A 57,671-nucleotide genomic window follows, 5' to 3' on the forward strand; every position below is an offset into this window, starting at 1 on the left:
GGTTTTTATAACCATATTTCAACTTGCAAAGCCAGGTGCCGTTTTCGATGCGGGTAGCATAGCCACATTGTTTTTTAAAGAAGCTGTTGGAGGTATAGTTTTCGGTTTAGCGATTGGATATATAGCGTATAAACTTATTGCGAGTATAGATAACTACCAAGTAGAGGTATTGATAACCTTGGCAACTGTAATGGGTGGTTATACTTTTGCTCATTATTTACATATCTCGGGTCCTTTGGCTATGGTGATTGCAGGACTTATTACTGGAAACAAGGCAAAAAGCCTGGGGATGTCTGACATTACGGCCAACTATGTGGACAAGTTTTGGGAGTTGGTTGACGAAATATTAAATGCTATCTTATTTGTATTGATAGGCCTTGAGCTTTTAATTATTCAGACATCAAAGACGGTTCTCATGGTTTCGGTGATACTGATTTTCGTGGTTTTGATAATTCGTTACATATCTGTTTATATACCTTCGCTTGCTATCAGGTTAAAGGAAAAATTGACACAAGGCACGCTTTTGCTTTTGACCTGGGGTGGCCTTCGTGGCGGAATATCCATAGCATTGGCACTTTCTATCAGTCCCGAAATGAACCGCGAGATTTGGGTGACTATAACCTATGTGATTGTATGTTTTTCAATATTGGTGCAAGGTATGACCGTAGGAAAAGTAGCAAAAAGATTAAATTAATTTCTAAAATAACACAAACGCAAAAAAAATGAAAAAATTAGTATTATTTATCCTCACTTTATTCTGCATTAATGTAGCTTCATCTGCTAACGCTATGGAAATAGAGGGCCTGTTAGATCAAGCACTTAGTTTACAAAAAAGTGGAGATAAGGCTGGGTTAGAGAAAACACTGAACCTGTCTGCCGTAGCTCTTGAAAAAGAAACGAAAGAATCAAAAGGCGATTTTAAAGATAAATTAACGAGCTCTTTGGGTGGTTTAAAAAGTATGATTCCCTTGGCTAGCAAAGGCCTTGTAAAGCAAAATGCCCTTCAGAAACTGGTGAGTACTATTAAGCTTCTTTTGGGAGCAAATAGAATCAGCGGTATGCTCGGTGGTGGAAGTCTAGTAGGTAAAGCGGCTGGACTTAAGTCTAACCTCGGCCTTATGCAAATGGGAATGTCTGCCTTAGGTGGCGGCGGCGGAGACCAGATGGGTTCGTTGATAAAAGGTGCTTTGGGTGGCGTTGGCAATCTAGAAAAAGGCGGATTGGCAGCAAAAGCGGCAGAGCCGGCTTTGAAAAAACAGCTGGGTTCTATCCTTGATATGGTTAAAAAAGGAGTTTAAAAAATAGATAGAAAGCAGAAAATTTTGTTTTTGCTTTCGTCAAAAGTAAGTATTGTTTATAAGAAAAAATTATGTCTATCTGGGGCTTTGTTTAAGCAGCGTAATGGGCATAATTTTTTCTGTTATGGTATATTTGGATTTATATCTTTAGGTCATGTACCAAAAAGAAACAGAAAGAGGCAATGGTTTCGTTATAATTTTTTTAGTTTTGTATTACCATTTGCTTTCCCATAATTCACGTTTAAGATGTCTAATTCATTTAGAAAAAAAAAGAAGTCGAGTCCGGCTACTGAAAAGGCTGTAGCTAGCCCGAAGGCTAAAAAAGAAGGATATTTGCCCAAAGAAGGCCAGTTTCCTCTCATTTTTGGTGTTTTGTTAATTCTCATATCAGTATTTTTATTAATCGCTTTTGTGTCATATTTGTTCACGGGTTCGTCTGATCAAGACATTATCCAGCAGCAAATAGCAGACGTAATTAATAAAGACCGAAAGAGTGCTTCCAATGTTTTGGGACTTTTGGGGGCCAATATCGCCCATTGGTTTATCTTCATTTGGTTTGGTGTTTCTGCTTTTTTGATCATCCCAATTTTGTTTTTATCGGGTTTCAGGTTGCTATTTAAAGAGGACCTTTTTAGAATGAACCTTACTCGTTTTTCAATAGGCACTGTCTTTTATATATTTTTCATTTCTATATTTTTCGGGTACTTTGTTTATATTTTCGAATTAAAAACCCATCTCCTTTCTGGAAACATTGGCTTCAGTACAAACAGCTTTTTGTATAAGCTTTTTGGTTTTGGAAGCATCTTGTTGATTTTACTTTTTCTATTTGTTTGGTTGGTATTTTTTCATGGTTTAACCAAAATAGACGATTACGTTTTGTCTAAGTATTTTCCAAAAAGAACTAAAAGTAAGATAAACTTTGGTGAAGAAGAGCAGGAAGAAAGTGAAGAAGAAGAGTTTGAAATAAAACCTACACCAAAAGCGGCAGCTAAGCCCGCTCAAAAAGAAGATGAGGAGAGTTTTGAGCCAAGTAGCTTACCTAAAAAACCATTTACTGGCGGAGTGTCATTTACGGTAGAAAAACCCGAGGAGCCTAAGGAAGAGCTAAAACTTGAAATGTCGGAAACCAAATTTGTTAGTCCGGTTGAAGACGAAGACTCAAATTCTGTTTTGGAACAATATGGCGAGTATGACCCTAAACTTGACTTGGCTAGTTACCAATATCCGCCGCTTTCATTGCTGCAGGAATACAGTAACTCGGGTCCGAAAGTTAGCGACGAAGAACTTGAGCTTAACAAAAATAAGATTGTAGAGACCATCAATAATTTCGCTATTGGTATTTCGTCTATAAAAGCGGCCATTGGGCCAACCGTAACCTTATATGAAATAGTACCCGAGGCTGGTGTTAGGATTTCTAAAATCAAAAATTTAGAAGATGACATTGCACTAAACTTGGCCGCTCTTGGTATTCGTATCATAGCTCCAATGCCAGGAAAGGGAACTATAGGTATAGAGGTGCCGAATAAAAACCGTGAAATGGTTTCTATAAAATCGGTGTTGGCGTCAGACAAATTTCAGAAGTCAAACTACGAGTTGCCGATTGTATTAGGGAAAACTATTTCAAACGAAATATACATAGCGGATTTAGCCAAAATGCCCCACTTACTGATGGCGGGTGCTACTGGTCAAGGTAAATCTGTGGGACTTAATGTTATTTTGGCTTCATTACTTTATAGAAAACACCCTGCCGAAGTTAAGTTTGTATTGGTGGATCCCAAAAAAGTGGAACTTACGCTTTTCAATAAAATAGAAAGACACTTTTTGGCCATGCTTCCAAATGCTGAAGAGGCCATTATTACAGATACAAAAAAGGTGATAAATACCTTAAACTCGCTATGTATCGAAATGGACAACAGGTACAATTTATTGAAAGATGCAGGCGTAAGAAACATTAAAGAATATAACGCCAAGTTTGTCAAAAGAAAGCTTAATCCCGAAAAAGGCCACAAGTTTTTGCCTTACATAGTATTGGTAATAGATGAGCTTGCGGACTTAATGATGACTGCCGGAAAAGAAGTGGAGCAGCCAATTGCGAGGCTTGCACAGCTTGCGAGGGCCATTGGTATTCACTTAATAGTAGCAACGCAACGACCTTCGGTCAATGTCATCACTGGTCTTATCAAAGCCAACTTCCCTGCGAGGCTTTCGTTTAAAGTAACCGCTAAAGTAGATTCGAGAACAATTATGGACACAGGCGGTGCTGAGCAGCTTGTGGGCAATGGAGATATGTTATTATCTACAGGTTCAGAAATGATTCGACTTCAGTGTCCGTTTGTAGATACCCCAGAAGTAGAGAGTATTTGTGAGTTTATTGGCGAGCAGCGAGCATTTGGTTCTGCCTATTTACTACCTGAGTTTTTTGGAGATGATGAACCCGATTCTTTAGATTTTGATCCGAAAGATTTAGATCCATTATTTGATGAGGCTGCAAGACTGTTAGTTATTCATCAACAAGGAAGTACGTCATTGATTCAAAGAAAAATGAAATTGGGCTATAACAGAGCAGGTAGAATCATTGATCAATTAGAGGGTGCTAACATCGTTGGGCCGTTTGAAGGAAGCAAGGCTCGTGAAGTTTTGGTTAAAGATTTGGAACATTTAGAGGAAATTTTGCGAAATTTGCAACGGAATTAACATTTCATTACGTATTTAGTTTTAAACCTTTATTGGTTTCAAAACGTCTAACTAAGAAAAAGAACTTATACATGAAGTATTTATTATTAACGATTATTCAAGTTTCATTATTTTTTGGAGCTTCAGCACAAGACAAAAAAGCCGAGCAGATATTAGATGCCATGAGTGCGAAATACAAATCGCTCAAAACATTTAATGCAAATTTTACTTATGGAGTAGAAGGAGCAAACGCTAAACTTACCAATGTTTTCACAGGAAATGTAATAGTGAAAGGCAATAAGTTTAAGTTAAAAACTGCCGGTCAAGAGATATTTAACAACGGAAAAGAACTGTATACGTTTGTAAAAGAAACAAACGAGGTAAATATTTCAGAATTAAACACCAATGACGAAAACGATTTTTCTCCAACAAAAATCTATACCATTTACAAAAAAGGGTACAGATATGCCTTTAAAGAAGAGAAAAAAATTGGTAGCCAAACATACGAAATTGTAGAGCTTTCGCCCACTACTACAAAAGCCAATGTGGCTAAAATTCAGATTACAGTCAATAAAAGAGACAAAAGCATAAAAACTTGGAAAGTTTGGGATAAGTCTGGAAAAAGAACGGTTTTCAGAATTGACAAATTCATTCCGAATGTAGCCGCAAGTGATGCTACGTTTAACTTTGACAAGAAAAAATACCCGGGAGTAGAGGTAGTAGACCTTAGATAAGCTTCCCGATATAGTATTGCTAGAAGCAGCTGGTTTAATGTAACAAATACATTAATACACCAGCTGCTTTTTCTTTTCTACCATTTTTGTATATCTCTGCGTCTACCTGCGTTCCGTTATTTGAAACGAGTTGGTGCTCCTCAATTTTGTTTGTTTTTACAAAGTATTGCGTGTTGTTTGCTAACCAACGAGCTTTTATTTTACCTGCTAATTCTTTGAAGCCATATTTTTCTAGTCCTTGAATCGCTATCATTTGAAGGCCCGCTGATCCTGTTTCTTCATCAGCGATGTTTGACAGCCCGCCCGGTTTAAGAAAATACTTCTCAATGTTTTGAGCAACTCTTTCTGCCTGTGCGGTAGATGCTAAACCTGTTATTAGGGGATAAATACCCGCCAACGTCATCTTGTTTAATTGGGTTTTGGTTTTAAAGTCATAATCAAAGAAATAGCCTTTTTCCTCATTCCAGAATGTTTTATTAAAAACTTCTTTTCGTTTAGCTGCGAGAGCTTTAAAACTATTGGCATAGTTTGGCTCGCCTTTGAGGTCATAGGCTTTGGCAAGCGTGGTTTCGTAGTGATATAGCAAAGCATTTAAGTCAACAGGAAGTATTTGAGTCGGCGTAAAGCCCGAAGTCCCTCTCCAACGGTTTGAAAACGTCCAATTGGCTTCATCACTCGCTCTTATGTCTTGAAAGGTGGTTTTGTTTGCGGCAGCCCATTTTTTGTCTGTGGTATATGCCTCAGGCCTTGGTCTATTTGTAGAGTCGTTGTATCGGTTTAGGATGTTGTCATTTTCTAAAAACACCACTTTTTTAAATGCTGAGCTCGTTTTTTTTGCTTCAGTTTGAGCGAGTGCTTCTTCTTTATTTTCAGAAGACATCCAATATTGGTATTCTTTTGTAAGGTTTGTAAGATATTTTAATAGACCTTCCGGGTCATTTTTAAATATTTTTTCTAAACTCAAAGACAAAAACGGCTGACTAGACCTAGAAAGCATGTAACTTCTATTACCAGCAGGTACTTTATCAAAATCTTGAATAAACTGTATGGAGTTTAACATTAAGCCCATGGCCATAGAGTCTTTTTGAGCTGCCATTAGGCCACAAATTGAAAAATACATACTTTGATATTCGTATTCTTCAAATTTTCCACCAGACACTAAATAGGGTAGACGAGTAGGAATAAGCCCGCTTCCGTCGTCATGGGGTTTTCGTTGGTTTGAGTCCCAATAGTTTTCTATGTATTTTGCTATGCTTTTTCCTGCAATTTGGTTTTCCGAATAGCTTGGGATAGTGAAGTTGGCCTTAAAAAAGGCAGCGATATCAAAATTGGGCTCTTTGCTATCTATCTTATATTTTTCTATGATATCTTCTGGTTTTCCCTTCGGAATGGCATCTGCAATCTGTTTTGAGTCGAATTCTGTGAGTGCCACTACGCTTTTCTCAAACAGTTCGCCATATACTTCGTCCGGAGACTTGTATTCTTTTTTTCGAACAGAATCGCCACAAGAAACTAGGCCTATGGCTAGAAACAATACCAGAATATTTTTCATAAGAGTATAAAAAAACAAGGCACCATTCCTGTTTAGGAACGATGCCAAATAATATGAATTAACGAAAAGATTAATATCTTTCTAAGCCACTAAAGAAAAACGAACTTTCGATTTCAGCGTTTTCATCTGAGTCTGATCCGTGAACGGCGTTTTCACCTTTAGATTTTGCAAAAGCCTTTCTGATTGTTCCGTCAGCTGCTTCAGCAGGGTCAGTTGAACCTATCAAAGTTCGGAAGTCTGCTACTGCATTGTCTTTTTCTAAAATCATTGCTACTATTGGACCTGCAGACATCATTTCGCAAAGCTCACCATAAAAAGGTCTTCCTGCATGAACTTCGTAAAACTTTCCAGCTTGAGCTGCAGTTAGTTGCGTTTTTTTCATCGCTACTATTCTGAAACCACCTTCTTCTATCATTTTCACGATTCCACCTACTTGATTGTCAGCCACTGCGTGGGGCTTAACCATAGTATATGTTCTATTATTTGCCATTTGTTTGTTTTGTTGGTTTTTTGTTGCCCAAAATTAGGGATTAAATTCTAAGTTTAAAAAAAGACTCAAAAATAAACATTTGGCCTTTAGATGTACTTTTTATATGAATCAAAGCAATTCGCATTAAGGATTTGATTATTCAAATCAACATTTTGAAAATATAGCCTTCTGATATACTATACTTGAATAAACTCATTTATGTTCAAAAATTGGAGAATTTTAAAAAACAATACCGAAATAGGTTCGTAAATTGCAGTCGAATAATACAATACATGGTAAAATATTTTAGCGATAGTCCTCAAGAGTTAGCAGATTTCCAATCAGATTTTAAGAATGCCCGAAAAGTAGTCATTACTTCGCACCAAAATCCAGATGGTGACGCATTTGGTAGTGGTCTTGGTTTGTATGCATACCTTAAAACCCTCCATTTTGATTCAGTGGCATTTATTAGTCCAACAGACTACGCCGATTTTTTGGGATGGATGCCGGGTGTGTCTGATGTTGTGGTATATGAGTCTGATCAAAAAGAATATGCCGAAAAGCTGATGGCAGAAGCGGATTTGTTTTTCTGTTTAGATTTTTCAGCGGCAGCTCGAATCAAAGACATGAAAGATTCACTTTTGGCTTCGCCCGCAAAAAAAATCGTGATTGACCATCATGAGCAACCTGAAGACTTCGCAGATTATATTTTTTGGAACGAAAAAGCCTCTTCTACATGTGAGCTTGTGTATCAGTTTATTGATAAAATAGGAGACGTAGAACAGATAAATCAAGAGAGTGCTATATGTCTTTATACAGGTCTTTTGACCGATACGGGTTCGTTTAAATACGAAGCGACGTCGCCAGAAGTACACCGTATTGCCGGGTTACTTTTAGCCAAAGGTGTAGTGCCTAACCAAATTCATAGAAGTCTTTTTGATAACAATACTTTAGACAGACTTAAGTTTTTGGGATATATTCTAAATAAAAAATTAGTGTATTTGCCGGAGTTTAGAGTTTGTTATATCAAACTTTCTCAAAAAGAACTGCAAAAGTTTAACTCAAAAACAGGCGATACCGAAGGAATAGTAAACTACGGATTATCGATGGCAGGAGTGGTTATGTCTGCTATTTTTATAGAAAAAGACGGCTTAATCAAGATTTCATTCCGTTCGGTTGATGATTTTTCAGTTTCTGATTTCTCTCGTGAGCACTTTGAAGGTGGAGGTCATAAAAACGCTGCCGGAGGAAGGTCTAAACAAAGTTTAGAAGAAACGGTGGAAAAATTCCTAAATTTGCTCCCTTATTATAAAAACCAATTATTGTTACAACCAAAATAACAAATTTTTAATCATACCTAAATAAAAACAAATGAAACTATCGAGTAGCTTTTTGGCACTATTAATCCTAGGTGGACTTACATCGTGCGATAAATTTAAAATCACCACCACCGAGGAAGGAGATAGACTTATAATACATGAAAAAGGCAAGTCAGGTAAAACTGCAAAAGAAGGAGACTTTTTGACCTTTGATATGGTAATTAAATCGTCAACTGACTCAGTGTTAAAAGACAGTTATAAAGACGGACAGCCTTTGATGATGCCTTTACAAAAAGGACAGTTTAAAGGATCTTTTGAAAGTGGATTGGCTCATATTGGCGAAGGAGACAGCACAACAGTATTAGTAAGTGCAGATTCTTTGTTTACAATGATGAACCAACCGTTTCCTCCAGGAATTTCGAAAGGAACAGATTTGAAATTTACTGTTAAAATGAGAAAGGTTCAAACGCAGGAAGAATTTCAAAAAGAAATAGCTGATAAAAAAGCAAACGAAGGAAAATACATAGAAGACTATGTAAACAAAAGCCTCAAAGGTGCAGTGAAAACTCCAGAAGGTTTATATTATTCTGAAAAAACTGCGGGCAACGGGGCAACGCCAGTTAAGGGTGATACCGTAGTAGTATCATACGTTGGTAAGTTTTTGGATGGAAAAGAGTTTGACAAATCAGAATTAGGTCAGCCATTTTCTTTCCCTGTAGGCATGGGTTATGTTATTCCAGGTTGGGACAAAGCCCTTATGATGATGAAGCCAGGAAGTAAAAGAACGTTCGTGATTCCTTCTACATTGGCTTACGGAGAGCAAGGAGCGGGGGGCGTTATTCCTCCAAATACGCCATTGGTATTTGATATTGAGCTTGTTTCTGTAAAGAAGTAAGATCTTAGAAATGTAATTAAATTTTTTGTTAATATGTTGATTTTTAAAAGATTAGGTTTAGTGTTGGTAACTGCAGTTTTGTTGAGCTCGTGCTTGGGGAAATATGTAGAGAGTGATTTGGACAAGTCCTACAAAGAAAATGAGACCCAGATATTGGCGTATGCATCTACCAATGGGATAACTCTTAGTCAAGACACACAGTCTAGTATTTACTATCAGAAATTAACAAAAAATGATGCAGGTACTCAGGTATCTTCAAAATACGATTTAAGAGTAGCCTACAAGCTTTCAACTTTAGCCGGAAAAGTGATAGAAACCAAAACTGCTGCAGATTCAGTGGTGCTTAATTTGTATACTACTAAGGTTTTGGATGGCTTTTTATATTCTATTTTATTATTAAAAGAGAAAGAAAAAGGGCAGTTTTTTATTCCCTCTTATTTGGCATATTACGATACCCCACCCGCGGGTGTTGAAAAATATGAAGTTATCGTACTTGAATTAGAAGTTTTAGGCTTGATTTCAGAGGAAGAAAAAATAGACAGTTATATCTCTAAAAACAAATTGGTTGTATCGAAGAAAACAGACACAGGTTTAAGGTTCATTAGAACAAACGCTGCAACTTCTGCCGATTCCTTAAAAACAGGTGATGTACTTTCTGTAAACTACAATGGGATGTTTCTCAATAATACTTCTTTTGATAGCGGAACACTTAGTGTTACGCTAGGGACAACATCTTTGATTCCTGGCTTTATTGAAGGTCTTAAACTAATGAAAAAGGGTGAAAAGGCCAAGGTCATAATGCCTTCTTCTTTGGGATATACAGATAAAGGTTCTGGGAAAATTCCTCCTTACACACCATTGATATTTGACTTAGAGATAGTAAGTGTAAATGGTTTATAAAAAGAAATATTAAGCAACTAAAAAGCCCATCTTTCATATTTGAAGGATGGGCTTTTTTGATGAATTAATCTCGAGGTTATATTCTATCCAAAATTTCTTTTCCGATAGCGTCTGTTCCTAAAATCATGTTTGCAGGAGTAGTTGCATCTGCAATGTCTCTTGTTCTGTATCCAGCCTTCAGGACGCTGTCTATTGCTGAAATAACAGCCTCTGATTCTTCTTTAAGTCCGAATGAGATATCTAATAACAATGCTGCTGAAAGTACTGAAGCCATTGGGTTGGCTACTCCTTTACCCGCGATGTCATGACCAGAGCCGTGAATTGGCTCATAAACGCCCGTGCTTTCGCCTACAGAGGCTGAAGCTAGCATTCCCATCGACCCAGCTATTTGAGAAGCCTCATCGGTTAGTATATCACCGAATATGTTTCCAGTTACTACTACGTCAAATCTCTTTGGGTCTTTGATAAGCAACATAGCCGCTGCGTCAATAAACTGGTGCTCTAGTTCTACTTCTGGGTAATCTTTGGCCACTTCAAGAACCACTTCTCTCCATAATCTACTCGATTCCAATACGTTTGCCTTGTCTACCGACATTAGTTTTTTGCCTCTAGTCATAGCGGCATCAAATGCTTTTCTTGCTATACGCTCCACTTCATATTTGCTATAAATCATGGTGTCATATGCCGTGTTGCCATTGTCTATTCTTTCTCTTTTTCCGAAATAAACATCTCCTGTTAATTCTCTAAAGAATAAGATATCCACTCCTTTCAATATTTCTGGTTTGATGCTAGAAGCACCCAAAAGCTCATCAAATAATTTGATAGGACGAAGGTTTGCAAACAATCCCAGCTCTTTACGCATTTTTAGAAGACCTTGCTCAGGTCTTACTTTTGCGGTAGGGTCGTTGTCGTATTTAGCATGGCCAACTGCACCAAAAAGAATGGCATCAGATGCTCTCATTTTTTCTAAAGATTCAGCAGGAAGCGGATCTCCTGTGGCTTCTATGGCTACGTGTCCCATTAGGGCTTCGTCGTATGTGAAATCATGGCCAAACTTGGCTGCAATTTTCTCTAATACGGCCTTTCCTACTACTGTAACTTCTTGTCCAATACCATCGCCTGGTACTACTAAAATATGTTTTTTCATTTTATTTTAATTTTCGAAAGTGGCTAGACTTTCCTTTGTTTTTTTTAATTTTTAAATGAGGTTGAGCATCTTAACCGTCGCCTCAATGGCTGAAACCGTTTGGTCAGAATCCAAACCTCGCGTTTTCATCTCTTTGTGTCCAACTTTCCAAGTAATGATGGTTTCGCAAAGAGCATCTGATCTACCACCTGGCGGTATCCTTACCGCATAGTCTATCAGTTGAGGGAGTTCTCTCTCTTTCTTTTTAAATACTTTAATCAAAGCATTCATAAAAGCGTCATACTGTCCATCTCCTTGGGCGTTTTCTTCAAAAACCTCTCCCTCAAACTCTACCAAAAGTGTGGCAGAAGGCATTAGACCTTTGGAGTGAGTTAACACATAGTTTCGCAGAATGATTTTTTCAACAACCGCATGTCTATCTAATACATCAGCGATGATATATGGCAAATCTTCACGAGTTACAGCCTCTTTTTTGTCACCCAATTCTATTATCTTTTGAGTGATTTTTTTAAGATCTTCGTCTGGAAGCGTTATTCCTAAAAGCTTCAGGTTTTGCTCAATGTTGGCTTTGCCAGAAGATTTTCCCAGTGCATATAGGGTTTTTCGTCCAAACCTGTCGGGGCTTAAGTCGCTTACATATAAGTTATTTTTCTTGTCACCATCGGCATGTATGCCGGCAGTTTGAGTAAATACACTTTCTCCTACAATTGGCTGGTTTTGGGGAATTCTGATACCGGCAAACCCTTCTACCATTTGGCTGATTCTATAAAGCGATTTTTCTTCTACATTAAAACTACAGCCTTTCATGAAGTCATTGAGAACTGCCACGGTACTTGCCAAAGGAGCATTACCGGCTCTTTCTCCAAGCCCATTTACAGTTAAGTGAAGACCATGTGCCCCCGCTTTTACGGCTTGCATTACATTGGCTACAGATAGGTCGTAGTCGTTATGAGCATGAAAATCAAAATGAACACCGGGGTATTTGTCTACCAAAACTTTTACGTATTCATAAGACTCCTCAGGTGTAAGTATGCCAAGTGTATCAGGCAAAAGAATCCTTTTGATTGGAAGTTTAGTAGTAAAATCAAGGTGTTGCAATACGTACTCTTGCGAGTTTCTCATGCCATTGCTCCAGTCTTCGAGATATATATTTACCTCTATCCCAAGTTTGATTGCCTTATTTACTACATCTTCTATTTCCTTAAAATGCTGCTCAGGCGTCTTTTTTAACTGAAAAGTTAGGTGATTTAAAGACCCCTTTGTTAAAAGGTTCATGACTTTAGCACCCGCCTGCTGCATCCATTCCAAGGAAGCATCTCCATCTACAAATGTCAAAATTTCAACTTTGTTAAGGAAACCTGCCTTTGAGGCCCAATTTGTAATGCCTTTCACTGCTAAAAGTTCACCTTCGGATACCCTTGCAGAGGCTACTTCTATTCGGTCTACTTTTACTTCTTGTAGCAACAGCTGGGCAATCGTAAGTTTTTCTGAAGCCGAAAACGACACTCCACTGGTTTGTTCTCCATCGCGGAGTGTCGTATCCATTATTTCAATGTGTCTCATTGTATTTTATTTTCGGTCAGTAAGTGCCGGTTTTGTTGTACTCCTAAATTATTGAGAATTTATGAATTAAAATGGTCGGCTTTTTTCAAATTCTTTTATGTCTGATTCCAAAGATTTTAAATAATCGATGTCGTCAAAACCGTTAAGCATATTATGTTTTTTATACCCATTTATTTCAAAACTTTCAGAAGCACCAGTAGAAACTATGGTCACTTTTTGTGCTTCTAGGTCCACGGTTACTTCAGCATTAGCATCTTTTTCTATTGCCACAAATATTTGATCTAAAAATTCAGGGCTTACAGTTACAGGAAGAATACCGATATTTAATGAGTTTCCTTTATATATATCAGCAAAAAAACTTGAAATTACGCATCTAAAACCATAGTCATAGATGGCCCATGCGGCGTGTTCCCTGCTTGATCCAGAGCCAAAGTTTCTACCTGCTACCAATATTTTGCCTGAGTAGGTAGGATTGTTGAGTACGAAATCTGCTTTTGGAGTATTGTCTCCATTGTATCTCCAGTCTCTAAATAGATTATCCCCAAAACCTTCTCTTTTAGTGGCTTTCAAAAATCGAGCAGGTATAATTTGGTCTGTGTCTACATTTTCTAAAGGAAGTGGAACACAGCTTGATGTTAAAACTTTAAAACTATCGTATGCCATTTTAATATATGTATTATGTCGTAGGCTGTGCCTTTTGACAGATTTTTCAAAAATTAATTATTATACTATAAATGATTATGCAGACATCAACTCTCTAGGGTCTGACACTACACCGTTAACTGCTGCTGCTGCTGCCACTAATGGAGAAGCTAAAAGCGTTTTAGAGTTAGGTCCTTGACGTCCTTCAAAGTTTCTGTTTGATGTAGAAACAGCAAGTTTACCTGCTGGAATCTTATCGTCATTCATAGCTAAACAAGCCGAACATCCTGGCTGACGAAGGGTGAAACCTGCTTCGGTTAAGATATCTAATATTCCTTCTTCTTTGATTTGAGATTCTACTATGTGAGATCCAGGTACCAACCAAGCTGTTACGTGGTCAGCTTTTTTACGTCCTTTTACAATAGAAGCAAATGCTCTAAAGTCTTCGATTCTGCCATTGGTACAGCTTCCTAAAAATACGTAATCAACTGGCTTGCCAATGATACTTTCGCCTTCGGCAAAGCCCATATAAGCCAACGATTTTTTGTAACTCGCTTCTCCATCTTTTACATCAGCGGCTTTAGGTATCAATTGTGATATTCCTGTTCCCAGTCCTGGGTTAGTTCCGTAAGTAATTTGAGGCTCTATATCTTCGGCGTTGTAGGTTAACTCTAAGTCGAACTCAGCACCTTCGTCTGTTTTTAGAGTTTCCCAATAAGTAACCAATTTGTCCCAAGCTTCACCTTTCGGTGTTTTTTCTCTGCCTTTTAGGTAAGCCAGGGCTGTAGCGTCAGGAGCAATCATTCCACCTCTTGCACCCATCTCAATTGACATGTTACACACGGTCATTCTTCCTTCCATGGTCATGTTTTCGAAAACATCACCCGCATATTCTACAAAATATCCGGTAGCACCTGAAGCCGATATCTGTGCGATAATATATAAAGTAACGTCTTTTGGCAAAACTCCTTTTCCTAGTTTACCATTTACGTTTACTCTCATTTTCTTTGGTTTCGGTTGCATGATACATTGCGAAGCCAATACCATTTCTACTTCAGAAGTTCCGATACCGAAAGCGATAGCACCAAATGCTCCGTGAGTAGAAGTATGCGAGTCACCACATACGATAGTCATACCTGGAAGAGTAATTCCGTTTTCTGGTCCTACCACGTGTACAATTCCGTTTTTAGGGTCACCTAATCCCCAGTGCGAAATGCCATACTTCTGCGTGTTAGTTTCCAACGCTTTTAGCTGATTGGCCGAAAGTGGGTCTTCAACCGGAAGGTGTTGGTTTATGGTAGGAGTATTGTGGTCAGCGGTAGCAAAAGTTCTTTCAGGAAACATAACGCCTACATTTCTGTTTTCCAATCCTAGAAATGCCACTGGGCTCGTAACCTCATGTATGAAATGACGGTCTATAAAAAGTACGTCTGGTCCGTCTTCAATGTGTTTTACAACGTGAGCATCCCAAACTTTGTCAAAAAGTGTTTTCTTAGACATAATATATTGAATGTTAAATTTTCAGGATACAAAAGTGATGATTTCTGTGGAGGTACTAAACTAGATTTCGTTCAAAAAATAGCGAAATTGGTTCAAATATAAAAAATGGTCTTTTTTGATAGGGCATAAAAAAAACGGAGCGTAGCCCCGTTTTTTAATATTTTTAAAACCTATGATTGAATAAAAGACAATCAAAATTATATACTATATGCTATATATTCTGCTGTGGAATCGTTTTAATTCAGTACTATTTTAACAAAAATGCTTATTTTTTGGTGATATTTTAAACATTAATAATGTTAAAGCTAAACTCCAATGGGTCAAACTCCTTTGAGACTTTATTTAAAAATTCAGGGTCGTTAATATAAAAGTTCAGGAAGTTTTCTTTTCTTTCTTGGAGGCCATCGCCGGGGAAAAGTTTTTCTTTTAAGTTTAGAAGTTGACTCACCGATGTTTCAAAGTTTTTCTCTTCTGCCTTTTTAAGTCTTTTTTCTAAATTTTCTAAGTTATTTTGATTTTTGGTTTTATCGGCCTCTACTACAGACTTAAGCGTAGGGTCTATAGCCTCTGCTTTTTTAAGGATTTCTTTATAGATATCGTTAATTTTAAAAATCTGCTCTGAAAGTTCAAGGCTATTGCTTGAGTTTTTCTCTACAAAACCGCGTCTTAAGCTAACTTCGTCTTGGAAAAGGTCCGTTACCTCAATTCCCAATTTATCAATTCTTTTTTTCGTAGCACTGTTTACTATTAATCCGAAGTTTCTTGGACAAAGAATAGGGAAAGAAACCTCAAATTTGTCAAATATGCCTTTCAGTTGCAGCCAATAAGCCAATTCAGACGGCCCACCGATGTAAGCCAAGTTTGGCAAAATTCGTTCTTGATATATTGGCCTTAGAACCACATTTGGACTGAAAGACTCGGGTTCAGAGGCAATCATTTCTTTGATTTCAGTTTTAGAAAACGAAATGTCGGTATTAATTACATTATAAACATCTCCGTCTTTTTCAATTCGCTCTCTGATGTTGTCTTTCAGGTAAAACAAATTGATATTTCTCGCATGGATTTGGGCTTTATACCCTACCTCTTCAAGTTTAGCTGAGGTTTTAGCAACTTCAGTTTCAGCCGAATGATTTAGTAAATCATCGGTCAATATATCCTGAAACAAGGTTTTCAATATTTTATCGTCGCCATCAATGCATACTAGCTCTTCTGTACCAAACAAGGCATGCATGTATTCTCTTACTGCGGCTGTTAAAGTAGTATTGTTTAAGTATGCTTTTTCAAAAATCGAGGGTTTTTCTTTCAGTGCGTCTAATACAGAAGCTAGCTCTCGAGGGTCCATTTTTCCTACTGCACCGGTTTGGGTAGTTTCCCAAGTATGTTTTTGACCAAAAAGCGAAAACGAGGCTATTTCTTCAAAATCGTGATCTTCGGTTGCCATCCAATATACCGGCACGAAGTTTTTATTGGGGTATGTTTCTTTTAGTTTTTTGGCAAGGTTTATAGTGCTGATAATTTTAAAAACTACATATAGGGGACCCGTAAAAATATTTAATTGGTGGCCGGTGGTCACACAAAAAGTATCATCAGATGCCAACAGTTCTACACCATTTGGTATAGTTTGGTTTATATATTGGTTTTTAAGTGCCGAAACTAGCTCTTTGCGGTGTGTAAATTTCCTTTTGGTTATCATAGCTTCAAAACCTTCGAGATCTGGAAATTCATCATAAAATGGCGTAATTGCCGGTTCTTTTGATATAAAGTCTAGAAATATTTTTTGGAAGGCCCCTGTCTGGGCGAAAGGTATTTTTTGCACTATTTTGCTAGTTTGAAGTTTTTCTAAAATATTCTAACAACACAAGTGCTCTAAGGGTTTCATTCGGATTGTTTTTGAATATGCCACAAAGTTTAGTTTTTATTTTGAAACCCAAAGTGTTGTATTTTTTTAGTATATAAAATTAGAAGAACTTGATTAATTCATTTTCACAATTTTCTCGGACATTTTTATACCTATGTCATCCATTAAAGTTATTTGGTAGGTTCCTGAGGGTAAGTTTTTAAGGTCAATCTTTGTGGCAGGTTTTGTGTTTAAAATTTCATTTCCTTTTAAGTCCAAAACTTTCATTTTTGTGGGTTCAAAAATCTTGGAGTTCCATGCTATGTTAAGTTCGGAAACAACTGGATTTGGGTATAGAACTAAATCTGTTTCATTTGAAAAATTTTGAATTGATATTATTTTTGAAAAACGTATACTGCCATCTTTATCTTTCATTAAAAGCCTGTAATAGTTAAAATTGTTAGACAAGTTTGATTTTTCAGACCAATAATAATCTTCAGTATTTCTTAATGGTATTTTTTCACTAACCGTCTCAAAAGACTTTGAATCAAAACTTCTTTGAACCTGAAAATAATCAAAGTCTATGGGGTTTGCTATCTTCCATTTTAAGTCATTGTATCCATTTTTATTTTTTCCATTAAAAGATACTATTTGAACCGGCATCGCAAAACTTGTTGCTGAGCAGTTTACTACCTTTGATAAACCTGGGCCTTGAACTTCATAACTAAAACTACTGCAATTATATGAAGCAGGAGTGGCAGTGTTGCAATCTGATAAAGAGGAATAAGGGTTTGATGTTGAGGTAGTTGTAGTAGAAGAGACGCCATTGTTTAAATCTATAAAAATGCTTTGGTTTCCGTTGGTGCCGTTGTTACAAGTGATGGTTCCTTGTGAGGTATACAAAGCAGTGCTAGCCGGTGACGGAGGGTTGGTCCCCGTTATTTGGATGTCGTAACCTACGGAAATATTATAATTAAACCCATATAAGCATGATGAGGAAGACGGGATTATAGCTTGGGGATATATGTTTAATGTAACGGTATAGTCGCCATTGTCAGCAGTGGCTACACATTGTGCGTAAGAAGTGAATGGTATTATTAATGCACTTAAAAGTAAGAGTAAAATGTTCTTTTTCATTTTTTGGTTATCTGATTCTGAATATAAGACGCAATGTTTTTCTAAAAGTTTCTATCTAGTTAAAAACAATATAGTTGACACAACAATGATACCGCTTAATAAAGATAATTTAAAGATACTTTTGTTTTTTTTAGAAAAAATAATGAGTGGTTTTTATAAGTAAAAGATATGTTTATTATATCCATTCTTGGTTAAAGCCAATATTTTAGTAGTTTTGGATTAAATCAAAATTACCTATGAAAAACAAAAACTTTTTACTTTACTTTATTGCGGCTATTGCCGCCACGGGAGGCCTACTTTTCGGCTTCGATACTGGTGTAATTAATGTGGCTTTACCATCACTCAGAGAGCAGTTTTCGCTATCGCCAAACCAAGAGGGGCTTGTAGTAAGTGCCGTTTTGATTGGTGCTATGTTTGGACCTTTTTTGTCTGGTTTTTTAACAGATTTATTAGGGAGAAAAAAAATCAATATCATCGCCTCATTGGTATTTGTGCTTGGGTCTATAGTGGCAGCCATGGCCTCCTCTGTCAATATGCTCATCGGCGGTCGGTTGTTGTTGGGTTTGGCTATTGGAATAGTTGCGGCTACAGTGCCGCTTTACTTGGCAGAGCTTTCACCAAAAGACAAAAGAGGCCAATTGGTTACTTTTTTTCAACTCGCTATCACATTAGGTATTTTGCTATCCTATGTTGTTGGTTTCTTGTTTGAGTCGGCTGAGTCGGCCTGGAGACTTATGTTTTGGGCAGGGTTTGTGCCTGCTATTTTATTGTTTTTAGGTATGTTGTTTGTACCCGAAAGCCCAAGGTGGCTAATAACGAAAGGCAGGTTAGAAGAGGCAAAAGAAGTTTTAAAAAAACTCAGGGAGCCTAGCGAAGCCGAAACCGAGTTTAACGAAACCCAGAATCTTATTGAGCAAGAAAAAAATAACAAAACCGACTGGAGGGAGCTGTTTTCTAAAAAACTCAGAATACCGCTTTTAATAGGCATTGGGATTTTCGGAATACAGCAATTTTCGGGTATAAATGCCATTATTTATTTCTCCACAGATATTTTTAAAGAACTTTTTACAAGTACCCAAGCTACTTTAGCTACCGTTGGCGTGGGTATTGTAAATACTTTAGCTACTATATTGGGGATGCGTTTTATAGACAAGTGGGGTAGGAAACCCTTGTTATACATGGGCTTAATAGGTACCGCGGTTTGTTTGGGTACAGTTGGTCTAGCATTTTATTTTAAAGACAGTTTGCCAGAATCGCTTCGACAAGTTATGTTAGTAGGGGGTATTTACACCTACATCATATTTTTTGCCGTTAGTTTGGGGCCATTGGGTTGGTTGTTGATTTCTGAGATTTATCCTCTAAAAATCAGGGGATTTGCAGCTAGTATGGGAAGTTTCAACCACTGGTTTTTTGATATGTTAGTAGCCTTCTCTTTCCCAATAATGCGAGCTACCTCATTAGGAGAAAATGGCGGTATATTTGGTATATATATGTTAGTAGTACTTTTCGGTCTCCTTTTTGCAAAATACATAGTATTTGAAACCAAAGGAATGAGTTTAGAAGACATAGAAAAAAAGTGGAAATAATTAAATATTCAGAAAGCCCAGAGTTTAAACTTTTGGGCTTTCTAAATATATCCTACATTCGTGCTCGTTGTCAAAATCTTTGCTTGAATAAAGTAAACGCCAGTTTTTATCTGCCTTGTATTTAAGTGCAGCTTCAGGTTTAAGGTTAGCCATGAAAATATATTCTTTATACTGCCAAACCATTTCCAAAACCTTCTCGGTTGGCTTTTGAAGCCACTTTATTTGACAGTCTGCAATCTCCGGAAGAATTTCATCCGATAGATTTTTAATCTTTTCAAATTCAAAAAACTGACTATAATTTTTTCCCCACACAAAAGGGCCATGCGTTACTTTGTCAGTTTCGGCTTCATCCGTTATTTGAAATACATACAGCTTTGAATATTCTTCATTTTTCCCTCTTTCTAAATGTAAGTTTCTACATTCCATACCGAGCGACATATAAGATGGCATTTCAAGCAAAAACAAGCCCACAAAAAAACGAAGGTGGTTCGCTTTTTTATAGAAAATATCAAACCTAGGGTCGTCTTTGTCAGCCGTAATAATGGTAAAGTTTGGTGCAAATCTTCGAGTTTCAGTCAAGGCCAAATAATCTACCAGTTTACCCATAAATTCAGCCGAACCAACTGGGCTTGCTTGTAAATCGCCTAGTGTGGATTCTGCCTCTACAGCTTCCAAGTGCTCGGGCTCATCGCCATAGGCCATTTGGTCAGGTGGAGCAAGAAATGTCTCTGCAAAAAACGCAAAATATGGAACATGTTCTTTGATGTAATTTTTGATAAACGTCAAAGGGTCATAGTATTCAGAAATTTCAGCGGGAACACCATTTTTTCTTGGCTGCACGTGTGCCATATCACCACGCATAAAGTCAAAATTGTAGATAGATTGGCATTCGGCATAGTGTGAGGCAATATATTTCCATGCCAATGTTACAGGATTTTCAAAATCTAACTCTTGAGAACCTAGGCTAATTGGTTCATAGAATTTATATCTTGTTAGTGGTCCAAATACCCTCGACATGCCTTCAGGCTTATCAAATTGGTAGTTGTACCATTTGTTTTTCATTTCATCTATTATGAAATCTTCAGCGTCTAAATGTAACCCTCGGTAAGGAGGAGCCATAGTGACGGGCATGGTTTCATAGCCTTGGTCTATCAAGCGTTGCATCAAGGCTAGGCGTCTATTAAGTCTTAATTGTTGATTTTCTTTGTTTCCAAAAAGTACTTCTAATTTAGCTCTTTCAGAAAGGTGAGGGTATTCAGGATTGAAAAAATCTTCTTTGCTAAACCACATTTCTTGACCTAGGGCTGGGCCGTGTTGCCAAAGATACTCCCAAATGATTTGTTCTACCTCATAGGCGTTTGGGCCGTCAAAGCAAATGATGTTATGCTCATGTCTTTTTACCCATTCAAAAAACCGAGGGTTTAAAAAAACCATTTCAGAGAATCGGTCAGTATGCGGTATAACGTCAAGTCCGATGGTTTTTCCCATTAGATGCACCAAGTTTACGGTTACTTGCAGTTGTTTTTCTACAGAGTCCAAACTTGGAATTACGGACCTTAGTTCCTCACTAAAAAACTCAGGATTAATGTTCCAGCTAGTTTTTCCGTACAAACTAGCCACCACGCCTGGTTCCCAAATAGGAAGAATATGAATTGAGTTTTGTGCTTCAGAAAGTGTAAGGACATATTTAACTAGATTAAAGAAATTGCCAATTGTTCTAATATTGACCCCAACCATGTTGGTCTTTTTAAGCCAATCTCCATTGCTTTCATCTTTTACGGGGCTATCTATTTTTATTTCAGGGTTTAAAGCTCTACTAAGATCATGAGTTCCAAATCTACCACGGATTGTTTGTAGCACATCTATAACCTCTAATTTTACGGCAAGTTCGGGTATTAAGCCTTTTATGAAAGAAACATTTCCTTTCGCAAATTGATGTTTATTCTCTGCATTTGTAGCCCTCCAAATTTCGTATGGGGACATATTTGTCTTAGTTTCGTTCATATTTAAAGTTTATATCATAGGTAATGTAATTCAAAAATAGGTAATTTTCGAAACAGTATACTCTTGGTTATCAACTTCTATTTAAAGTTTTTGATTAGAAATAATTCTTTGAAGATAAATAGCTTTGAGATACTATATAATTAAACTAGCTCGTTTAAAAACCAAAAGATCTTATTTTTATATGTTTAAGTACCTTACTCTTCTACTGACATTCTCCCAAATTCTTTTTGCTCAAAACAGCCTGATAGTAGGTAAAAACTATTATGGGAATAAAATAAATGAGCAGCAAATATGTGATATGGTGGCTTTTTCATCAAAACCTGATGTGAGTAAAGCCATTGAGAATATTGTAAGAAGGTCGGGCTTAAAGCAGAACTTTTATGTGATGGAGTGCCCAAATACAGACAATTGTTTTGCGGCCACCAGGAATGGTGAACGCTTGATTGTGTATGATCCATCTTTTATGAGAAAAATAGATAATGTAGCCAAAACCGACTGGGCCGCTTTGAGTATTTTGGCACACGAAATAGGGCATCATCTCCAAGGGCACACCATCAAGGCAGGAGGAAGCGAGCATGAAAAAGAGCTAGAAGCAGATGAGTTTTCGGGTTTTGTGATGTATCAAATGGGAGCAACGCTTAAAGAAGCTCAACTGGCGATTTACAGCTTAACCACAGATTATACTACCAGTACGCACCCGGCTCGTTCGCTTAGGTTAAAAGCAATAGAAACGGGTTACATGAACGCCAAAGAGCTATATCCAGATATTCACAAAAGTAAACTGGATGAGCCTATTGTTGTAGAAAAAACCGTAGAAAGGCCTGTTGACCAACCAAAAGACGCCCTAGTTTTTGAGGAGATAGTAGTTGAGCGAAAATCAATAGAGTCAAAAAAGACGGGATGCATTACAGGCAACTGCCTTGATGGCTATGGCGTAGCCATTAATTCAAAAAGTAATGAAAAATACGAAGGGCTATGGAAACTGGGTAAGCGAAACGGCTCTGGAAAGGAATTTTCAAAAGATGGAAAGCTAAAATATGAAGGGGAGTTTCTTAATGGTTATTATCATGGAAAAGGCACCTTATATTTTAAATATGGAGAAAAATATGTGGGGCAGTTTTATAAAGGAAAAATGCATGGGCAAAACTCCAACTATTATTTTAGAAATGGAGATAAACTCACTGTAAACTATGAAAATGGCAAAAAGCAGGGTAGGGCTAGAATCCAATATTACGGCGGAGTAGAAGGTGTAAAATTCTTTAAAGATGATATAGAAATACGCTAATTTGATGCTTTTGGAAAAGTATCCATTATAAAATTTAAGTGCCTCATTTTTTTAAGCCGCATATTTTTGACTTATATTTGTCCGCTAAAAAATATTTTATACTATGTCATGGTTTAGAAGAACAGAAAAGGGCATTTCGACTCCCACTGAATTAAAAAGGGAAACTCCTGATGGCCTATGGTATCAGTGTCCAGAATGTAAAAATGTGATGCACACCAGGGAGCATAAAAACAACTCCTATACATGTATTCACTGCAACTACCATGAAAAAGTAGGATCAGAAGTTTATTTCCAATTGTTGTTTGATGAAGGTCAGTTTGAAGAAAAAGACGCTAACATGACTTCTGGTGACCCATTACACTTTGTAGATACCAAAGCATATCCCGACCGTATTAAATCAACAGTTGCAAAGTCAGGCCTAAAAGATGCCTGTAGAACCGCTGTAGGTAATATGAACGGAAACCCAATAACCATTTCTTGTATGGACTTTGGTTTTATTGGAGGCTCTATGGGTTCGGTAGTTGGAGAAAAAATTGCGAGGGGTATAGTTTACGCAATCGAAAACAAAACACCATTCCTTATGATTTCTAAGTCAGGTGGTGCCCGTATGATGGAAGCAGGGTTTTCATTAATGCAAATGGCTAAAACCTCAGCTAGACTTGCTCAGTTAGACGAAGCCGGATTGCCTTATATATCGTTATTGACAGACCCTACTACAGGCGGAGTTACGGCTTCATACGCTATGTTGGGTGACTTTAACATTGCTGAGCCAGGTTCACTGATTGGTTTTGCAGGACCAAGGATTATTAAAGAAACTATAGGCAAAGACCTTCCTAAGGGATTCCAAACTGCTGAGTTTGTACTAGAGCACGGATTTTTAGATTTTATTGTAGACAGAAAAGACCTGAAAGATAAACTTTCAAGCCTTTTAACTCTTATGATGAAGCCTGCCTAATTACTTTTTAGGCTTTGCTTTGTTTTTATCAATAACCGTTTCAAATACACTTCTCGAAGAAACAAAGAATGCACCTATTGCTTTTGTTTCAGAGTTTGGATTAAGGTTTTGAATATTAGTAGGAATGTTTGAAAGTGGGGTTGCAAATATACCCCCATTCGAAGATTCCTGCTTTAATTGAAATAAGAAATAATACGCTTCCTGCGGTATTGAATACAACTCCACTTTTAATTTATCTTTGTCTACAAATAGTTGCTGGTTTATTGCCTGTCTAATAGGGAGAATAAACAGCAAACCATCTGATTTAGACCCAGGAGAAAACCCAGCGTCGTAAGCCAAGGTGATATCCGCAGGCAGAAACCTCAACGTGTCATTTTTGTATGACCTAACCATATACGTGTCGCCTTCACCCACAAAGTCTTTTGCGTAAAACTGTGCCAAATATCCATCTTTGGGTCCTCCATTTGGTGGAGTAATTGGAAAGCTAAACACTTCGTAGGTCACTGAGTCTATTTTTGGCACAGGCTTCAAAACAGATAATGAATAGTACTCTTCCCCACCATATTTTATATAAAGTGCCGTTGGTTGTCCTATTTTTATATATTCCTTAGTTTTGGGCTGATAAGTATACTCACCAGTACCTTTTAAATCCTTAAACTCATGTTGGGTACTGTCTTGGTTATATACTATTACGGTTGCTCCGAGGGCAGGCTTTGTACCAGAGTTGTCAAAATATCCCTGTGAGAGTGTAAGTGTTATTTTTTGTTGATCAATTGATTGTGTCAGCCATGCGTCTACTACTAACTGGCTTTTTCCCTCTTTTACTTCTAGGTCGATGACCTGTTCACATGAAATAAAAAACATAGAAATAAAAAGTACGAATATTATATTTTTCATAAAATCTTAGAATTTAAAGTTATAGGTTACCGATGGTAGTATAGAAGCAAACACCGAATATTTTACGGCTTCCGTAACTGCAGGGTTGTCTTCGTTTTGTCTTACATATACCGAGAAAGGATTTTTTCTGTTGTATACGTTATATACCGAAAATACCCATTCGCTTTCTCCTTTTTTAAATAAGGCATGCTTGTTTTTCTTAGTTGCAGAAATGTCTAGTCTATGAGATGCGGGAATTCTATATGTGTTTCTTTCGTCTGTGTAGTTTTGAGGTAATGCAATTCCTTGCCATGTAAACTTATTTGTAGGGAAACTTGCAGGCGTACCCGAACTATATGAGAATGTAGTTCCAAATGACCATTTTTTGTTAAGGTCAAATATGCCAACCACCGAAAGGTTATGAAGTTTGTCAATTCTGCTCGCAAACCAATTGTTATTGTTTAGGCCGTCTATTTTTCTTTCGGTTCTTGCCAAAGTGTAACTCACCCAGCCATTTAATTTTCCTTTATTCTTTTTGGCAAAAAACTCCGCTCCATACGCCCTTCCTTTTCCAAATAACAAATCGGCTTCAACCGAGGGGTTAAGTAACAAGTCGGCGTTTCTGATGTAGTCAATCTGGTTTTCTAAAGTTTTGTAATATACTTCCACGGAGGTTTCGTACATGTTATCAGACAGGTTTTTGAAGTACCCTACCGCGATTTGGTCCGATAGCTGTGGCTTAATATTATTTGAGCTTGGCGTCCAAACATCCAACGGCGACGAAGCCACAGTGTTTGACAACAAATGTATGTATTGTGCCAATCTGTTATATCCTATTTTTATGGAGCTCGTGTTATTTAAACCAATATTTATTGCAAATCGGGGTTCAAAATTTCCATAGTTTTGGATAGTTTCACCTTTGCCATAAGAAACCGTGTTTACTATTTCTTTTCTCTCGCCAGTTTGAACATCTGTCTCCTTTAATATTGTAGCACTTCCTGTTCCTAAATAACTGTAGTTCGAATATCTTAAACCGTAATTTAGGGTAACTTTTTCAGAAACTTTCTGTTCGTTGCCTATGTACAAGGCTGATTCTACTGCATATTTGTTAGGTAAGCCAATGCTTCTGCTTTCACCTCCTGACACTGCCGTTGCTTGTCCAGGATTAAAACTGTAATATATTATTTGCCCTCCGAAAGAAATCGTATTCTTGTTATTAGCATACCAGTTAAAGTCTGGCTTGATGCTGTAGTTTACAATGTTTGACTGCCAACTAAACGAGTCTTGATTGTTTTCTTTTTTCAAATCAGAGTCAAGTGAATAATCGTAATTTGAATAAAAAACGGTGGTATTTAAAAATAGTTTGTTGTTAAATACGTGATTCCATCTGAATGTGGAAGTTGAGTTACCCCAGTTAAAGCCAAAATCAGCTCCAAACACATCTCTTCCGAAATACCCCGAAAGATAAACCGTATTTTTGTCATTTATTTTATAATTGGCCTTTGCTGTAAAATCATAAAAATAAAAACGAGAACCTTTTAAGTCGGCATTTAAAAAGGGCTTTGCGAGTATGTCTATATATGATCTTCTCAATGCCACCACAAATGAACCTTTCTCTTTAGCAAATGGCCTTTCGTAAGCAAAACGTGAAAAAATAGTACCTAAACCACCACTAAACTCTGCTTTTTTAGAGTTCCCCTCTTTCATTCTTACATCTAAAATCGAAGAAACTCGGCCACCATAAGCAGCAGGAATTCCACCTTTTATAAGTTTTACATCTTTAACTATATCCGGATTAAAAACTGAAAAGAAACCAAATAGATGCGAAGCATTATAAACGGGTGCTTCATCTAGCAATACTAAATTTTGATCAATAGCTCCACCTCTTACATTAAAACCAGATGAGCCCTCACCAACTGAACTAACGCCGGGCAGAAACTGTATACTTCGGATTACGTCAACCTCACCAAGTAGAGCTGGCATTTTTTTTATGGTTTTCATTTCTACCTTGTTTACTGACATTTCCGTAGTTTTTACGTTGTCATCTTCTCTTTTGGTAGAAACTACAATTTCATCTAGCACCCTTTCGTCTTCTTTAAGTTCTATGTCAACATTTTTGTTTTTGTCAAAATCTAAACTTAAAATTTGTGTTTTATAGCCAATGTAGCTTACGCTTACTTTGTATTTTCCTGTGGGTGCTGTAATCGAATAAAAACCATAAACATTGGTTTGAACCCCAATTTTTAGATCATTTATAAATATCGAAACGCCTATCATATCTTCGCCGTTTCTGGCATCTTTTACATATCCACTTAAGGTAACTTTCTCTTGAGAATATGATTTGGTGAATATAGTTAGAAGTAGTAGTATGGCTCCTAGACCATTTTTAAAAAAGTATTTTAATGTCATCTATAATAGTAATTTCTTATTGTAGTGTTTCGTTTTTAAACGACTAGGCCATTGAAATAGTTTACTTTCCGATTGATTTTCATTTCTCTATCCACAAAAAGTAATGACCTGTTTGTTTTACACTAATTATTCTAAAAATAATTTAATTGCCAATTATTAAAATAATTTAAAAAGTATTGATACATTCTCAATTAGATTTGTATTTTTGCTTTGAAAATAAAAATATCCAAATGGAAAAAATATTGTTTAAAGAGCCAATTGCATACGAAAAAATACCAACAAGGATTTTTTTAGATCCCAAAGATGCTTCTAAGTCAGTGGCAAAAGAGATTGCTGACTTAATAAGATCAAAGGCCAGTGAAGGTAAGATGTGTGTGTTAGGTTTGGCCACTGGGTCATCTCCCAAGACAGTATATTCTGAGTTGATCAGAATGCACAAAGAAGAAGGACTTAGTTTTAAAAACGTGATTTCTTTTAACTTGGATGAGTATTATCCAATGGAGCAAGATGCTCTACAGAGTTATTGGAGATTTATGCGTGAGCAATTATTTGACCACGTAGATATTCCTAAAGAGAACTATTTTATTCCGTTTGGTGATATTCCACAAAGCGAAATAGGGGAGTTTTGTAAAAGCTATGAAGCAAAAATAGATAGTTTAGGAGGATTAGATTTTCAATTGTTAGGTATTGGGGGCAATGGTCACATTGGTTTTAATGAGCCTGGCTCATTAATTAATTCGCGAACCAGATTGATGATGCTAGATCACTCTACACGCGTAGCTGCCACTATGGATTTTGGTGGTGAGCTCATAAAAGTTCCTAAGAAAGCCATAACTCTTGGTGTTTCTAAAATAATGCAAGCCAAAAGGGTAGTTTTACTTGCATGGGGTGAGCGAAAGTCACAGATGATAGCTGACGCTGTAGAAGGTTCGGTTTCAGAGCATAATCCGTCTTCGTATTTACAAACGCATAGTAACGTACTTTTTGTTGTAGATCAAGCAGCTGCTTCAGACCTTAAACGAATAAAGTCTCCATGGTTGGTAGAAGATGTAGTTTGGGATAGCAAAATGACCAAAAAGGCCGTTTGTGGACTTGCACTAGAGCTTAAAAAACCGGTATTGAAACTTACCAACAAAGACTATAACGACAACGGCCTTAGCGATTTGTTGGCTAGCTACGGGCAAGCATATGAAATTAACATAGAAGTCTTTAATCAGCTGCAGCACTCTATCACGGGTTGGCCAGGTGGAAAACCCAACGCTGATGATAGTAAAAGACCGGAGCGAGCAAATCCAGATAGAAAAAGGGTAATTATATTCAGTCCTCACCCAGACGATGACATTATCTCGATGGGTGGTACATTCCAAAGATTAGTTGACCAAGGGCACGAAGTTCATGTGGCGTATCAAACTTCTGGTAATATTGCGGTGTCAGACGACGAAGCTTTAAGGTTTATTGACTTTGTAGTTGATTTTAACACGCAATTTGGTATTTCTAATACCGAAGTAAAAGATATTTTTGAAAACGCTAAGCGTTTTTTACAAACTAAAAAAGATAGCGAGCTTGACACTCCAGAAGTAAGACATGTAAAAGGTCTAATTAGAAAAGGTGAGGCCAAAAACACATGTAGGTTTGTGGGGATTCCGATTCAGAACGCACATTTTCTAAATATGCCTTTCTATGAAACTGGTAAAATACAGAAGGCACCTTTAGGTCCAAAAGATGTGGAGGTTATTAGAGACTTAATTGAAGAAATTAAACCGCATCAAATATTTGCTGCGGGTGATCTTGCTGATCCACACGGAACGCACAAAGTTTGTTTAGATGCTATTATGGAAGCAGTTAAAAGCCTAGGAGACAAAGACTTTATGAAAGAGTGTTGGGTTTGGTTATATAGAGGTGCTTGGGCTGAGTGGGAGATTCACGAGATCGAAATGGCAGTGCCAATGAGTCCAGATCAAGTGATTCAAAAGAGATTGGGAATATTTAAGCACCAGTCACAGAAAGATGGGGTAGTTTTCCAAGGTTCTGATGCAAGAGAGTTTTGGCAAAGAGCTGAAGAAAGAAACAATATGACGGCTGAATTATACAATAAATTAGGTCTTGCAGAGTACGAAGCCATGGAGGCTTTCGTCAGATGGCATCACTAAATAAGTTTTAAAAATATTTATTACTATTTTATTGTATTATATAAATATTAAATTTAATTTTATGATGCTGTGGTACGTTTTTTGCACTTGTATCCTTACAAGTGCAAAAAATTAAAAACGTATCCTATTAACCATTATGAAGAAAATTAATGTTTTTATGATTATTCAATGGCTTATCTTTATGCCATTGATTTTGCCATTAGGTATCATTACAGGTGCTTTTGAAGGTGTCAAAAAGATTTTTAACCAAGCAGCATCTGATATTTTAGAAGACAAAGAGGCTATTGTTTAATGAAAATAGCCTAAGTTCTCTACTTTAATATCCTCTGGCTCTAGTGATAAGAATTCCTCCCAAAATGAGGTCTCTGGAACTGGTGCCTTACATACAATCGGTTCTTTCTTTACTGGGTGTTGAAAATAAACTCTTCTTGCATGAAGATTTATAGATGCATCTGTGTTTGCTCTTATCGAACCATACTTCACATCTCCTTTTATTGGGCAACCAATAGCTGCCAATTGCACCCTAATTTGGTGAGGTCTTCCGGTTATAGGATTCACCTCAATCAAGTGATATTTGTTTATATTCCCTAAGTATCTGTAGTTTAATTCCGCTTTTAGCGAGCCTTCCACTTCATGGTCATACGCCGTCACAAAATTTCTATCAGTATCTTTTATAAGCCAATTGGTAAGTCTACCTGCTTTCTTTTCAGGTTTGCGGTGGCATATTGCCCAATATGTTTTTTGAATGTCACGTTTTCTAAACATTTCATTCATTCTAGTTAATGCTTTTGATGTTTTTGCAAAAATTACCAAACCACTAACCGGCCTGTCTAATCTATGGATAGTGCCAAGGAATACATCGCCTGGTTTATCGTATTTTTCTTTAATGTATTCTTTTACGTAATCTTCCAAGGTTTTGTCTCTCGTGATATCCGAGTGTACGAGCACTCCAGAGGCTTTGTTTACCACAATAAGGTGGTTGTCTTCATAAATGACGTGAAATGGCTTTATATGTTTCATATGATGTTAACGCAAATTTAGAATTTTAAGTTTTAGGTCAAAAAGCCCGTTGATATTTTTTGAAGTGCAACTGCACGTGTTTCACTATCCGAGGCTATATAGTCTTCTAGTGAAGGAGATTTTATAAATGATGATTTGACCATGCAGTGTGCAATCAAATCAGATATTTCTAAGAAACTGATTTTATCTTTTAAGAAAGCATCTACCGCTATTTCGTTTGCGGCATTAATAATACAGGCCATGTTGCCGCCTTTTCTTAGGGCTTCATATGCAAACGACAGGTTTTTGAATGTATCCAAATCAGGTTTTTCAAAAGTTAAGTTTGGGTAATTTATAAAGTCAAACCTCGGGAAGTCAGATTTTATTCTTTTAGGGAAGCCCAAAGCATATTGAATCGGTAGCTTCATGTCGGGTAGACCTAGCTGTGCTTTTATGCTACCATCTTCAAATTGTACCAACGAATGTACAATACTCTGTGGGTGAACCACCACGTCTATTTGCTCGGGCTTTACGTCAAACAGCCATTTTGCTTCAATAACCTCAAGTCCCTTATTCATTAGGGTGGCCGAATCAATGGTGATTTTGGCACCCATATCCCAGTTGGGGTGTTTTAGGGCTTGCTCTTTTTTTACTGTTTGTAAAAAATCTTTTGTTTTTCCTCTAAATGGACCTCCAGAAGCAGTAAGTATTATTTTTTCTATTGGGTTTACATATTCTCCAACAAGGCATTGAAAAATAGCCGAATGCTCAGAGTCTACAGGTAATATGTCTACTTTGTTTTCAATGGCCAGCTTGGTGATTATCTCGCCTGCTACCACAAGGGTTTCTTTGTTAGCCAATGCAATATGTTTTCCAGCTTTAATGGCATTTACTGTAGGTATTAAGCCCGCATATCCAACAAGTGCAGTTAACACAATGTGTATGTTTTCGTTTTCTACTACAGAGGCCAATGCCTTAGGTCCACAATATACTTTTATGTCTAATGGGTCAAGGGCAAGATTAACTTTGTCATACAAGCTCTCGTCGCCTATAACAACGGTGTTTGGTTTATATTTTACAGCTTGAGCTATCAAAAGGTCGGCATTGCTTTGAGCCGTAAGTATCTCTACCTCAAAAAGGTCGGGATTGCTTGAGATAACTTCTAATGCTTGGGTGCCTATAGATCCGGTAGATCCAAGTATGGCTATGTTTTTTTTCATTTATTCTAAATTGTCTACCACTAACATGGTACAAAATTAGTCCTTATTTGGTGAAACTCCTTAAAAATGGGCGAATCCTTATTTTTTAAAGTCTTGCAATACTATAACCCAGTTAGAAGAAGTGTATTTGTCATAAAATGTGTGAATAGCTTCATAGCCACTTTTTGAATGAGCTTTTAGCGAACGAGGATTGTTTTCGTTGATATCTGTAATAGAAAAATCGTATCTGTCTTTTAGTTCTTCTTTAAAAAAATCATAAAGTTTTGATACCAAGCCTATACCTCTGTACTCTTTTGCAACACAGAGTTGACCTACGAAAATGTATGCATAAGAAGGAATGGGTTTTTCATTATAAAATAAACTATCCACGGTTTCAAATAAACCATCAAAAATAGGCATTCCTGCCCCAGCTTCTTTTACCATTGCTATGGCGTAGCCTACAACTTTGTCGTTTTCTACAGCAATGATTGCATTTTCAAAATCATTTATATGTTTTAGCTGATCAAATGTATGTTCGGCCGTAACAAATCCCTGAGTTTCAATTTCTTCTTGACTCAAGTTTTTTTTCAAATTCAGTTTTTGTAAATCTAAGATTTGTTGAATTTGCTTATCCGTTTTTGCTCTTTCTAGTGTTATCATATCTATAATAAAAAAACCACCCTTACGAAAGTAAGGATGGCTATCTTTAAAACAAAAACAAATCAATTAATATCTATACATTTCAGATTTAAATGGACCTGCTTGGTCTACTCCGATGTAATCTGCTTGTTCTTTAGATAAAATATCTAATTTAGCTCCCACGTGTGCTAAGTGGAAAGCGGCTACTTTTTCATCTAATTTTTTAGGAAGTACATATACTTGCTTCTCATAAGCAGCAGTGTTGTTCCAAAGTTCTAACTGAGCCAATGTTTGGTTTGAGAACGAACAAGACATCACGAATGAAGGGTGCCCCATTGCACAACCTAAGTTAACCAATCGTCCTTCAGCAAGTATAATGATATCTTTGCCTTCTACCGTATACATGTCAACTTGTGGCTTGATAATGTTTTTAGACGCACCGTAGTTTTTGTTTAACCAAGCCATGTCAATTTCGTTATCGAAGTGGCCAATATTACAAACAATAGCCTTATCTCTCATTTTTAAGAAATGCTCGCTTCTGATGATATTGTAGTTACCAGTGGCAGTTACAAAAATCTGAGCTCTTGGTACTGCCTCTTCCATAGTTACAACTTCATATCCATCCATAGCAGCTTGAAGTGCACATATTGGATCTATTTCGGTAACCAATACTCTACAGCCTGCTCCTTTTAGAGATTCAGCAGAACCTTTACCTACGTCACCGTAACCTGCTACCACTGCTACTTTACCAGCAAGCATAAGGTCGGTCGCTCTTCTGATAGCATCAACTAATGACTCTTTACAGCCATATTTGTTATCAAACTTAGATTTTGTTACAGAGTCATTTACATTGATAGCGGGCAATAATAAGGTGCCATTTTTCATCCTTTCGTAAAGTCTATGAACACCTGTAGTAGTTTCTTCAGATAGTCCTTTGATACCCGCAACTAAGTCAGGATATACATCAAAAACCATGTTTGTCAAATCACCACCATCATCTAATATAAGGTTAAGTGGTTGTTGCTCTTCTCCGAAGAATAAAGTTTGCTCAATACACCAGTCAAACTCTTCAGCCGTCATGCCTTTCCAAGCATAAACCTGAATTCCAGCTGCTGCGATAGCTGCTGCTGCGTGATCTTGTGTAGAGAATATATTACATGAAGACCAAGTAACTTCTGCTCCAAGTTCTACCAAAGTTTCGATTAAAACAGCAGTTTGGATAGTCATGTGAAGACAACCTGCTATTCTAGCACCTTTTAATGGTTTAGATGGACCATATTCTTTTCTGATTTCCATCAAGCCTGGCATTTCAGCTTCTGCTAATTGGATTTCTTTGCGACCCCAATCGGCCAAAGCGATATCCTTTACTTTGTAAGGAAGGTATGTTTTTTCGTTTTTCATAAAAGAGATTTTATCTATAAATACTTTTGTATTTGTTGCTATTATCTAATATTAGCACAAAAATAATGCAAAATATCTAAAAAATAAAATAAATTTAGATTAATTGACTATTAATTAATCAATTTTTAGAGAATTTATCATTCTGACCTTATATTTTGTCTTTATCTAACCACTTTTCATGGTATTTGGGTTTGAATGCCTCCATTTTGCTAAATAGGCCATCTATCGTAGAGTCAACCAATAATAACGACCTATTTTCGGGTCTTAGGAAACCTTCTTCTACCATTTTGTCAAGTTGGAGAATCAGATAATCATAAAATCCATTAATATTCAGGATTCCAACTGGTTTAGCATGTAAGCCCAACTGTGCCCAAGAAAGTATCTCAAAAATTTCATCCATGCTTCCATATCCACCAGGCAGTGTGATAATACCCTCACACTTTTCTTCCATAAGGGCTTTGCGTTGGTGCATGGTATCTACCTTAACTACTTCAGTAAGGTTTGGGTTTCCGACTTCCATCTTGTCCAAAAAGTTCGGGATTATGCCTGTTACCTCTCCGCCGTTTTCCATAACGGTAGTAGAAACAACTCCCATTAAACCCAAGCTGCCACCTCCGTATATTAAGCGGGCTTTTCTTTTTACAAGCTCAAGTCCAAGTAAAACTGCTGTTTCTTTATAAATGTCTTTGTTTCCTGGATTTGCTCCACAATACACGAGTACTGATTTCATTTATTCTATTTTTTGTTTAATTATTCGTCCCAAAGATTTGCAATCGTATAGTCGGAGCCCTCTAAGCACCAAAAATCTCCTTTTATATATCTGTAGTGTTTGTCTAGTGCATTCATGGTTTCCATGTCTTCCGATTCTAAGACGATGTTTGCGGCAGCAAGGTTTTCAGATAGTCTGCCCGGGTTTACAGATTTTGGTACTACAGATGTACCTCTGTTAACTGCCCAAGCTAAAATCATTTGTGCGGCAGAAATTCCATTTTTTTCGGCCAATGCCAATATTGTTTCGTTTGTAAAAAGCTTTGGCTCGTCAGCTTGAATTCTAATAGCAGGTCTATCTGACGAACCCAATGGAGAATATCCCGTTAAGAAAATGCCATTTTGATCTGCATATTCCTTTAGTTTTTTCTGCTGCAAAAACGGGTGCATTTCTATTTGATTCACTTCTGGTTTTACAGAAGTTTCAGCTATTAATCCCTCTATTTTTTTTATACTAAAATTAGATACGCCGATGTGTCTACTTAGGTTATTTTCTTTTAAGCCAATTAAGCCTTCCCAAGTTTTAGAAAGCGGAATATCATTTAAGCTAACTAACTCAGCACCCGAAGATGGAAAATCTACTTCGTCGACTATAGCTACCGGCCAATGTATTAGATATAGGTCAAGGTAATCTAAACAGAGGTTTTTGAGTGTAACATTAAATGCTGGCAAAACTTGCTCAGGTCTGTGGCGGTTATTCCAAAGTTTAGAGGTTATCCAAAGGTCTTCTCTTTTTACTTCATTGTTTTTTAAAACATCAGATAAAGCCTGACCAATTTCAGCTTCGTTTCCGTATAAGTGGGCACAGTCAAAATGTCGGTATCCAAGTTCTACTGCTTTTCTGACAGCCTTGTAAACTTCGCCAGGTGAAGACTTCCAAGTTCCTAGGCCAATTGCTGGCATATTATCGTTGTTTTCAAACGTAAGATGTTTCATGAAAATAAAGTTTTTGTTTTTATTGAATTCCAATTTGTTACAAAAATAACTTTTGAACATCTTAAATCATGTGTTTTTTAGAAAAAGAAAAATGGAAGTTATTCTAGCAAGGGAAATTATGATAAAGAAAAAGGATAAATAGCTTATATTTTTTTCGTAAGTTGATATCTTAAAAGCCCTAAAGACTATAAACTTCAAAGATGATAAAAATTCAAAATGACGCCGTAATCGCAGGTTTTTTTATTGTGATTCTTTACTTTTTGTTTAGTAAATCAGAAAGTAAAAACAAATATTGGAAAGCCATTTTTGGTTTTGTACCTGCTTTGTTGTTTTGTTATATCATACCCGGCTTTCTGAACTCTTTCGGTATTATAGATGGTGAGGCTTCGGGCCTTTATCAGTTTTCTACAAAGCTCTTACTTCCTGCGGCTTTAATTCTTTTGACTTCTACTGCCGACTTAAAAGCCATTTTAGGATTAGGCCAAAAGGCGTTAATTATATTTTTTGCGGGTTCTATAGGTATTGTTTTAGGTGGGCCAATCGCACTAAAAATCGTTAGTGGGTCGTCTAGTAGTTTTCAGTTGGCTTCACAAACCGAAGGATACTGGAAAGGGTTGGTGACCATTACGGGTAGTTGGATAGGAGGGAGCAGTAGCCAATTGGCTTTAAAAGAGATATACGGTTGTTCCGAAGAGCTATTTGTTATAATATTGGTGATAGATGCACTTGTTGCCAATATTTGGACTGCGATATTGTTCTATGGAGCTGGCATAACGGATAAAATAGATAGGTGGTTAAAAGCAGACACTACTTCTATAGAAGAGGTAAAGGCGAATATTTTAAAATATAAAGAGACAAAAGACAAGCCAGCGGACCTAAAAGACATTACTAAAATACTGGCTGTAGGATTTGGAGGTACGGCCGTTGCACATGTTTTGAGTAGTTATATTTCAGATACATTACTTCCACACAAAGCGTGGATGCTGGACCATGGACTTGAGCCGTTTAATTCTCAGTTTTTATGGTTGGTTTTGATTTCTACTACTATCGGAATTGGGTTATCTTTTACTAAAATTCGAAAGTTAGAAAAACTTGGGAGTACTGACTTTGCTACTCTTTTTATATATTTTCTCATTATGACCATAGGGATGCGACTTGACCTATTTTCTATTGGTGCTAACCTTGGCTTGTTGGCCGTTGTGGTTTTGTGGATGCTTATTCACGTTGTCGTTATGTTAATTGTGGCAAGAGTTATTCGGGCTCCATTCTTTTTTGTTGCAGTCGGGAGTCAAGCAAACATTGGCGGAGTAGCCACTGCACCTGCTGTTGCATCGGCTTTTCATCCTTCTTTGGCTCCAGTTGGTGTGTTGTTGGCAGTTTTAAGTCATGTAATTGGTACATATGCGGGCATTCTATCCGCTTGGCTCATGAATTTTGTTTAATCCTTAAAAATATTTTATTCTATAAAGCTCTATTTAATAGTTAGATACCCTTTTGTTTTGAGTTTATTTCAAAGTTTTTTTGTAATTGCAAAAATCTTTCTTATCTTTGCAGTCCAATATCGCGGGATGGAGCAGTTGGCAGCTCGTCGGGCTCATAACCCGAAGGTCACAGGTTCGAGTCCTGTTCCCGCTACTATCAGGAGGTCCTTTGACCTCCTTTTTTTTTGACCAAAATTCTCGTATATTTCTAAAGTCATTTAATCTAAACTTTTATTCTGTAGCCTATTTCTAATTAGAATTAATTATTGGGTCTTATTTTTTTCTCAAAATCAAGATATTAGATTTAGAAAAGCACAAATGATTTTTTTAATTTTATGACAAAATTATTCCAAACCATACTTTAATGGTCTGAAAATTGTATTTGAATTTCAAACTTTGTGTTTGGGTCAAAGTATTAAAAAAAACATCTTCATTAATAGAAATTAAGACTTTGTCAATTTGGACAAAGAATAAAATATGAAAGAACACAAAGCAGGGTTTATTAGCATAGTAGGTAAGCCAAATGTAGGGAAGTCTACACTAATGAATCAGTTAGTAGGAGAGAAGCTTTCTATTATTACCTCCAAGGCCCAAACCACCAGGCATCGTATAATGGGTATAGTAAATGGCGAAACCGAAGATTCGGAGTTTCAGTTAATTTATAGTGATACGCCTGGAATAATAAAACCTCAGTACGAGTTGCACTCAGCCATGATGGAGTTTGTACATGGTTCGCTTGAAGACGCTGACGTGGTTTTGTTTGTAACGGATATTTATGAAAAATACGATGAAGAAGATGTAATTCAGAAACTTCAAAAAACACAAAGTCCTATTATTCTCATCATTAATAAAATGGACTTGGCAACCCCAGAGATAATAGAAGAAAAAATCACACACTGGAAAGCTGTTTTGAATCCGGCTCACATAATGACGATTTCGGCTTTGCAGAATATCGGAATCGAAGGTTTGTTGGAGCAGGTTATTAAGTTGATGCCCGTGCATCCTCCTTATTTCCCTAAAGATGAGTTAACGGATAAACCAGAGCGATTTTTTGCAGCAGAAATAATAAGAGAAAAAATATTCTTAAATTACAAAAAAGAAGTTCCGTATAGCTGTGAGGTTGTGGTAACTGCTTTTAAAGAATCAGATGATATAATTCGAGTTTCGAGCGAGATTTATGTAGAACGAGACACTCAAAGAGCGATACTTTTGGGCCACAAAGGTGAAAGAATCAAGAAAGTAGGTACGGAAGCAAGACTAGAAATGGAACAGTTTTTTGGTAAAAAAATATTTTTAGAACAGTATATTAAAGTCGAGCAAGACTGGCGTCAAAAGCGTATTAAACTTGATCGATTTGGTTATTAAATAAAACACAGTATATGAAAATTGAAAAAAATCATCAGAAAGATGAAGTCTTTGAATCAATTGCTGAATTTATAGCAAAAGAGGGTTTTGAGGTTGTTTCTTCCGACCAAACACGTCCATGGGGAGGCTTTTTTGTTATTAACGAAAGCCAAGCACCTAGCTTCATTGAGCGTTTTTTCTCACATTTGAGCTTAGAGGACTTTGCTGGATTTGAAAAACTTAGCCCAAAAATATTGGTGGTTGCTCCTCAAAAAAGACTTTCTTGGCAATACCATCACCGTAGAGCGGAAATATGGAAGCTAATTGGTGGCGTAGCCGGAGTTGTTATTTCTGATACAGATGAAGAAACGATTCCTTTGCCTTTGGAGATTGGGCAAGTGATAAACCTAAAATGTGGCGAAAGACACAGGTTGTTGGGTGCAGACGGTTGGGGAGTTGTAGCCGAAATATGGCAACATACTGACAAGAACAATCCTTCAAATGAAGATGATATAGTTAGAGTACAAGATGATTTTGGAAGATAAAAATATGGGGAGTCAATTTTGGCTCCCATTTTTTTAAAACCTCTGACTTTCCAAAAAACTTTGTAGGATAATTACCGCACTAATTTTATCTATATTTCCTTTTACTTGTCTGTCCTTCTTTTTCATTCCTGAGTCTATCATAGACCTGACCGCCATTTTGGAGGTAAATCTTTCGTCGTGAAAGTGTACTTTTATAGCAGGAAACTTTAGTTTTAATATCTCAGCAAACTGTTTAACTTCAGCTGTAGAATCTGTATCGTTTGAGTTTAGATCTACTGGAAGCCCCAACACGATAGCCTCGGTTTCTTCCTTTTTAAAATAATCTTCTAAGTAAGACATCAAATTTACTGTTAGCACGGTTTCTAATGCGGTAGCTATTATCTTCAAAGGGTCAGTAACTGCCAATCCTGTTCTTTTTTTACCATAATCTATAGCGAGTACTCGTGGCATAATTCTTTGTTTGTTTTTCCAAAGTTAATACATACAACTATGCATTACTAATCAGCAGACTTGGATATTTTTGCTTATCTTTATGATTGATTAAATATACCAAACATTGCAATTTTCAGATTTTAATTTCAGCGATAGACTTAACGATGGCCTTTATGATATGGGTTTTGACAAACCAACCCCTATCCAAGAAATGGCTATTCCTGTAATCCAAGCTGGGAAAGACCTTATAGCGTGTGCCCAAACGGGTACGGGTAAAACGGCAGCTTTCGTTTTGCCAATCTTAAATAAGTTAGCTACTTCAGAAAACAATCAACTAAATACGCTGATATTGGCTCCTACAAGAGAGTTAGCGATGCAAATTGACCAACAGATAGAGGGCTTCTCGTATTATTTGGGGGTTAGTTCAATTCCAGTATACGGTGGAGGTAGCGGAGAAACGTTTTTGACTCAAAAAAGAGCCCTAGAAATGGGAGCAGAAATAGTAATTGCCACTCCTGGTAGGTTAATTGCGTTGCTCAGCTCAGGAAAAATCGACTTCAAAAACCTCAAACACTTGATTTTGGATGAAGCAGACAGAATGCTTGATATGGGTTTCTTTGATGATATTGTGCATATCATAAGTCATATTCCTACAGATAGACAAACAATTTTGTTTTCGGCTACAATGCCTCCCAACATTAGGAAATTGGCACAGAAAATTATGCTCAACCCTGAAAGCATAAACATTGCTACATCTAAACCCGCAGAAGGAATAGACCAGAAAGTACTTTTGGTAAATGAAGAAGACAAGTTTAAAACCTTAGTTGAGATTTTAAAGCCCAATACATACGAGTCGGTTATTGTTTTTGTGGGAACCAAAGATTCTGCAAAAAAGTTAGAGCGTAAACTGCAGGATAGGCGAATTTTGGTAAAGTCATTCCATTCTGACTTAGAACAAGAAGAGCGTATTGAGCTTATAAACGACTTTAAAAGTAAACGAGTAAATGTACTAGTAGGAACCGATATACTTTCAAGAGGGATTGATATAGATGGCATAGAGCTTGTGATTAATTACGATTTGCCATCAAACCCCGAAGACTTTATACACAGAATTGGTCGTACGGCCCGTGGTGATAAAAAAGGTACCGCAATAGCCATTGTTAGCCAAACTGACCGAAGGAAGCTAGCTAGGGTTGAAAAGCTTATCGACCGTAAAATATTTGCAGAAAACTTAACTGGAAAAGAACTTACAGCGGTTGTCAGTAAAGATAATGGTCCTTATAAGAAAAAGAAATTTTTTAAGAAAAAACCAAAAAGTGGGCCGCCAAGTGGCCCAAAGGCTTAACCAACTATTATGGTAGTCAAATCGTTTAAATACGTATTGGCTATTTGTTTTATTTGTTCAGCATCAACTTTCCTTATTTCAGGGATAAGGTTATCATAGAAATCAAGCGGAAGGCCTTCATAAATGATGGCCTTTTGTTTGTCCATTAGGTCAAAAACTGTGTTTGTGCCCCCCAAAATAGACCCTGACATGTAGTTTTTCACGATAGAAAGCTCATCGGCGTCTACATTTGTATTTTTAAGAATATCTATTTCTTTTTGAATTTCTTCAATTGCAACCGCTACATTTTCTTTGTTAACGTCTGTGCCGATCAAAAAATACCCCGTACCTGCCAAAGGCACTTGTTGAGACGATATACCGTAGGTTAAGCCTTTTTCTTCCCTAATGTTTTTCATTAGTCTACTTCCAAAATACCCTCCAAGAAGTGTACTCATGACCATAAAGCCATAAAAATCTGGGTGGTTGCGGTTAAAAGTAACTTTGCCAATACGGATGGAGCTTTGTAGGCTACCCTCTTTTTCTATTTTTTGATATTGAGGAGCTTGTAAGCTTGGTAAGCCAAAGGTTCTTTCTGTACTTAATATTGGTGCTTGACCAAAGGTCTCATTGAGCTGTTTAATCTGCTCTTGATCAAACTTGCCACTTAAAAATATTTTAAAGGGCGACTTTAATATAAAGTCATTATAAAACTTAGTTAATCCATTTTTGTCAATTGCATCTATCTCTTCAGCATCCATTGATTTTCCGAAAGAATGCTCATTTCCAAACAACGCTTTTTTAATGACAGAAGACGCCACAAACGCTGTTTTCTCATTGTTGACTAGATAGGTTTGCTTGCTTATGTTTTTTTGGATTGTGAGCTCTTCTTCAGGAATAGTAGATTCGTAAATTAGGCTTTTTAAAGTGGTCAAATATTTATCAAAATGAACCTGTAAACCATGGAGTACAATTTGTAGACGTTCGTGATTTTGGTTTACTTCCAAAAAGCCGCCAAAGTTATCTAGCTTTTCCGCTATTTGGGCTGCGGTTAACTTTTCTGTACCAGCAGTTAGCATTTTAGATAAGAAGTAGGCGTCAGCATATTTTTCGCCAAATACCGACCCCGCATCATAAACTATCTCAAGTCTAAAGACTTCGAGGTTTGGGTTTGGCAATAAGTAAAGTTGAATGTTATTGTTTAGATTAACCTTTTCTGCTTTAGGTATTTTAATGGTTATCTCTTCTGAGATTTTTGGGCCTATACTTCTGTCCATTGATGCGGTTCTGCTAATTAATTATTTGGGCTTAAAAAAAGACAAAAAAAAAGCCTTATCAAAATGATAAGGCCAAATTTCTTTAAGAAACGAGTTCTTATTTAGCAGCTTCAACAGCAGTAGCAGCTGAATCAACAACAACAGCAGCTGAATCCATAACTGCAGAAGCAGTTGAATCAACAACAGCAGCAGTTTCTTCTACAGCCTCTGTAGCCTCTTCAGTAGCTGAAGTACATGAAGCGAAAGAAATCATTGAAGCTACGAATAAAAATCCTAATACTTTTTTCATTTGTTTGTTTGTTTATTTGTTTTAAAGACAATACAAACTTAAAGGGTTTTTAAGAACTGGCAATGAATTTCTTAAAAAAAACTTAAAGAAATCTTTAAAAACTTGATTTAATGCAACGTTTGTTCGGAATAATCACAAAGTACTTAAAAATATTCACTTTTTAACCTTAAAATTCACCTTCGTGTTTTTAAGAATTGCCTAAATCTTAAAGGATTCCTTTAAGAAGCTGAGGAGCTATTCCTAACAATATAGTTAATACTGTACTCAATATTAAGGTATATTTAGTAGCGGCAGAAAGCTCTATCTCACCTTCGTGAACGGACTTATTGCTAAAGCTTGCCCTTACAGGTTTGAAATAGTAATAAATAGATACAGCCGACATTATAACTGCAAATACCAATAACCATAAGAAGCCTTTCGAGGCGGCATCGTTAAAGACAAAGAACTTGCCCCAAAAACCTGAAGTTAGTGGAATACCAGAAAGAGATAGCATAGATACCATAAGAACTACCGCCAGTAAAGGACTTTTTTTGAATAGGCCGTTGAATACTTCGATGTTTTCGTTTGGTCTTCCATTCTCTAAATGAGAACCCGATACTATTAAAAGCACTCCAAACGCAGTAACCGTTGCCAATGCATAACTAGCACTGTAAAAACCAAGGCTAGATGCAGAGTTGGCTCCAAGGCCAATTATACTAAAGAGCATAAAGCCTGCTTGCGAAACAGATGAGAATGCTAACATTCTTTTAAAGCTATTTTGAAATACCGCTGTTACGTTGCCAATTAGTAAACTCAAGATTATGGCTCCCACAATAATATTTACCCATAGGTCATATTCAAAACTAAATGCAGTACTAAACAATCTGTAGATGGCAAAGAAGCCTGCAGTTTTTACTATAGTTGCCATGTAGGCTGTAAAAAGAGTAGGAGCACCTTGATAAACATCAGCAGTCCAAAAGTGGAAAGGAGCAGCTGAAACTTTAAATAAAAGACCTATTAAAACGAAAAGAATACTAATATAGAAGAATATTTTACCTTCAAATTTAGCTCCAGCAAGGTTTATGGTACTGTGTATATTAAATGAGCCCGATGCTCCGTAATACATTGCTATTCCGAATAATAAAATACCTGTGGCAAATGACCCCATTAAAAAATACTTAATGGCCGCTTCATTTCCTCGTAAATTTCTTTTGTCGCTTCCTGTCAACACATACAAGCCCAAAGAAAGGATTTCTAGGCCAACAAATAACATCAATAGGTTTTGGAAACTTACCATTATTAAAGCCCCTACCAAAGTTAGTTGAATGATTGCAAAATATTCAGCTGGGTGTGAATCAAGATCAGAAAATAAGCCAAAACCCAAGCCTAATATTAATGCCGCAGATATTATCAATATGCTTTGAACTATAATAAGATGGTTTGAGATTTCAAGCATTTCGCTGAAATATAAACCAGGTGCATTCCAATCTAAAAAATTTAGACCTAGGCCTACTATTAAAAACAATATAGAAAGAGGTAATATCAAGGCCCTGTTTTTAAGAAATCCTAAAAACAATGTTAGAAGGCCAGTTATTGATAAAAATATTATCGGATACATATATTAAACTTTTTTTCTTCTTTCAAAGAATTACAAATTTGTTCTATTTTGTGATATTGCTGAGAGCATTCGCAAATGGCTCACTGATTTCTAAAATTAAACTTGGGAAAAGCCCAGTTACCAAAACTACTATGGCTATTGGTACCAAAACCCACATTTCGGTTGAGGTAAGGTCAGCTATTTGTTCGTTTTTGGCATTTAAATCTCCAAATATAGTTTTTTGGAAAAACCTTAACATATACACTGCTCCTAAGATTATGCTTAATCCAGCCACTATTCCTAATATATTATTAAAGTCAAATATAGATTTTAGCATCAAAAACTCTCCAATGAAACCATTGGTTAATGGTAGTGCCACACTCCCCAATAAAATTATCATAAACATCACGGCAAGTTTCGGGGCTTTTTGGCTTAGTCCACCCAATGCACTCAATTCTCTTAAGCCTGTTCTGTCAGCAATCAATTTTGCTATATAAAATAAACCGACAACGTTAAATCCGTGAGCAACCATTTGAAAAATGGCACCTTGAATTCCTTCTACTGATGCAGTCATTACTGCTGCCGCCATGATTCCCATGTGAGCAAATGACGAATAAGCTATCAGGCGTTTCATGCTGTCTTGCTGAATGGCAATGATAGAACCATATATCAAACCAATGATTCCTAAAACGGAAACCATTAGTGCATAGCTTTCCAAAGCAAAAGGAGAGAAAGGAACAAGGATTCTTAATAATCCGAAAACCCCCATTTTAGATAATAGACCAGACAAAAGCATCGTGGCTGGTGTTGGCGATTTAGAATATGCATCTGGCTGCCATGTATGTAATGGAAATACAGGCATTTTGATCATAAAGGCAATTAAGAATGCCCAGAAAGCGAAGTATTGGATAACTTTCGGCACTAGGCTGATTGTTACTTTTATAGATTCTATGTCAGAAGATTGCCCTCTCATATACAGGACAATGAAAGCAACCAACATCAATAAGCTACCAAAAATGGTATAAACCAACATTTTGAAAGTAACTTTAGAGGCGTCTTTTCCACCCCAAAAGTTCGCGATGATATAGACGGGAATTAGTGCTAGTTCAAAAAAGAAGTAGAAAACAAATATGTCTTTTGCCGCAAAAACACCAAAAAGAGCAGACTGAGTTAATAAAATAAGTCCAATAAGTTTTGATTTATTCTCATACTCAAAGCTTTTTAGCGAATACATAATAATAGGAACCAAAGTAGCGGTTAAGCCCATCATTACGGCCCCTAGTCCATCCCAACCAATGTGGAAATTAATGTTTAAGCTTGGTAGCCACGCAGCTTTCAAGTCTAAGTTAGCAACTTGCCCCGCGTTATATTGTATAAAACCGGCAATATATACAAAAGCGATTAATAAGGTAAAGCCAGTTCCTATGTTTACAATTTTAGAACTCTCCTGTTTTGAATTTAACAAAAAAGCAGATCCCAATAGTAAAGGAATTAAAATAAGTAAAAGCGTAATCATATTTTCCTCTTAAAATAAATTTAAATTATTTTGCTACGGCTTTTAGTGCCTCAAAAAGATGAGGAACAAAACCAAATACTAAAATTAAGATTATACCCGCTGTTAAAAACAGTAGATAATTTGCGGTTCCACCTACCTGAATTCTTCTAATTAATCCACTTGAAGCTTCTACACCCGTGCCTACACCGTTTACAACTCCATCTAATATTTTAGTGTCAAAAATATTCCCCAAAAACTTAGATAACGCCGTGATTGGGTTAACAAATAGCTTTTGATAAAACTCGTCGATGTAATATTTGTCGTAAACTAATTTAGTAATACCCGTAATTTGCGAATCCTCTTCAGGTACATTTTGACCTTTTCCGTATCTAACAAAAGCTAGTAATATAGCCAAGGCCGCTACTAATACAGAAACTCCCATTAATGTATATTCGGTGTTATGATCTAAATGTAAAGCACCGAAGTGTTGGTTTACGGTTCTTGACCCATCGTAAATTGGATTTAAGAAATCGTTTAGACTATGGGGCAAATGGAATATTTCGGGGAATCCAATAAAACCGCCGATTGCCGAAAGTATAGCCAAAACCATCAATGGAATAGTCATGGTAGAAGGCGACTCATGCAAATGGTGCTCTTGTTCTTTGGTACCTCTAAACTCACCTTTGAAGGTTAAAAAGAATAGCCTAAACATATAAAAGGCTGTCATAAACGAACCTAATAGTGCTAATGCCCACATAGCCTTGTTATGTTCAAAAACATGTGCTAGTATTTCGTCTTTAGAGAAGAAACCTGCGAAAGGAGGAATACCACTGATGGCAATAGTTCCTATTAAGAAGGTGATGGCCGTTATTTTTATTTTAGGCCAAAGTCCGCCCATTTTTCTAATGTCTTGTTCGTCGCTCATAGCGTGAATTACGCTTCCAGCAGCTAAGAATAACAATGCCTTGAAAAATGCGTGTGTAATTACATGAAACAAACCTGACGAATACGACATTACACCTAAGCCTAAAAACATATAACCCAGCTGACTCACTGTAGAGTAAGCCAATACTTTTTTGATATCGTTTTGGAACAAGCCAATGGACGCTCCCAATAGTGCTGTAGCTACACCTATCCAAGCTACAAACTCAAGCGTAACTGGTGAAAGTGTATAGAGTATGTTTGATCTTACAATCATGTAAATCCCCGAAGTTACCATGGTGGCGGCGTGTATCAAGGCTGAAACAGGAGTAGGACCCGCCATGGCATCTGGCAACCAAGTAAAAAGTGGAATCTGTGCTGACTTACCCATTGCACCTATAAACAAGGCAAAAGTGATTAAAACCACGTCGGGGTCGCCAATTGAAAGTGATTTAGCTTTTTCAAAAATCTCAAGGTATTCTAAAGTTCCAAATTTTTGGAATAGAAGAAAGATTCCAATTAAGAAACCTAAGTCACCTATGCGGTTCATCACAAAGGCTTTTCTGGCAGCGTCTCCAAAAGAAACATTTTTATTCCAGAAACCAATAAGCAAAAACGAACAAAGACCTACGCCTTCCCATCCGATAAACATCATCAGGTAGTTTGCTCCCAATACTAATATTAGCATCGAAAACAAAAACAAGTTTAGGTAAGCGAAGAATTTACCGTATCCTTCGTCGTGGCTCATGTATCCAGCCGAATAAAGGTGGATGAGTGTTCCCACGCCCGTAATCACAAACAACATGATAAGCGAGAGCTGATCCACTTGAAAGGCGAAACTTACTTTAACAGAGCCTACAGAAAACCACTCAAATAGAGAAACTATTATTGGGTCTGAAGTTTGGATGAACTGAAAATAGGTTGCGACTACACACAAAAATGAAAGAAGTGAAGCTCCAGTACCTATAACTGGTACAAGGCTTTTAGATATTTTTCTAAAACCTAAGCCGTTTATCAAAAAACCGATAAGTGGAATTAGGGGTATTAGAGGAATTAATGACATGTTATTTAAAATTGAATTAGAAAATTAACCTCTTAATTTATTTAGCAAACCGATGTCGATGGTTCTGATGTTTCGGTATATCATTACTATTATGGCTAGGCCTACGGCTACTTCAGCGGCGGCAACTGCCATAATAAAAAATACGAAAATCTGGCCATTGGGGTCAGATCTGTAAGAAGAATAAGCTATTAACAATAAATTGACAGCATTTAACATCAATTCTATTGACATAAAAATGATGATTGCATTTCTTCTGATGAGTACGCCCACAATACCTATAACAAATAACATAGTAGCTAACAAAACATAGTTTGTAAGCTGAATTTGCATAAATACATTCGGGATTTGGTCTAAGTTACTTTCAAACATGCTATTGGGTATATTTGACTAAATTTTCCGCAAAATTAATATTAATTCGAGTAAAAAACTCTAAAAAGCATAAAATGTTATTTCATCATTTGGATTTTGATTTCCGTTAGTTTCCTTTTTGTATCTAACGGGAAGTCATTATTTAAAATCCAATCGTAATATTGAGGTTCTTTTTTAAGCACGTCCTCTACTTTTTTACCGCTGAATTTTCCAAAGTTAAATACTATTTCACCTTTTGCATTTAAAGTCATTCGTTGGGCAAAGTCTACAAGGTTGCTTGAGCTTAATTTATGGAGGCTATCCATGTCATTTTGAATCGGTTCATACTCCTCTCCTTTTTCATTTTTCAGTTTTACACCTTCGTATTTTTCAACTTGGGCACAAACCACCTCGAGCGTAGCCAATGTATCGGCTTCAGCACTGTGAGCGTTTTCAAGTGATTTGTTGCAGTAGAACTTGTAAGCCGCTACTAATGTTCTAGGCTCCATCATATGAAATATACGTTGAGCATCTATAAACCTTCTGTTTTTTACATCAAAAAGCGTATTGTCAACTCTCAAAAACTCTTCGACCAACATCGGTATATCAAATCTATTGCTATTAAAACCCGCAAGGTCACAACCTTCTAAAAACTGAGATAAAGATTTGGCTAGTTGTTTAAATAGAGGCTCGTCTTTTACATCTTCGTCATAAATTCCATGTATTAAACTTGACTCTAATGGAATTGGCATTCCTGGATTGATCCTTTTAGTTTTTACCTCTACTGTGCCATCTATATTGGCTTTGGCAATAGAAATCTCTACTATTTTATCTTTCGAAATATTTACTCCTGTGGTTTCTAGGTCGAAAAAAGCCACAGGTTTCTTAAGTTTGAGCGTATGTGTTATCATCTAAATCGCATTTTTTTTGAAGTGCTATTCTAATGGGCAAAAATAGGGAAACAATTTAGGATTATGGGAACATAAGAGGTTTAAGATTCAATTAATTGATATTTTTATATCCTTTTATCAAATGATTTAAATTTTTGTCCGATTGATTGCGTTTGATGTGTAAGATTTTAAAAATCATTTTTTGAGTAAATCGCACAGAATTATTTTTTTAAAAGATTCGTTCTAGTTTTAAGTCAATAATAAATCAAACTATGTGGGTTAATTTTGAAGAGCTGCCCCAAAGCAGCAGAATTTGGATATATCAAGCAAATAGAGCTTTAAGTGAAAATGAACAAGTCGCTATTTCAGAAGTTTTGAAAGAAGGGATTTTTAGCTGGAATGCTCATGGTGCTCCATTACTAGGGTCTTTTAAATTTGAAAATAGTCGTTTTCTTATTATTGGCTTAAACGAAGATCAAAATGCCGCAAGTGGTTGTTCAATAGATTCGTCTACAAAATGGATAAAACAAATTAATGAGCGTTTTAATATTGACTTTTTTGATCGATCATTGATTTATCTTGAAAATGGTGAACTTCAGGTTTGTAGCATTTTCGGAGTAAAAAAAGCTATTTCAGAGGGGAAAATTAAACCTACAACTACAATTTTTAACAATCAAATCACGTTGTTAAGTCAGCTAGAAGATAATTGGAAAATTAAGGCTGATAATAGTTTCTATAATCGCTTTTTTGAAACAGCAATTTAAAGCAAACAAAAATATTAGATTTTGAAAAACAGTATGCTTGCATACTGTTTTTTGTTTTTATATCTTTGATTCATCAACAAAACATTTAAATATAATGAGCTTAAAAAACCTTGAAGGGCTTAATTTTCAGTTATCTGAAGAGCATATTGCGGTCAAAGACGCTGCGAGAGACTTTGCCCAAAATGATTTATTGCCTGGCGTAATTGAAAGAGATATACACGTTAAGTTTCCTAAAGAAGAAGCGAAAAAAATGGGAGAGCTTGGCTTTATGGGCATGATGGTAGACGCCAAATATGGTGGAAGCGGCATGGACACTTTGAGCTACGTGCTGGCAATGGAAGAAATTTGCAAAGTAGACGCATCGGCTGGCGTAATTATGTCTGTCAATAATTCATTGGTTTGTTATGGCCTAGCAGCATATGGTTCAGAAGAACAAAAAGTGAGGTTTTTGACGCCCTTAGCTTCGGGTCAAGTAATAGGTGCATTCTGTTTGTCGGAGCCCGAAGCTGGTTCTGATGCCACTTCTCAACGTACCACAGCCGAAGATAAAGGCGATCATTATTTATTAAATGGCACTAAAAACTGGATTACAAACGGAGACTCTTCGTCTATTTGTTTAGTAATGGCCCAAACCAATCCAGAATTAAAACATAAAGGTATAAATTGTTTAATTGTAGAAAAGGGTACGCCTGGCTTTGCTATTGGAAACAAAGAAGACAAAATGGGAATCAGAGCATCAGATACACACTCACTGATGTTTTCGGATGTGAAAGTTCCAAAAGAGAATAGAATAGGAGCCGAGGGCTTTGGTTTTAAGTTTGCCATGAGCACCCTCAATGGAGGAAGAATAGGCATAGCCGCCCAAGCATTAGGCATAGCCGCTGGAGCATTTGATTTATCCGTAAAATATGCGAAAGAAAGAAAAACCTTCGGAAAGCCTATAGCAGAGCACCAAGCGATTCAGTTTAAGTTAGCAGAAATGCGTACAAAAATAGAGGCTGCTCGATGGATGGTCTACAAAGCTGCAAGAGACAAAGATTCTGGCAATGATTATGTAGAGTCAGCCGCAATGGCAAAATATTATGCTTCAGAAGTAGCGATGTGGGCCACTACGGAAGCCGTACAGATTCACGGCGGTTATGGATATGTGAGAGAGTTTCACGTAGAAAGAATGATGCGTGATGCCAAAATTACGCAGATTTATGAAGGAACCACAGAGATACAGAAGATGGTAATTGCGAGAGAAATTTTAAAGTAAATCTATAAAAAATACCATATAGGGCCTTTTGGCCCTTTTATTGTATCCTATGTTTATTACATAATTTGAGGATAGAATGCATTTATCAGCACCGCTCAATAATTAGACGATTTTTATATTTTTCATTAATAATTCAAAGAAACGTATAACAAAAAGAACAATTTTAAATGTTTGGGGTATTTGAACCTAAATTATTTATTATTAGTTTTGTACAATACATAGAAAAAGCGAAAATTACATTTAACTTAAAAAAAAGCGAACTAGAAACTGAATATTATGGAAGATTATAATAAAATCATCGAGTCTTTGGGCGTAAAGTTTGGAAAAGCACGCCACATTAATATCCTTCAACCCATTAAGATTAAAAACTTTTATGATGTTGAAAATACGTTATTGGTTTTATATAACGGTGACGTAAGAATAGAAGGAGTCGATGAAAAAATAGAAGTTGGAGATATATTGTTTATCCCTGGAGGTAAGGCTACAACCATTACCTATGGTGTAGGTGAGCCCAAGCCAATATCTTTTGAGGAGTTTATGACCAGAAGAGAAAATTATTTCGAGGCCATGCATGAGCCTTCTGAAATAGGTATCGTTAAAAACTCATTTGGACTAATATCATTTGAAGCTAAGGTGTTTGACTCAGTAAACTTTTTTACTTCGTTAGATATTCCTCCATTTTTTATATACAAAGATTCAAAGTTAGCTCAGTTAATAAAAGAAATATTAATTGAAGACTTCACCGACGAAGCTGGTAGAGGTAGAGTAATTGCTAACAAAACTGAAGAAGCGGTAATTGAAGTTATCAGATATATACTTAGAAATAGAATGTTTGTGGAGCAGTTGGCTACAAACAGTACATATTTCAAAGATCCGAGATTGATTGACATATTCACGTATATCAAAAACAATATTTCGGGTGACTTGTCAAACAAGCAACTGGCTAATGTTGCCAATGTATCGGAAGATTATGTAGGTCAATATTTCAAAATGTTGACTGGAATTAATCCTCAAGATTACATTGAATACCAAAGAATGGAAGAAGCTGTAAACTTACTTCGTACTTCTAAAAAGAGTATCAGGGCCATTGGTTCGGAAGTTGGTTATAAAGACACCGCGTATTTCTGTCGAAGATTTAAAATGATGTTTGGTATTCCGGCAGGAAAAATGAGAAGAAGAGAATCTCTAATGATTGGAAAATAATCAATAGAAAATAGATAATTGAAAGCCGAAGTTGTCTTCGGCTTTTTTTGTGCTTTTTATAATTCTAGTTTTAAGCCTTGGTAAGAAACATTAAATCCAGCTTTAATGACTGCTGTATATTCAGCAGAATCTTTTGATAAAAGGGGATTGGTATGATTAAAATGAATAAAATAAACTCTCGATTTTTGGCCGGCTGTTAAGTTATTTAAAACTTCCATAGTTTCACTTACAAACGGATGTGGCACTTCTGACATAGGTCGGTTTATCTCTCCATCTTTAAAAAAAGTGCCATCTAAAAGTAAATAGTCATTTTCCTTAACTAGGTCTGCAAGGTTCTTTTCCCATTTCGACCATTTGTCTATGTCTGGTATGTAAATTAAGCTTTTGGAACTACTGCTGATTTTGTAACCAACGGTTTCCGAAAACTCATCTCTATGTGGCACCAAAAACGACTCAACTTTTAGGTTTGAATTTAGTTGGACAGGCTTTTGGGTGTCTTTTAATTCTATATTTCCAAGAGTTACTAACTGGCTCCAAGGGCCATTATTTTCTAAAAAAAGCTTCATTTTTGGCCTCACAAATACTCTCAGTTTGGATGTACTCATGGCCTCTCTGCCCAAATAAACAAGGCCAGTATAGTGTCCAATATGAGCATGTGTGAGAAATATTCCACCTAAAGTACTGCTTTTTATGCTGTGGTACAAAAGGTTGTTTTGAGTAGTAAAGTCCGGTGTAGCATCAAAAATCCAATATGAACTTTTGGTTTCATTTACCAAAGCTATACTTGCTACATTTTGCCGTAGGCTTGGGTCATAATGCAAAGCTTCACAGCACTTTTTTGGGCATCCAGCTTGTGGGTATCCAGCATCTTGAGCAATCCCTAAAACCTCAACATATGACCGCTGAGCTAATATTTCGCTTGGATAAAACGTAGAGAGTAGAAAACAAAAAAGTATATTTCTCATTTTATTCTACCTTAAGCGTGCAAAACAGCTTCTTTTTCTAAAAGAGAAACAAAGATTAGGTTTTTTTCGTGAATACTACCGGGAACAAACAAGAAACGTTTGTCAAATAGCTTGTCATTTATCCAAAAGCTAATCCAATACTCATTGTTTAAGCTAAATACGCTTGGATCAATTCTTTCTATAGGAATTGAAGCCAAAGCATCCACTTCGTCGAAGAAATGTCTCAAAGTGCTAGTTTTTATTTCTTCTCCATTTTCTTTTGTTCCAAAACCTGAAGAGTTAACCAATATGTTTTTTAGGCCAACATTTCCATAGTTTACCAAATGTACTTCCCATTGTTCGTCTCCATCTAAGTTGGGGCAAATAGCCACACTTACATCTTTGGTTTCTGGAATTTCTATATCTTTTATCATTTAACTGCTTTTAGGCTAAGGTCTAAACTTTTTACTGAGTGAGTAAGGTATCCCATCGAGACATAGTCTACCCCGCATAAAGCATAATCTCTCACTGTTTCAGGAGTAATTCCTCCAGAAGCTTCTACTGGGAACCTGCCATCAATTATTACTAGGGCTTTTTTGATATCCTCAAATGAGAAGTTGTCAAGCATGATTCGTATAACCCCACCTATTTCTAGTACTTGTTTTAGCTCGTCTATATTTCTGACTTCTATCTCTATCGGGATGTTTAAATTCTTTGTTTCGAGATATTTTTGTGCTGAAAGTAAAGCTTCTTTAATGCCTCCTGCGTAATCAACATGATTATCTTTGATTAAAATCATGTCAAATAATCCAAATCTATGATTTACTCCACCCCCAATTTTAACTGCCCATTTTTCTATTAATCTAAAATTTGGTGTAGTTTTTCTAGTATCGAGCACTTTGCATTTTGTCCCCTCCAGCTTCTGCACAATTTCGCTAGTTACAGTAGCAATTCCGCTCATTCTTTGCATACAGTTAAGCACTAGTCTCTCAGCAGTTAAAATGGATCGGTCTCGGCCTTCCACATAAAGCACGATATCTCCATATTTGATAGGTTCTCCGTCTTTGATTAAAACCTCTATTTTCAGCTCAGGATCTACGGTCTTAAAAATCAATTCGGCCAATTCCACCCCAGCCAAAATTCCATTGTCTTTAACCAAAAGTCTGGCTTTACCCACTGCATTTTCAGGAACAGTAGATAATGAGGTATGATCTACTTCTCTAACATCTTCTAAAAGGGCGGCATTTATAAAAGCCAACAAGTCTTCTTTTGTTATTTCCATCGTATGTTTTTTTACAAAAATAAGCTCAATCGTTGTATTTGTATAAGAAATTCAAATATTTAAGCTTAATCTTCGTCATCAAAACGACTTCCGCCAATACTTTTTCCAAAAAACAAGGCATTTAAAAACAACTTATTAGTACCGTACCAAAACGCTCTAAAGTTAGGGTTGTCAGAAAAACTGATGATGTTTCCGCCTCCATATCTTTGTGTAATAACTGCAGGGCTATTTTTAAATCTTTCTATATTTTTTGGATGCACATATCCAGCTAATAATGGTTTGTCTGAATAAATTACAGGCGTATCATAAGGATTTTTGGTGTCTTCGAATGCAATATTATTTACTTTAAAAACCGCAAGGTCTGATTGCTTATAGCCAAAACAAATTGGATTTGATTCGTCGATTTTCGCTTCTAAGATAGCTCCACTCGTAACCATAGCTCCGTCATAGTTAGATTTTAGGTCAAATGGTCTTTTAGATTTTCCATCATTTGAAGCGTACGGCTTCGTGGTCACGCCCCCAATTTTTTTCTGTGCAAGCCATGTGGCTCCGTCACCAAGAGCAATTAATGTATTTCCGCCTTTTAGAAACTGGCGAATAGCGTCTTCATTTAAGGCATTGTATCTTCCCTGATTGATTATTATGTGTGTATATTCACTTAAGTCTAGTTGGTTTACTTGATTAATATCAGCAAAACTTAATGGGAAATTTACCCTTTGGTCTAGCAAATGCCAAACCTCGCCTGCGTCATTATTATCTACTCCATCTCCAACAATCATTAAAGCTTTTGGTATTTCTAGCTTTTTAAACTTCTCGCTTCCCATATTTATACCACTTAATGTCATACCCGTTTTTTGGGCATAAAAAGTGATTCCATCACGCTCCGCTAGTTTTTTTAATAATTCACTTGGGTCTTTTTGTTCACATTGAATTTGGATTGTACCATAACTAAAGCTTTTAGTTTTTCCGTTTAAATCAACCGTAAATGGCGACATGGCATATCTCAAGGTGTAGCCTTTTTCTAAAAGTTCATAAGCCGCTCTCGGGGCAAAATAAGCATCCCATTCAAATAAGTAAGAGTAAGAACTTTCGCCTATTACCTCGCCTTTGAGTTTGGGTGCATCCGTCACTTTTTCTCCTAAGCTTATTTGAGTTTTAGTTTCAGCGTAAGGCACATTCATACACAGTGGCAGTGTCCATGCAGAAATATCATAAAATGCACTGTCAAGAAAAGAGGTACGTTTTTCAAATAACGAAAGTACAAGTCTGTGTTTGGCTTGGTTAAGGGGAACTATGTATGAGTTCGACTTTTCAAATTCTAGGTTGCCAATTTTTTCTGCTCTGTTTAACTTATATACTTCCACTTTGTTTCTGAGCATCACGTTCACCATTTCATTTACTCTTGCCTCGTCATTTCCACCACCAAAAACGAAGGCCTTTATGTCAGAAGTAGGTTTTTCTTGATAAAAGTCTTTCATATAGGTCAATAACTCCTTTCTCATTTCTTTTGAAGCTTTTAGCGTAGAAAGAGTGGCCGAAAATTGATTCTTTATAGTAAACGGAAAACTTAAAAGGCCATTGTTGGTATTTTGTAAATGCCCTCTTGAAGACGCCTGTTCAAACAATATGCCGATTGATCCATTTACGTCAGGAAGTGTAGAGCCTTTGCCGTAGTAGAAATCGTCGTAGTTTTCTTTTGTGTAATAGTAAGAACCTATTTTGTCAAGTCCTTTTCCGTGGTAAGTGCCTATTTTGCCTGTTAGTTCTATGTTTTTTGCTGGTGTAAGCGGGTGTGTACGAATTGGAATTCCGGGTTGGAAGAAAAACGTAGAGCCACTTCCCATTTCGTGGTGGTCAGTTAAAACGTTTGGTAGCCATGCATAAAACTTCTCAAGTCTACCTTTGCTTTCGGGCAATTGTTGGTAAAGCCAATCTCTATTTAAGTCAAACCAATAATGGTTCGTTCTGCCTCCCGGCCAAGTTTCTTTAAACTCCCTTGAATTTGGGTCTGAAACTAAATTTGTGCTTTTGTTTTGATTTACCCAAGTGGCAAATCTATTTCCACCGTCAGGGTTAATACAAGGATCAATTAAAATTACGCTTTCTTTTAGCAATGAATCTATGCTTGGTCCTTGAGCTGCAGCTAAGTAGTAAATAGACAAAAGGGATGAATTTGTCCCACTTGCCTCGTTTCCATGTACAGAATATCCCATCCATACTACTATTGGCATTTCGTCAATTTTGAGCTTAGCGGATTCGCTTTGGTTAGCGATTTTCTGATGAGTTTCTCTTATTTGGTCAATATTGGCCAAGTTTTCAGGCGAAGAGACCGTGACAAACAATAGCTCTCTATTTTCAAAGCTTTTAGCGTAGGTATCTATTTTTATTCTATTTGAATGTTTTGCTACTTCTCTGTAATACGCATACGTTTCGTAAGGACTTACGTGTTGGTCGCCCACTTCATATCCCAAAAACGATTTAGGGGTTGGTATTTTGGAGTCGTAGGTGACATTTGTTGGCAAATAATAATTTAGACTAGTTTGTGCATTTGAAACCAAAGGGATAAGGTACAAGCACAATATATAGACGAGTTTTTTCATAAGGGTAGTTTGTTGATAATGTGTACAATTTAAATCTAATATAAGAATTTTTGAATAAGTGCTAAGCCACAAATTTGAAATTGGTAAAAAGAATAGACGAATGCCGTTTTTTTTTATATTTGTTTGCATTTCATTTTTTCAAACTACCTAAACTTAAAAGCAACATGAAAAAAATCGTCCTGTTTTTTCTCACATTATTATTTAGTTGTCAAGGTCTTTTTGCCCAAAATAAAAAAGCGAAAGTTGCTGTCCCTGATAAACTTGAACTTTTAAAGCAAGAAGCGATTTTAAAAATCGATAATAATGCAAAACTTACCCAAGAAATAAATGACATGCTGTTTAGTTTTGGGGAGTTGGGTTTTCAAGAGTTTGAAACTTCAAAATATTTAACCAAACTATTAGAAGAAAAAGGTTTTACGATTGAAAGAGGAATTGCTGGAGTTCCGACAGCATGGATAGCCAAATGGGGCTCAGGCAAACCCGTAATCGCGATTGGTTCTGATGTAGATTGTATTCCGAAGGCATCACAAAAACCAGGCGTGGCATATAAAGACCCGATAGTTGAGGGTGCTCCTGGACATGGTGAAGGCCATAATTCAGGACAAGCACTCAATATTACGGCGGCATTGGCGGTAAAAGAATTAATGGAGAAAGAAGGCATTTCAGGCACATTGATGCTTTGGCCAGGAGTGGCGGAAGAGCTTGTAGGTACCAAGGCCATATTTGTAAGAGAAGGGTATTTTAAAGATGTAGATGCCTGTATTTTTACCCATGTGGGAGACAATTTGGGTGTTTCGTGGGGAGATGCTGGAAACACGGGTTTGGTATCTGTAAAATTTCATTTTGAGGGTGCTGCCGCTCATGCTGCGGGTGCTCCTTGGAGGGGCAAGTCTGCCTTAGATGCTGTAGAGCTAATGAACATCGGTTGGAATTTTAAAAGGGAGCATTTGGAAACTACGCAACGGTCTCATTATGTGATTTCAGATGGAGGCGATCAACCTAACGTAGTTCCTTCTAAAGCTACCGTTTGGTATTATTTTAGAGAAAGAACGTACCCGAAAATTAAGAACTTGTTTGATAACGGGATAAAAATGGCCCAAGGTGCTTCTATTATGACAGACACTAAATTCACCTACGAGATTTTAGGTAGTGCTTGGCCGGGACATTTTAATAAGCCAATGGCAGCTACGGCTTATGCCAATATACGAAGAGTTAGTTTGCCAAAATGGTCATATGAAGATCAGTTATTGGCTAAAGCATCGCAAATAGAACTTCAATCTAGTTCGGTTGAGGGTTTGGCAATGGTTTTAGATTCTGTGAGTGAGCCCGTTTATTCTCCTTTGGTTTTGAGACAAGGTGGCTCAGACGATATCGCGGATATTTCATGGAGTGTTCCCACAATTGTTTTGCGTTATCCTTCTAATATGCCAGGTATGCCAGGGCACCATTGGGCAAATGCCATTACAATGGCGACACCTATAGCCCACAAAGGCTGCACTGCAGGAGCCAAAGTAGAGGCATTGACTATTTTGGACATGTTAATGAAACCTGAAATTATCAAAGAAGCGTGGGAGTATTACAACACTGTACAGACCAAAGACATTAAGTATACGCCTTTGATTTCAAATCAAGACCAGCCTGCTATAAAGTTGAATGCTGTCATTATGGAAGAGTTTCGTCCTGAAATGAAGAAATATTACTATGACCCAAGCAAGTATACTACCTATTTGGAGCAGTTGGGAATTACTTACCCAACAGTAAAACC

49 protein-coding genes and 1 tRNA gene (2 of these 50 running past the window's edge) are annotated in these 57,671 nt (G+C 36.7%); 21 read left to right on the forward strand and 29 right to left on the reverse strand.

Annotation, left to right across the window (positions count from 1 at the left end; all coding sequences use genetic code 11):
• The 4 genes from ACFOOI_RS15190 to ACFOOI_RS15205 form a co-directional block, all read left to right on the forward strand.
• On the forward strand, nt 1-694 hold the 3' portion of the coding sequence (locus ACFOOI_RS15190) for a cation:proton antiporter (RefSeq protein WP_379838864.1). It extends 536 nt beyond the left edge of the window; only the last 694 of its 1,230 coding nucleotides appear in the window; its start codon lies off the left edge, out of view; it ends in the stop codon at nt 692-694.
• A 28-nt stretch (nt 695-722) separates the two neighbouring features.
• Nucleotides 723-1,298 (forward strand): hypothetical protein, encoded by a 576-nt coding sequence (locus tag ACFOOI_RS15195; protein WP_379838865.1) that lies wholly within the window; start codon nt 723-725, stop codon nt 1,296-1,298.
• Between the two features lie 246 nt (nt 1,299-1,544).
• Nucleotides 1,545-3,992, forward strand: coding sequence for an FtsK/SpoIIIE family DNA translocase (locus tag ACFOOI_RS15200; protein WP_379838866.1), 2,448 nt, complete (start codon nt 1,545-1,547; stop codon nt 3,990-3,992).
• A 71-nt stretch (nt 3,993-4,063) separates the two neighbouring features.
• Complete coding sequence (locus ACFOOI_RS15205; RefSeq protein WP_379838867.1) at nt 4,064-4,705, forward strand: LolA family protein; 642 nt, start codon at nt 4,064-4,066, stop codon at nt 4,703-4,705.
• Between the two features lie 34 nt (nt 4,706-4,739).
• On the opposite strand, the gene ACFOOI_RS15210 is transcribed toward ACFOOI_RS15205, so the two are convergent.
• Together ACFOOI_RS15210 and ACFOOI_RS15215 are read right to left on the reverse strand one after the other, a co-directional pair.
• A complete protein-coding gene (locus ACFOOI_RS15210) occupies nt 4,740-6,257 on the reverse strand; it encodes a trehalase family glycosidase (protein WP_379838868.1) in 1,518 nt (505 codons plus the stop codon).
• Nucleotides 6,258-6,327: 70 nt separating this feature from the next.
• A complete protein-coding gene (locus tag ACFOOI_RS15215) occupies nt 6,328-6,747 on the reverse strand; it encodes a nucleoside-diphosphate kinase (RefSeq protein ID WP_379838869.1) in 420 nt (139 codons plus the stop codon).
• Nucleotides 6,748-7,019: 272 nt separating this feature from the next.
• Here ACFOOI_RS15215 and ACFOOI_RS15220 point away from each other — a divergent pair, with 272 nt between their 5' ends.
• From ACFOOI_RS15220 to ACFOOI_RS15230, 3 genes are read left to right on the forward strand one after another with little or no spacing between them, the layout of a single operon-like run.
• Nucleotides 7,020-8,066, forward strand: a complete 1,047-nt coding sequence (locus ACFOOI_RS15220; protein WP_379838870.1) for a DHH family phosphoesterase — start codon at nt 7,020-7,022, stop codon at nt 8,064-8,066.
• A 31-nt stretch (nt 8,067-8,097) separates the two neighbouring features.
• Nucleotides 8,098-8,940 carry an FKBP-type peptidyl-prolyl cis-trans isomerase gene (locus ACFOOI_RS15225; RefSeq protein ID WP_379838871.1) on the forward strand — a complete coding sequence of 281 codons (843 nt, stop codon included), beginning with the start codon at nt 8,098-8,100 and terminating at the stop codon, nt 8,938-8,940.
• 33 nt (nt 8,941-8,973) lie between these two features.
• On the forward strand, nt 8,974-9,840 hold the full coding sequence (locus ACFOOI_RS15230; protein ID WP_379838872.1) for an FKBP-type peptidyl-prolyl cis-trans isomerase: 867 nt from the start codon (nt 8,974-8,976) through the stop codon (nt 9,838-9,840).
• A gap of 76 nt (nt 9,841-9,916) precedes the next feature.
• Here the strand turns inward: ACFOOI_RS15230 and leuB are convergent, their stop codons facing one another.
• From leuB to ACFOOI_RS15260, 6 genes are all read right to left on the reverse strand, one after another.
• A complete protein-coding gene (gene leuB / locus ACFOOI_RS15235) occupies nt 9,917-10,987 on the reverse strand; it encodes a 3-isopropylmalate dehydrogenase (RefSeq protein WP_379838873.1) in 1,071 nt (356 codons plus the stop codon).
• A gap of 51 nt (nt 10,988-11,038) precedes the next feature.
• Nucleotides 11,039-12,550: an alpha-isopropylmalate synthase regulatory domain-containing protein gene (locus ACFOOI_RS15240; protein WP_379838874.1), complete on the reverse strand. Its 1,512-nt coding sequence runs from the start codon at nt 12,548-12,550 to the stop codon at nt 11,039-11,041.
• Nucleotides 12,551-12,616: 66 nt separating this feature from the next.
• Entirely contained in the window at nt 12,617-13,213 is a 597-nt protein-coding gene (leuD, locus tag ACFOOI_RS15245; protein ID WP_379838875.1) for a 3-isopropylmalate dehydratase small subunit, read from the reverse strand.
• A 75-nt stretch (nt 13,214-13,288) separates the two neighbouring features.
• The gene (gene leuC / locus ACFOOI_RS15250; protein WP_379838876.1) at nt 13,289-14,692 is read right to left on the reverse strand and encodes a 3-isopropylmalate dehydratase large subunit; all 1,404 of its coding nucleotides are present in this window, start codon (nt 14,690-14,692) and stop codon (nt 13,289-13,291) included.
• Nucleotides 14,693-14,975: 283 nt separating this feature from the next.
• Nucleotides 14,976-16,508 carry a bacillithiol biosynthesis cysteine-adding enzyme BshC gene (bshC, locus tag ACFOOI_RS15255; protein ID WP_379838877.1) on the reverse strand — a complete coding sequence of 511 codons (1,533 nt, stop codon included), beginning with the start codon at nt 16,506-16,508 and terminating at the stop codon, nt 14,976-14,978.
• Nucleotides 16,509-16,664: 156 nt separating this feature from the next.
• Nucleotides 16,665-17,666, reverse strand: a complete 1,002-nt coding sequence (locus ACFOOI_RS15260) for a T9SS type A sorting domain-containing protein (RefSeq protein WP_379838878.1) — start codon at nt 17,664-17,666, stop codon at nt 16,665-16,667.
• Nucleotides 17,667-17,902: 236 nt separating this feature from the next.
• Between ACFOOI_RS15260 and ACFOOI_RS15265 the strand changes: the two genes are divergently transcribed.
• Nucleotides 17,903-19,252 carry a sugar porter family MFS transporter gene (locus tag ACFOOI_RS15265; protein ID WP_379838879.1) on the forward strand — a complete coding sequence of 450 codons (1,350 nt, stop codon included), beginning with the start codon at nt 17,903-17,905 and terminating at the stop codon, nt 19,250-19,252.
• Nucleotides 19,253-19,276: 24 nt separating this feature from the next.
• Here ACFOOI_RS15265 and ACFOOI_RS15270 read toward each other — a convergent pair whose 3' ends face one another.
• Nucleotides 19,277-21,235: a hypothetical protein gene (locus ACFOOI_RS15270; RefSeq protein ID WP_379838880.1), complete on the reverse strand. Its 1,959-nt coding sequence runs from the start codon at nt 21,233-21,235 to the stop codon at nt 19,277-19,279.
• Between the two features lie 202 nt (nt 21,236-21,437).
• Here ACFOOI_RS15270 and ACFOOI_RS15275 point away from each other — a divergent pair, with 202 nt between their 5' ends.
• Together ACFOOI_RS15275 and accD are read left to right on the forward strand one after the other, a co-directional pair.
• The gene (locus ACFOOI_RS15275) at nt 21,438-22,541 is read left to right on the forward strand and encodes a M48 family metalloprotease (protein WP_379838881.1); all 1,104 of its coding nucleotides are present in this window, start codon (nt 21,438-21,440) and stop codon (nt 22,539-22,541) included.
• A 103-nt stretch (nt 22,542-22,644) separates the two neighbouring features.
• Nucleotides 22,645-23,496, forward strand: a complete 852-nt coding sequence (accD, locus tag ACFOOI_RS15280; RefSeq protein ID WP_379838882.1) for an acetyl-CoA carboxylase, carboxyltransferase subunit beta — start codon at nt 22,645-22,647, stop codon at nt 23,494-23,496.
• Here the strand turns inward: accD and ACFOOI_RS15285 are convergent, their stop codons facing one another.
• Nucleotides 23,497-24,393, reverse strand: a complete 897-nt coding sequence (locus tag ACFOOI_RS15285; RefSeq protein ID WP_379838883.1) for a DUF4249 domain-containing protein — start codon at nt 24,391-24,393, stop codon at nt 23,497-23,499.
• Nucleotides 24,394-24,399: 6 nt separating this feature from the next.
• A complete protein-coding gene (locus ACFOOI_RS15290; protein WP_379838884.1) occupies nt 24,400-26,781 on the reverse strand; it encodes a TonB-dependent receptor in 2,382 nt (793 codons plus the stop codon).
• A 230-nt stretch (nt 26,782-27,011) separates the two neighbouring features.
• On the opposite strand from ACFOOI_RS15290, the gene nagB reads away from it, so the two are divergent.
• Together nagB and ACFOOI_RS15300 are read left to right on the forward strand one after the other, a co-directional pair.
• The gene (gene nagB, locus ACFOOI_RS15295) at nt 27,012-28,931 is read left to right on the forward strand and encodes a glucosamine-6-phosphate deaminase (protein ID WP_379838885.1); all 1,920 of its coding nucleotides are present in this window, start codon (nt 27,012-27,014) and stop codon (nt 28,929-28,931) included.
• 136 nt (nt 28,932-29,067) lie between these two features.
• The gene (locus ACFOOI_RS15300; protein ID WP_379838886.1) at nt 29,068-29,223 is read left to right on the forward strand and encodes a hypothetical protein; all 156 of its coding nucleotides are present in this window, start codon (nt 29,068-29,070) and stop codon (nt 29,221-29,223) included.
• On the opposite strand, the gene ACFOOI_RS15305 is transcribed toward ACFOOI_RS15300, so the two are convergent.
• The 6 genes from ACFOOI_RS15305 to ACFOOI_RS15330 form a co-directional block, all read right to left on the reverse strand.
• Nucleotides 29,220-29,951, reverse strand: a complete 732-nt coding sequence (locus ACFOOI_RS15305; protein ID WP_379838887.1) for an RluA family pseudouridine synthase — start codon at nt 29,949-29,951, stop codon at nt 29,220-29,222. The two genes, ACFOOI_RS15300 and ACFOOI_RS15305, sit on opposite strands and share 4 nt — an antisense overlap.
• Nucleotides 29,952-29,983: 32 nt before the next feature.
• On the reverse strand, nt 29,984-31,150 hold the full coding sequence (locus ACFOOI_RS15310) for a 1-deoxy-D-xylulose-5-phosphate reductoisomerase (RefSeq protein WP_379838888.1): 1,167 nt from the start codon (nt 31,148-31,150) through the stop codon (nt 29,984-29,986).
• A gap of 78 nt (nt 31,151-31,228) precedes the next feature.
• Entirely contained in the window at nt 31,229-31,789 is a 561-nt protein-coding gene (locus ACFOOI_RS15315) for a GNAT family N-acetyltransferase (RefSeq protein WP_379838889.1), read from the reverse strand.
• Between the two features lie 66 nt (nt 31,790-31,855).
• Entirely contained in the window at nt 31,856-33,169 is a 1,314-nt protein-coding gene (ahcY, locus tag ACFOOI_RS15320) for an adenosylhomocysteinase (protein WP_379838891.1), read from the reverse strand.
• Between the two features lie 148 nt (nt 33,170-33,317).
• Entirely contained in the window at nt 33,318-33,899 is a 582-nt protein-coding gene (locus ACFOOI_RS15325) for an LOG family protein (protein ID WP_379838892.1), read from the reverse strand.
• Nucleotides 33,900-33,919: 20 nt separating this feature from the next.
• Nucleotides 33,920-34,873 carry an aldo/keto reductase gene (locus ACFOOI_RS15330; protein ID WP_379838893.1) on the reverse strand — a complete coding sequence of 318 codons (954 nt, stop codon included), beginning with the start codon at nt 34,871-34,873 and terminating at the stop codon, nt 33,920-33,922.
• 200 nt (nt 34,874-35,073) lie between these two features.
• Between ACFOOI_RS15330 and ACFOOI_RS15335 the strand changes: the two genes are divergently transcribed.
• The 4 genes from ACFOOI_RS15335 to ACFOOI_RS15350 all read left to right on the forward strand — a co-directional run bounded on the left by ACFOOI_RS15335 (nt 35,074) and on the right by ACFOOI_RS15350 (nt 38,243).
• Complete coding sequence (locus tag ACFOOI_RS15335) at nt 35,074-36,315, forward strand: DUF819 family protein (RefSeq protein WP_379838894.1); 1,242 nt, start codon at nt 35,074-35,076, stop codon at nt 36,313-36,315.
• A gap of 120 nt (nt 36,316-36,435) precedes the next feature.
• Nucleotides 36,436-36,508 (forward strand) — tRNA-Met (locus tag ACFOOI_RS15340).
• Nucleotides 36,509-36,831: 323 nt separating this feature from the next.
• Entirely contained in the window at nt 36,832-37,719 is an 888-nt protein-coding gene (era, locus tag ACFOOI_RS15345; RefSeq protein WP_379838895.1) for a GTPase Era, read from the forward strand.
• Between the two features lie 14 nt (nt 37,720-37,733).
• Nucleotides 37,734-38,243 (forward strand): phosphoheptose isomerase, encoded by a 510-nt coding sequence (locus ACFOOI_RS15350; protein ID WP_379838896.1) that lies wholly within the window; start codon nt 37,734-37,736, stop codon nt 38,241-38,243.
• 33 nt (nt 38,244-38,276) lie between these two features.
• On the opposite strand, the gene ruvX is transcribed toward ACFOOI_RS15350, so the two are convergent.
• Nucleotides 38,277-38,693, reverse strand: coding sequence for a Holliday junction resolvase RuvX (gene ruvX / locus ACFOOI_RS15355; RefSeq protein WP_379838897.1), 417 nt, complete (start codon nt 38,691-38,693; stop codon nt 38,277-38,279).
• A gap of 106 nt (nt 38,694-38,799) precedes the next feature.
• Between ruvX and ACFOOI_RS15360 the strand changes: the two genes are divergently transcribed.
• Entirely contained in the window at nt 38,800-40,020 is a 1,221-nt protein-coding gene (locus ACFOOI_RS15360; protein WP_379838898.1) for a DEAD/DEAH box helicase, read from the forward strand.
• Here ACFOOI_RS15360 and ACFOOI_RS15365 read toward each other — a convergent pair.
• From ACFOOI_RS15365 to ACFOOI_RS15395, 7 genes are all read right to left on the reverse strand, one after another.
• Nucleotides 40,017-41,273 carry a M16 family metallopeptidase gene (locus ACFOOI_RS15365; RefSeq protein ID WP_379838899.1) on the reverse strand — a complete coding sequence of 419 codons (1,257 nt, stop codon included), beginning with the start codon at nt 41,271-41,273 and terminating at the stop codon, nt 40,017-40,019. The genes ACFOOI_RS15360 and ACFOOI_RS15365 overlap by 4 nt on opposite strands.
• A gap of 97 nt (nt 41,274-41,370) precedes the next feature.
• Nucleotides 41,371-41,562 (reverse strand): hypothetical protein, encoded by a 192-nt coding sequence (locus tag ACFOOI_RS15370; protein ID WP_379838900.1) that lies wholly within the window; start codon nt 41,560-41,562, stop codon nt 41,371-41,373.
• Nucleotides 41,563-41,767: 205 nt separating this feature from the next.
• Nucleotides 41,768-43,159, reverse strand: a complete 1,392-nt coding sequence (locus ACFOOI_RS15375) for an NADH-quinone oxidoreductase subunit N (RefSeq protein ID WP_379838901.1) — start codon at nt 43,157-43,159, stop codon at nt 41,768-41,770.
• Nucleotides 43,160-43,202: 43 nt separating this feature from the next.
• A complete protein-coding gene (locus ACFOOI_RS15380; RefSeq protein ID WP_379838902.1) occupies nt 43,203-44,654 on the reverse strand; it encodes a complex I subunit 4 family protein in 1,452 nt (483 codons plus the stop codon).
• Between the two features lie 25 nt (nt 44,655-44,679).
• The gene (gene nuoL, locus ACFOOI_RS15385) at nt 44,680-46,617 is read right to left on the reverse strand and encodes an NADH-quinone oxidoreductase subunit L (protein ID WP_379838903.1); all 1,938 of its coding nucleotides are present in this window, start codon (nt 46,615-46,617) and stop codon (nt 44,680-44,682) included.
• Between the two features lie 24 nt (nt 46,618-46,641).
• Nucleotides 46,642-46,986 (reverse strand): NADH-quinone oxidoreductase subunit NuoK, encoded by a 345-nt coding sequence (gene nuoK, locus ACFOOI_RS15390; RefSeq protein ID WP_379838904.1) that lies wholly within the window; start codon nt 46,984-46,986, stop codon nt 46,642-46,644.
• A 77-nt stretch (nt 46,987-47,063) separates the two neighbouring features.
• Nucleotides 47,064-47,876: an exonuclease domain-containing protein gene (locus tag ACFOOI_RS15395; protein WP_379838905.1), complete on the reverse strand. Its 813-nt coding sequence runs from the start codon at nt 47,874-47,876 to the stop codon at nt 47,064-47,066.
• A gap of 251 nt (nt 47,877-48,127) precedes the next feature.
• On the opposite strand from ACFOOI_RS15395, the gene ACFOOI_RS15400 reads away from it, so the two are divergent.
• The 3 genes from ACFOOI_RS15400 (at nt 48,128) to ACFOOI_RS15410 (ending at nt 51,080) form a co-directional block, all read left to right on the forward strand.
• On the forward strand, nt 48,128-48,619 hold the full coding sequence (locus tag ACFOOI_RS15400) for a hypothetical protein (RefSeq protein WP_379838906.1): 492 nt from the start codon (nt 48,128-48,130) through the stop codon (nt 48,617-48,619).
• Between the two features lie 94 nt (nt 48,620-48,713).
• Nucleotides 48,714-49,877 carry an acyl-CoA dehydrogenase gene (locus tag ACFOOI_RS15405; RefSeq protein WP_379838907.1) on the forward strand — a complete coding sequence of 388 codons (1,164 nt, stop codon included), beginning with the start codon at nt 48,714-48,716 and terminating at the stop codon, nt 49,875-49,877.
• Between the two features lie 276 nt (nt 49,878-50,153).
• Nucleotides 50,154-51,080 (forward strand): helix-turn-helix domain-containing protein, encoded by a 927-nt coding sequence (locus tag ACFOOI_RS15410; RefSeq protein ID WP_379838908.1) that lies wholly within the window; start codon nt 50,154-50,156, stop codon nt 51,078-51,080.
• 56 nt (nt 51,081-51,136) lie between these two features.
• On the opposite strand, the gene ACFOOI_RS15415 is transcribed toward ACFOOI_RS15410, so the two are convergent.
• From ACFOOI_RS15415 to ACFOOI_RS15430, 4 genes are all read right to left on the reverse strand, one after another.
• Entirely contained in the window at nt 51,137-52,045 is a 909-nt protein-coding gene (locus ACFOOI_RS15415; protein ID WP_379838909.1) for an MBL fold metallo-hydrolase, read from the reverse strand.
• Nucleotides 52,046-52,056: 11 nt separating this feature from the next.
• A complete protein-coding gene (locus ACFOOI_RS15420; protein WP_379838910.1) occupies nt 52,057-52,458 on the reverse strand; it encodes a hypothetical protein in 402 nt (133 codons plus the stop codon).
• On the reverse strand, nt 52,455-53,306 hold the full coding sequence (gene nadC, locus ACFOOI_RS15425) for a carboxylating nicotinate-nucleotide diphosphorylase (protein ID WP_379838911.1): 852 nt from the start codon (nt 53,304-53,306) through the stop codon (nt 52,455-52,457). Before nadC ends, ACFOOI_RS15420 begins: the two co-directional genes overlap by 4 nt.
• A 65-nt stretch (nt 53,307-53,371) precedes the next feature.
• The gene (locus ACFOOI_RS15430) at nt 53,372-55,906 is read right to left on the reverse strand and encodes a M14 metallopeptidase family protein (RefSeq protein WP_379838912.1); all 2,535 of its coding nucleotides are present in this window, start codon (nt 55,904-55,906) and stop codon (nt 53,372-53,374) included.
• Between the two features lie 164 nt (nt 55,907-56,070).
• Here ACFOOI_RS15430 and ACFOOI_RS15435 point away from each other — a divergent pair, with 164 nt between their 5' ends.
• On the forward strand, nt 56,071-57,671 hold the 5' portion of the coding sequence (locus ACFOOI_RS15435; protein ID WP_379838913.1) for an amidohydrolase. The gene runs 34 nt beyond the window's last position; only the first 1,601 of its 1,635 coding nucleotides appear in the window; the start codon lies at nt 56,071-56,073; the stop codon falls past the right edge of the window.

The sequence above is a fragment of the Lacihabitans lacunae genome (assembly GCF_042649125.1).
GTDB lineage: Bacteria > Bacteroidota > Bacteroidia > Cytophagales > Spirosomataceae > Leadbetterella > Leadbetterella lacunae.

What these genes read in the sequence shown, in the direction of transcription:
- ACFOOI_RS15195 (WP_379838865.1), top strand. Translation starts at nt 723, where the DNA reads ATGAAAAAATTAGTATTATTTATCCTCACTTTATTCTGCATTAATGTA.
- ACFOOI_RS15200 (WP_379838866.1), top strand. Translation starts at nt 1,545, where the DNA reads ATGTCTAATTCATTTAGAAAAAAAAAGAAGTCGAGTCCGGCTACTGAA.
- ACFOOI_RS15205 (WP_379838867.1), top strand. Translation starts at nt 4,064, where the DNA reads ATGAAGTATTTATTATTAACGATTATTCAAGTTTCATTATTTTTTGGA.
- ACFOOI_RS15210 (WP_379838868.1), bottom strand. Translation starts at nt 6,257, where the DNA reads ATGAAAAATATTCTGGTATTGTTTCTAGCCATAGGCCTAGTTTCTTGT.
- ACFOOI_RS15215 (WP_379838869.1), bottom strand. Translation starts at nt 6,747, where the DNA reads ATGGCAAATAATAGAACATATACTATGGTTAAGCCCCACGCAGTGGCT.
- ACFOOI_RS15220 (WP_379838870.1), top strand. Translation starts at nt 7,020, where the DNA reads ATGGTAAAATATTTTAGCGATAGTCCTCAAGAGTTAGCAGATTTCCAA.
- ACFOOI_RS15225 (WP_379838871.1), top strand. Translation starts at nt 8,098, where the DNA reads ATGAAACTATCGAGTAGCTTTTTGGCACTATTAATCCTAGGTGGACTT.
- ACFOOI_RS15230 (WP_379838872.1), top strand. Translation starts at nt 8,974, where the DNA reads ATGTTGATTTTTAAAAGATTAGGTTTAGTGTTGGTAACTGCAGTTTTG.
- leuB (WP_379838873.1), bottom strand. Translation starts at nt 10,987, where the DNA reads ATGAAAAAACATATTTTAGTAGTACCAGGCGATGGTATTGGACAAGAA.
- ACFOOI_RS15240 (WP_379838874.1), bottom strand. Translation starts at nt 12,550, where the DNA reads ATGAGACACATTGAAATAATGGATACGACACTCCGCGATGGAGAACAA.
- leuD (WP_379838875.1), bottom strand. Translation starts at nt 13,213, where the DNA reads ATGGCATACGATAGTTTTAAAGTTTTAACATCAAGCTGTGTTCCACTT.
- leuC (WP_379838876.1), bottom strand. Translation starts at nt 14,692, where the DNA reads ATGTCTAAGAAAACACTTTTTGACAAAGTTTGGGATGCTCACGTTGTA.
- ACFOOI_RS15260 (WP_379838878.1), bottom strand. Translation starts at nt 17,666, where the DNA reads ATGAAAAAGAACATTTTACTCTTACTTTTAAGTGCATTAATAATACCA.
- ACFOOI_RS15265 (WP_379838879.1), top strand. Translation starts at nt 17,903, where the DNA reads ATGAAAAACAAAAACTTTTTACTTTACTTTATTGCGGCTATTGCCGCC.
- ACFOOI_RS15270 (WP_379838880.1), bottom strand. Translation starts at nt 21,235, where the DNA reads ATGTCCCCATACGAAATTTGGAGGGCTACAAATGCAGAGAATAAACAT.
- ACFOOI_RS15275 (WP_379838881.1), top strand. Translation starts at nt 21,438, where the DNA reads ATGTTTAAGTACCTTACTCTTCTACTGACATTCTCCCAAATTCTTTTT.
- accD (WP_379838882.1), top strand. Translation starts at nt 22,645, where the DNA reads ATGTCATGGTTTAGAAGAACAGAAAAGGGCATTTCGACTCCCACTGAA.
- ACFOOI_RS15285 (WP_379838883.1), bottom strand. Translation starts at nt 24,393, where the DNA reads ATGAAAAATATAATATTCGTACTTTTTATTTCTATGTTTTTTATTTCA.
- ACFOOI_RS15290 (WP_379838884.1), bottom strand. Translation starts at nt 26,781, where the DNA reads ATGACATTAAAATACTTTTTTAAAAATGGTCTAGGAGCCATACTACTA.
- nagB (WP_379838885.1), top strand. Translation starts at nt 27,012, where the DNA reads ATGGAAAAAATATTGTTTAAAGAGCCAATTGCATACGAAAAAATACCA.
- ACFOOI_RS15300 (WP_379838886.1), top strand. Translation starts at nt 29,068, where the DNA reads ATGAAGAAAATTAATGTTTTTATGATTATTCAATGGCTTATCTTTATG.
- ACFOOI_RS15305 (WP_379838887.1), bottom strand. Translation starts at nt 29,951, where the DNA reads ATGAAACATATAAAGCCATTTCACGTCATTTATGAAGACAACCACCTT.
- ACFOOI_RS15310 (WP_379838888.1), bottom strand. Translation starts at nt 31,150, where the DNA reads ATGAAAAAAAACATAGCCATACTTGGATCTACCGGATCTATAGGCACC.
- ACFOOI_RS15315 (WP_379838889.1), bottom strand. Translation starts at nt 31,789, where the DNA reads ATGATAACACTAGAAAGAGCAAAAACGGATAAGCAAATTCAACAAATC.
- ahcY (WP_379838891.1), bottom strand. Translation starts at nt 33,169, where the DNA reads ATGAAAAACGAAAAAACATACCTTCCTTACAAAGTAAAGGATATCGCT.
- ACFOOI_RS15325 (WP_379838892.1), bottom strand. Translation starts at nt 33,899, where the DNA reads ATGAAATCAGTACTCGTGTATTGTGGAGCAAATCCAGGAAACAAAGAC.
- ACFOOI_RS15330 (WP_379838893.1), bottom strand. Translation starts at nt 34,873, where the DNA reads ATGAAACATCTTACGTTTGAAAACAACGATAATATGCCAGCAATTGGC.
- ACFOOI_RS15335 (WP_379838894.1), top strand. Translation starts at nt 35,074, where the DNA reads ATGATAAAAATTCAAAATGACGCCGTAATCGCAGGTTTTTTTATTGTG.
- era (WP_379838895.1), top strand. Translation starts at nt 36,832, where the DNA reads ATGAAAGAACACAAAGCAGGGTTTATTAGCATAGTAGGTAAGCCAAAT.
- ACFOOI_RS15350 (WP_379838896.1), top strand. Translation starts at nt 37,734, where the DNA reads ATGAAAATTGAAAAAAATCATCAGAAAGATGAAGTCTTTGAATCAATT.
- ruvX (WP_379838897.1), bottom strand. Translation starts at nt 38,693, where the DNA reads ATGCCACGAGTACTCGCTATAGATTATGGTAAAAAAAGAACAGGATTG.
- ACFOOI_RS15365 (WP_379838899.1), bottom strand. Translation starts at nt 41,273, where the DNA reads ATGGACAGAAGTATAGGCCCAAAAATCTCAGAAGAGATAACCATTAAA.
- ACFOOI_RS15370 (WP_379838900.1), bottom strand. Translation starts at nt 41,562, where the DNA reads ATGAAAAAAGTATTAGGATTTTTATTCGTAGCTTCAATGATTTCTTTC.
- ACFOOI_RS15375 (WP_379838901.1), bottom strand. Translation starts at nt 43,159, where the DNA reads ATGTATCCGATAATATTTTTATCAATAACTGGCCTTCTAACATTGTTT.
- ACFOOI_RS15380 (WP_379838902.1), bottom strand. Translation starts at nt 44,654, where the DNA reads ATGATTACGCTTTTACTTATTTTAATTCCTTTACTATTGGGATCTGCT.
- nuoL (WP_379838903.1), bottom strand. Translation starts at nt 46,617, where the DNA reads ATGTCATTAATTCCTCTAATACCCCTAATTCCACTTATCGGTTTTTTG.
- nuoK (WP_379838904.1), bottom strand. Translation starts at nt 46,986, where the DNA reads ATGTTTGAAAGTAACTTAGACCAAATCCCGAATGTATTTATGCAAATT.
- ACFOOI_RS15395 (WP_379838905.1), bottom strand. Translation starts at nt 47,876, where the DNA reads ATGATAACACATACGCTCAAACTTAAGAAACCTGTGGCTTTTTTCGAC.
- ACFOOI_RS15400 (WP_379838906.1), top strand. Translation starts at nt 48,128, where the DNA reads ATGTGGGTTAATTTTGAAGAGCTGCCCCAAAGCAGCAGAATTTGGATA.
- ACFOOI_RS15405 (WP_379838907.1), top strand. Translation starts at nt 48,714, where the DNA reads ATGAGCTTAAAAAACCTTGAAGGGCTTAATTTTCAGTTATCTGAAGAG.
- ACFOOI_RS15410 (WP_379838908.1), top strand. Translation starts at nt 50,154, where the DNA reads ATGGAAGATTATAATAAAATCATCGAGTCTTTGGGCGTAAAGTTTGGA.
- ACFOOI_RS15415 (WP_379838909.1), bottom strand. Translation starts at nt 52,045, where the DNA reads ATGAGAAATATACTTTTTTGTTTTCTACTCTCTACGTTTTATCCAAGC.
- ACFOOI_RS15420 (WP_379838910.1), bottom strand. Translation starts at nt 52,458, where the DNA reads ATGATAAAAGATATAGAAATTCCAGAAACCAAAGATGTAAGTGTGGCT.
- nadC (WP_379838911.1), bottom strand. Translation starts at nt 53,306, where the DNA reads ATGGAAATAACAAAAGAAGACTTGTTGGCTTTTATAAATGCCGCCCTT.
- ACFOOI_RS15430 (WP_379838912.1), bottom strand. Translation starts at nt 55,906, where the DNA reads ATGAAAAAACTCGTCTATATATTGTGCTTGTACCTTATCCCTTTGGTT.